The organism is Streptomyces sedi (assembly GCF_006335015.1).
GTDB classification, from domain to species: Bacteria; Actinomycetota; Actinomycetes; order Streptomycetales; family Streptomycetaceae; genus Streptomyces; species Streptomyces sedi.
This window is the reverse complement of record NZ_VDGT01000003.1, coordinates 398248-454818: the sequence shown is the minus strand read 5'-3', so window position 1 is coordinate 454818 and position 56571 is coordinate 398248. Positions and strand designations below refer to the sequence as shown.

Below are 56571 nucleotides of genomic sequence, written 5' to 3'. Positions count from 1 at the left end.
CGTCCGCGAGCACGGCGAGGGCTTCTCCGCGCTGCTGCGCGGCGGCAGCGTGGTGGAGACGGCGCACACCACGGCGATCGTGGACGGCGTGCGGCGTTCGGCGGCGCAGGCGGTGCTGGGGCACATGCACGTGCGCCGACCGGGGCCCTGGCTGCGGGTGGCCGTGCGGGCCTGGATCAGCTCGGTCGAGGCGATGTCGCTGATCTCCCTGGACGAGGGCGAACTCGGCCTGGCCGAGCTGCGCGACTACCTGGTCGACCTGCTGGTCGGGCAGCTGATGGTCACCTCGGCACACGACCGGCAGACCGCGCGGGTGTTGCGCGCCGCCGCCGAGCTGGAGCCGCCGGACGGTCGGGTGGCGACCCTGCTGGAACGCGCGGCGCACGCGGTGGCCACCGAACCCGGTGGCTCCTGAACCCGGCGGCTCCCGAGCCCGCGAACCTGGGCGAGCCGGGAACCTGGGTGGGCCGGGGCCTGGGCGGGCCTGAGCATAGGCTGCACGGGTGCGAGCTGTGGAGACTTCCTTTGTCGGCGGGCCGCTGGACGGCGAGACGCTTCCCGTGCTGGTGGGCGCGACGGGCCGCCCGCCCAAGGTCTACGAGGTGCCCGTTCCCGCCGACGACGGCGAGGACGACGGCGCGCTGAGCGCGGTGCACGTCTACCACCTCGAAGCGGCGGGCCACACCCGCCGACTGCGGCTCCCCAAGGGCTGGCGCTATGTCCACGACCCGGAAGGCGTCCCCTCACGCGCCTACCGCAGACGGCTGCGCACCGGCGGAACGAGCCAGGCCGGCGGAACGAGCGAGGCCGGCGGCACCGTTTCCGGGAACGGCACCAACCCCGGGAACCGGACCGACCCCGGGAACGGGAACGGGAACGGGAACGGGGCCGGTAGCGGGGGCCGGGACCGCGCGCCGGAGTAGCGCGGCCACCCGTTCGCCCCTCCCGGCGTGCGCCGGGCGCACGGCCGTGCACACCATCGCTGCGCCGGTCCCGCCCGAGGGTGGCGCGACGGCGAGAGGAGTGGCCTGATGCCCCGACAGACCGTCGTGACGGCAGCGCTGTTGGTCGCCGCCACCGCCCTGGCGGCCGGCCCCGCCCGGGCGGCCGAGCAGCCGCCGGGCCAACCGGCCGAGGCCACCGCCCTGTTGACCGAGCTGCGCGAGCTCTACCGGGAGGCGGGCGCCGCCACCGAGGCGTACAACGAGTCCGGCGAGCGCCTCGCCGAGCAGCGCGCCGAGGTCGAACGCCTCACCGCCCGGCTGGCCGACACGCGAGGCGAGCTGGCCGGCGCGCGCCGCACGGCCGGCCGGCTGGCCGCCGCCGAGTACCGTACCGGCGGCTCGCCCGAACTGCCGCCCGTGCTCCGCCTGTTGCTCACCGACGAGGAGCCGGCGCGCGCGCTGCACGACACCACGGTGGCCCGCCGGGCGGCGGCCGGGCAGCTGGCGGAGGTCCGCCGGCTCGCCGAGGCCGAGCACGAGGCCGACGCGCTGGCCGCCGAGGCCGACGAGGCGTGGGAGGAGGAACGCAGGCTCGCCGGGGACCAGCGCGACCGCAGGGACGCGGCGCACGACCGGATGAACGAGGTGGCCGGGCTGCTCGCCGGGCTGAGCGGCGAACAGCGGGACGAGCTGACCGCGCTTGAGGAACGCGAGACGGCGGCCGAGCAGCGCGAGTTCCTCGCCGCCCACCAGCCGGCGGAGCCGGACGACCGGGCCGGCGCCGCGGACGCGCCGGGCGCGCGCGCCCTGGCGTGGGCGCTCGACCAGCGCGGCAAGCCCTACGAGGCGGGCGCCGCCGGGCCCGAGTCCTTCGACCCGGCGGGGCTGGCGCTGCGCGCCTGGGAACACGTCGGAGTCACCGTCCCCCGCACCGGCGCCCGCAGCTGGCAGCTGCTGCCCCACGTCCCGCTGGAGGAGCTGCGCCCCGGGGACCTGGTGATCTACCACGAGGACGCCAGCCACACCGCGCTCTACGCGGGCGACGGCACCGTGGTCCACCCGCCGGGTCCCGGCCGCGACGTGGAGGTCACCCCGCTCGCCCACGCCCCGATCAAGGGCGCGGTGCGCCCCGCGACGAACTGAACCCCGCGCCGCGACGAACTGAACCGAACCCGCGCCGCAACGAACCAAACGCGCAACGAACCAAACGCGCACCGAACCGAACCCGCACCGAGCCGAACCCGCACCGATTCAGTCGTCGAGCGAGGCCCAGAAGCGCCGCAGCACGTCCGCACCGCGGGCCGGGTCCTGGAGCATCCAGTAGTGGGTGAGGCCGTCCAGCTCCGCGGTCTCGGCCCCGACCCGTTCCGCCACCTCCCGGTCCAGGTCGGGCCGGGCCATGGGGTCCTCGGTCGGCACCAGCACCAGCCCCCGCGCGGCGGCGGGGCGGTCGAACGCGCGGCCCCAGTCGGCGTACAGGTGGGGCCACGCCGAGCGGTAGAGCCCCAGGATCGCGTCGCTCATCCCCGGGTCGTGGACCCCGTCGACCTCCTTCGCGATCTCCGGGCTCATCCCCCGGAGCATGAGGTGGTCGCCGAGGGTGGGCCCGGGCGAGTCGACGCGCAGCGAGGCCAGGGACTCCTCGCCCTCCGGGCTGCGCTGCCACAGCGTGGCGGCCTCGTGCCACCGGTAGTCGGGGTGCCAGCCGTGCGCCACGTCGGAGACCCAGCTGCGCACCGGGACGTCGTGGGCGGAGACCACCCGCATCGCGAGATGGCCGCCCCAGTCGTGGCCGACGAGGTCCAACGGGCCTTCGAGTGCGCGGAGTTCCTTGGCCAGCCAGTCGGCGTAGGCGTCCTTGCCCACGAGCCCCTTCGGGAACCCGCAGCCGAACCCCGGCAGCCGCAGGGCTGTCGAGGGGAGGCATATGCGCTCCCGGATCTCGTCCCAGAGGGAAGGGGTCTCCGGTACTCCGTGCACCAACACGACGGTCATGACCGCTCCAGGATCGGCGAAGTGGATTAGCTATCCGTTTCACCGTAGCAGCAATCCGATAAGCTATCCACTTGCGCCGTCCGTCCACGAGGAGGCCCCATGCGTGCCGATGCCGCCCGCAACCGGCAGCGGATCTTCGACGAGGCCTGTCGCGCCCTCGACGAGTCGGATTCCGTTCCCACCCTGAACGAACTCGCCCGCCGCTGCGGTGTCGGCGTCGGCACGGTCTACCGGGTCTTCCCGAGCCAGCGGGCCATGCGGGAGGCGGTGTTCGAGAAGTCCGTCCGCGCGCTGGTGGAAACGGCGACCGAGGCGGAGACCCGCCCCGACCCGGCCGACGCGCTCATCGACTTCCTCGGCGCGGCGCTGACGTCCACCCTCGACCGCCCCGGACTGCTGGACGTGCTGATCACCGGCGACGACGAGACCGAGTCGCTGCACCAGGCCAAGACCGACCTGGCCGCGGCAGTCTCCCGCCTTCTGGCCCGTCTCGACCCGGCCCCCGCCCTCACCGGCGAGAACCTGCTGAAGCTGCTCTGCGGCCTCATCCACGCGGTCGCCGAACACCCGACGGAACGCAGACCCGCCGCCACCGCGAACTACCTCGCGCTGCTGCGCACCGGCCTCACCCCGCCGCCGAACACCGCCTGAACCTGCTCAGGTACCGGGCCACGAACGCCACGATCGCCGCCCGGCCGAAGCGGTTCGCGCGACGAGGGCGACGCGGCGGCGCCGGCACGCCCTACCGGTGGGGGCTGGTGGCCTGGCGCAGCTCGGCGCGGACCTCGGGGGTGAGGAGGTGGCCGGCGCGGCCGACCAGGCGGGCCATCTGGTAGGTGACGACGCTGATGTCGACGGTCGGATCGGTGTAGACGCCCAGCAGCGAACCGTCCGAGATGGCCATCACCAGCAGGTTCCCCGTCTCCATGGCGACGAGCGTCTGCTTGACCTGCCCGCCGTCCATCAGCTCGGCGGCGCCCCCCGTGAGGGAGCCGAGCCCGGAGACCACGGTCGCCAGGTCGGCGGCGGCGCCGCTCGGCGTGCCGCCGGGCCAGCGCGGGGTCGGCGGGCCGGTGAAGCCGAACGTGGCGGGAGCGCCGTCGGCCTCCGACTCCGAGGAGAGCAGCGGCAGTCCGTCGGTGGAGACCACGGCGACCGAACGCACGCCCGGCACCTCGTCCACCAACTTGCCGAGCAGCCACCGCAGGTCGCGCCCGCCACGGCTGACGGCCTCCTGCTGCCGTGTTCCGGTCCCCGAGCTCATGACGGCTGTTCCTCTCCGTAGCGCCCGGGCCCTTCGCCGGGTCCTTCCGCCGGCCCCGGCCCCTGATCGGGGTGGCCGACCGGGGCGGGACCCTCCCCGCCCAACTCGTTCGGCACCTCCAGGGCCGCGTCCCGGTGGCCCTCGCGCGCGCCGCGCTGGAAGCCGCCGAGGCGGCGGCGCAGCTCGTCGGGGTCGACCGTGCGGTTCCTGCCGGTGTCCTGGGCGCCGTTGCCTGCCGAGGCGACGCGGGTGCGGACCGGGAGGCCGCTGCCCGTCACCACGGGCGCGGAGTCGGGCGCGCGGGTGTGCTCGGGGGCGTGCGGGGTCGCGTCGCGCACCGGCAGGCCGCCGGTGGCGGTCGCGTCCCGGTGGCCCGCGCCATGGCCGTCGTCGCCGTAGCGGTCGGTGCCGTAACGGTCGGGCGCGTAGCGGTCGGTCCCGTAGCCCTCAGGCGTCCCGCCGACGGACCACTCGCCGGTCGCCGTCGGGTCGCCCGCGGCCCGCTCGCCGAACCCGACGTCCCCGTAGGGCTGTTGGCCGTAGCCGGCCCGCTCCCCGTACCCCGTGCGGTCGCCGTAGGGCGCCTGCTCGCCGTAGCCGGCCTCGGGATGGCCGACAACGGGGTGCTGCCCGGTGGTGGAAGCGGTCGCCCCCGGCTGGAGCGTCGGGTGGGCGCCGGTGTCGGTCTCGGGGACGACGACGGGCGTCGCGCCGGTCCTCGCCGCCGGGATGGTCGGGTGGGCGCCGCTGGCCGGGCCGGCCAGGGAGTCGGTCGGGAAGCCCGTGGACTCGGCGGCCGGCAGCACCAGCGCGCCCGGCACCAGCACCTCGGCGGTGGTCCCGCCCGCGGGGCGGGCCACCAGCCGGCACCGCAGCCCGTGGCGGGCGGCGAGCCTGGCCACCGTGTAGAGGCCCATCCCGATGTGCTGCCCGTTTCCGCCGTCCGCGCCGGGCGGCGGGGTCACCGGATCGGCGAGCCGCGCGTTCAACTCCGCCAGCCGGACGTCGGTCAGGCCCCGGCCCTCGTCCTCGACGGTCAGCAGCAGCTCGTCGGCCTGCCAGTGGCCCGCCAGCCGCACCCGGGTGCCGGGCGGGGCGGAGACGGCCGCGTTGTCCAGCAGCTCGGCCAGCAGATGACTGATGTCCCTGGCCGCGTGCGCGACGATGCGCGTCGGCGGCGGGGGAACGGTCTCCACCAGGTCGTAGCGCTCTATCTCGCTGACCGCCGCCCTGGCCACGTCGATCAGCGGCATCGGCGCGGTCAGCAGCCGGACCGGCTCGGCACCGGCCAGCAGCAGCACGTTCTCGCTGTGCCGGCGCATCCGGGCCGCGAGATGGTCGACGGAGAAGAGGACCGCCAGCTGGTCGGGGTCGGTCTCGTGCTCCTCCAGCCCCTCGATCACCGACAGCTGCTCCTCGACGAGGTCCAGCAGCCGCTGCGCGTGATGGGCGAACATGCCGTGCACCGCGCCGTGCAACGCGGCCATCCTGGCGGTGAGTTCACGCTGCTCGGCCAGCAGCCGGTCGCGCTCGGCGCGCAGCCCGCCGCTGGACCGCTCGGCCTGCGCGGCCTGCCGCTGCAACTCGCCGGCCCTCTCGCGCAGCGCGTTCACGGAGGCGACCACCTCGGCGAACTCGTCGTCGCGGCCGGTGTAGCGGACCGGCTCCTGGTGCACCGGGTCGGCGGCGACCCGCCGGGTGCCGAGCCGCACGGCGGCCAGCGGCCTGGTCAGCGAGCGCGCCGACTGCACGCTCACGGCCAGCGCGAGCAGCAGCGCGACGGCCACCACGCCCGAGGTGACCAGCAGCGACGTCAACTCGTCGTCGCGCAGCGCCTCGACGGCCTCGGTGTGCTCGGTCACCAGCGAGGCGAGCACGCCGCGCTGGAGCCCGACGCGCGCCATCAGCGCCTCGTCGACCTCGGCGGGGTCGAGGGCGCGGTCCTCGGAGTCGAGGACGGCGGCGTCGGTGAGGACGGCCAGGTACTCCTCGGCGGCCTCGGCGTCGCCGCCGGTGACCGTGGAACGGTAGGCGTCGCCGCCCTCGGGGTCGGCGATGGCCAGGAAGTCGGCGAGCGCGGCGGTCTCCGAGACGTTCTCCCGCTGGGCGAGGCCCGTCAGTTCGCCCTGCTCGCCGTCGCCGACCAGGGCCGCGAGCAGCAGCCCCCTGGCCGCCGAGGCGGCGTGCACCGCGCGGGCCAGGTCGGGCAGCGCGTCGCTGGTCGGGCTGACCGCGTCGGACGGCGCCGAGCGGCTGACCGCGCGCAGCATCCCGTCCAGGCCCTCGACGGCAGGGGTGTAGGCGCGGTGGATCTCGACCGGCGTGGACTCGCCGGCGAGCGCCCGCTCGCGCTCCCCGGGGAGCGCGTCCAGGTGCTCGCCCAACTCCGGGTCGACGGCGTCCCGCAGCTCGGCCACCCGTCGGTCGGCGCGGGCCTCCGCGTCGTCGGTCAGCGCGACGTCGCGGTCGGCCCGCTCGTCGGCGGCGGCGACCACCAGGGCGTCGCGCTCGTCGGCCAGGATGTGCGAGAGGGAGAGGGCGCGCTCGCCCAACGCCGAGTCGTCCAGGAGCCGTTGGCTCTCGTCGAGTCCCTGGACGCGGTCGGTGACCGCGGGGGCGCCGGCGAGAAGCACGGCGGCGGCGGTCAGCAGCAGGGCGATCAACAACCGGGTGCGCACCCGGGCGCTGCGGCGACGGGCGGCGTGGGACCGCTGGCCGGCCGCGGCCGAGAGTGTGGAAGGGGCAGAACCACCCTCGTCCCGCGATGTCGTCTTCCGCACCTGTGCTCGCATTCCTGTCACTTCGGCTCCGACCCTGCCAGCGCCGACGGGGGCGGAGGCGGCCCCACCGGCCCCGCCACCCGAAGGAGTGAACAACACCCCGGAGTTGGCGGACAAGCTCACGTCACCTGGTCGGGGCACCCGCTCGATGACTTCGGCTGGTTTTCGCTGGTGTTCCTCACGCGCTCCTGGCAAGATCAGCTTCGCCCGGGCGTCTATCGGCTCATCTCCCGCCAAACACCAGCAAATGCCACTCTACGGCAGACTGTTGGACATGCGCATCCAGTCGGCCACCGCTCCTGGCACCCCCGGACAGCCCAACGAGGACTTCGCCGCCGTGGCCATGCCCACAGAGGCGGGCGAGGGGGCACTGGTGGTGTTGGACGGCGTGACGGCACCCAGGGGGGATTTCGGTTGCGCACACGGGGTCGCGTGGTTCTCCGCGCGCCTGGGGGGCACGCTGCTGCGGGCGCTCGCCCGCACGCCCGCGCCGACGTTGCGCGAGGCGCTGGCGGAGTCCATCTCCCACACCGCGGACGCCCACCGGACCACCTGTGACCTTTCTCACCGACGCACGCCACAGGCCACCGTGGTGTGCGCGCGCTGGGACGCGGCGCGGGTCGAGCATCTGGTGCTCTCCGACTCGGCGTTGCTGATCGAGGCGCCAACGGGCCTCGTGCGCCCGGTACTCGACGCCCGACTGGACGAGGTGCGGCCCCGGGCGCGCGCCCTGCCCGCCGGCGAGCGCGCCGCGTTCGTCGAGTCCCTGCGCAACGCGCCGGGCGGCTTCTTCACGGCCGCGGCCGACCCGTCCGTCGCCGCCCACGCGGTGGTGGGCGCCACCCCCAGGGAAGAGGTGCGGACGCTGGCCGCGCTGACCGACGGGGTGGGCCGCTGGACCGAGACCTTCGGGCTCGGGGACTGGACGGCGCTGCTCGCCGCGCTGAGGGCGCGCGGCCCCGAGGGTGTGATCGACGAGGTGCGCGCGGCCGAGTCGGCCGACCCGGAGGGCGCCGCCTTCCCCCGGGGCAAGGCGCACGACGACGCCACCGCCGTGCTGCTGACGCTCTGACGGCGCTCCGGCGGGACCCCGGCGACGCGTCGACACGGCCGCGTACGGCGTCCGCGCGGCGGCAACCGGGGCGCTGCCGTGGCGAGTTGACCCGGCGACAGGGGTCACGCCCCGGCTTTCACGTCGTTCAGCGCCCCCGGGGCACGGCTGCGCCGGTTTTCCCTTCCTGCCCCGATCTACCCACGTTACCGTCGAATTGGGACGTTGACATGGCCGCAGCGTAAAGGCCGTCGACGGTTCCTCTGTCCCCCCTTCGAACGGTTCTCGGAAGGCACATTCATGCCCCTGACCGACCCGGGGGCGCACGGCGGGCCCGCCCGCCGCCGCTCCTTCTCCCCCACCCCCCACTCCACCCGCACGCCCCTGATGTCCCTCGCCGTCGTGCTCGGCCTCGCGCTGGCGCTGCTGCTGGCCGCGCCGGGGCCGGCGGCGGCCGACGACGAAGACCCGCGGACGCATCCGGACTTCGGCTCCGCCTCGATGGGCTCGACCCTGCTCGCGCACGAGGGCGACCGGCAGACCTTCGCGCCCCCCGCGGCGAGCCCGACGGCCACCGTCGAGGGCGTGGACGTCTCCAGCCACCAGGGCGACGTGGCCTGGTCCACGCTCTGGGACAGCGGCGTCCGCTTCGCCTACGCCAAGGCGACCGAGGGCACCGGCTACCGCAACCCGTACTTCGCGCAGCAGTACAACGGCTCCCACGACGTCGGGATGATCCGGGGCGCGTACCACTTCGCGCTGCCCAACGCCTCCGGCGGGGCCGAGCAGGCGACGTACTTCGCGTCCCACGGCGGCGGCTGGTCGGCCGACGGGAAGACGCTCCCCGGCGTGCTCGACATCGAGTACAACCCGTACGGCTCGGCCTGCTACGGCCTGAGCCACTCGGCGATGGTCGACTGGATCGGCGAGTTCAGCGACACCTACCGCTCGCACACCGGCCGGGACGTGGTGATCTACACCACCACCGACTGGTGGAAGCAGTGCACCGGCGACCACGCGGGCTTCGGCACGACCAACCCGCTGTGGATAGCCAGGTACGCCTCGACCCCGGGGACGCTGCCGGCCGGCTGGGACTTCCACACCTTCTGGCAGTACACCTCGACGGGCCCGACGGTGGGCGACCACAACCAGTTCAACGGCTCGATGGACCGGCTCCAGGCGCTGGCCGACGGCTGACCGGCCACGCACCCCGTGGGTGCCGTGCGGGATCATGGCCCGCATGGCACCCACACCCGTTCCCCAGGGCGCCCCGCACGGCGCCGACGACCGGCCCGTCGTGCTGGACAGGCGCGAAGGACCGCACGGCGAGGTGGTGCTCCGCCGGCACGGGGACCTGCTCCAGATCATCGCCAACGGCTGCTTCCTGATGGACACCTCGGACGGCGCCTCCGAGCGGCTGCTGGTGCGCGCCGCCCTCGACGAGCTGGCCGGACGCCAACCGCCGCCGGCCGCGCCCCGGTTGCTGATCGGCGGCCTGGGCGTGGGCTTCTCGCTCGCCGAGGCGGCGGCCGACGCGCGCTGGGCCGGGATCGAGGTCGTGGAACGCGAGCGCGCGGTGGTCGACTGGCACCGTGCGGGCCCGCTGGCCGCCCACTCGGCCGGCGCCCTCGACGACCCGCGGGTCACCCTCGTCGAGGCCGACCTGTTGGCGCGGCTGCACGAGTCGCCGGCGCGCTACGACGCCCTCTGTCTGGACATCGACAACGGCCCGGACTGGACCGTCACCGAGGACAACGACGGCCTCTACTCCCCCGCCGGGCTGGCCGCCTGCCGCGCGGCGCTGCGCGAGGACGGGGTGCTCGTTGTGTGGTCCGCACAAGACTCGCCGACTTTTCCCGACAGGTTGCGAATGGCCGGATTCGATCGGGTCAGAACCGAAGAGGTGCCCGTTGCCCGGGGTGTTCCCGACGTGCTGTTTCTCGCCAGCCATCAATCCGCCAGCCGGTCCGCGTAGCCGGGGCGCGAGTTTCCGCTTTACGCTGCTGTGCAGCCCCTTCGAGGGCGAACCGCCAGTAACCAGCCGTCTGGCACCACGCGATTCCCGGGGCGGGAAAGATGACTCCAACAGAAACCAGGACAGCGCCGATGGACCGAGAGCACCAGGAGAAGCCGTCGCCCACGGGCGGCCCGACCGAGCCGGAGACGGCGGAGCGGAGCGGTCCCCACCAAGCGGCCGTGGCGACCCCGGGGGCACAGCGGCGCGTGCTGGTCGTCGAGGACGACCCCACCATCGTCGAGGCCATCGCGGCCCGGCTGCGCGCCGAGGGCTTCCTGGTGCAGACCGCGGCCGACGGCCCGGCGGCCGTGGAGACCGCCAGCGCCTGGCACCCCGACCTGCTGATCCTCGACGTGATGCTGCCCGGCTTCGACGGCCTTGAGGTCTGCCGCCGGGTGCAGTCGCAACGACCGGTGCCGGTCCTGATGTTGACCGCGCGGGACGACGAGACCGACATGCTGGTCGGGCTCGGTGTCGGCGCCGACGACTACATGACCAAGCCGTTCTCCATGCGCGAGCTGGTCGCCAGGTCCCATGTGCTGCTGCGCAGGATCGAGCGGGCGGCGGTGGCCGCCACCACGCCGAGGCCGGGCAGCGTGCGCCTCGGCGACCTGGAGATCGACCGCACCCAGCGCCGGGTGCGTGCGGCCGGCAAGGACATCCATCTGACGCCGACCGAGTTCGACCTGCTGATGTGCCTGGCGCGCTCCCCCCGCGCGGTGCTCACCAGGGAGCAGCTGCTCGCCGAGGTCTGGGACTGGGCGGACGCCTCGGGGACGCGCACGGTGGACAGCCATGTGAAGGCGCTGCGCCGGAAGATCGGGGCCGAGCGGATCAGGACCGTGCACGGCGTCGGCTACGCGCTGGAGACCCCGCCCGGGTTCGCCGGCGAGGGCAGCCCGCGCGGCCAGGCCGCCGCGGAGGGCTGACCTGAGCGTGCAGCGCGAGTCGACCGCGCGGCGCTACGGCCACACGCTGTGGCGGGTGCTGCGCCCGCTCGACCCCTTCCGATCGGTGAAGGCCGCCCTGGGCGGCCTGGTGATCATCTCGGTCGGCATCACGACCGTTCTGTTGCTGCTGGCGTATCGGTCGGACATCGGGCTCCAGGTGATCGCCATCATCGCGATCATCGCGTCGCTGCTGGTCACCCAGTTCGTCGCGCAGGGCCTGGCGTCCCCGGTGCTGGAGATGACCTCCGCCGCCAGGGCGATGGCGCGCGGCCAGTACGAGCGCCGGGTGCGGGTGGCGCGCAGGGACGAGCTGGGCGACCTGGCGCACGCCTTCAACCGGATGGCGGCCGACCTCCAGGCCGCCGACCGGCAGCGCAAGGAGCTGGTCGCCAACGTCTCGCACGAGCTGCGCACCCCGATCGCCGGGCTGCGCGCGGTCCTGGAGAACGTCGTCGACGGGGTCTCCGACGCCGACCCCGAGACCATGAGGACGGCGCTGCGCCAGACCGAGCGGCTGGGCCGGCTCGTGGAGCAGCTGCTGGACCTGTCCCGGCTGGAGAACGGCGTGGTGCCGCTCCAGGCCAGGGACTTCCGGGTGGAGCCCTATCTGACCACCGTGCTGGCCGACGCGCGGATGGCGCTCGGCCGCGGGCACGCGCGCACCGACGTCCGGCTGCGGCTGGACGTGTCGCCCGGCTCGCTGCGCGCGACGGCCGACCCCGAGCGGCTGGACCAGGTGGTGACCAACCTGGTGGACAACGCGGTCAAGCACAGCCCCCAGGGCGGCCAGGTCACCGTGGTCGCGCGGCCGGGCGGCAACGGCGGGCTGGTGCTCGAAGTGCGCGACGAGGGCCCCGGCATCCCGCAGGACCAGCGGGACCTGGTCTTCGAGCGCTTCGGCCGGGGCACCATCGACGGCGTCCAGGCCCACGACGGCGGCACGGGCCTCGGCCTGGCGATCGCCCGCTGGGCGGTCGATCTGCACGGCGGGACGATCGGCGTCGCCGAGTCCCGGCGCGGCTGTCACATTCGACTCACCCTGCCGGGTAACGCGCAGGCAAATAATTGACGTAGGGTCGCGGTGAACGCCCCACGGGGCGCCCGTTCACCTCGGGCGCCGCGGGGCCTGCTCGGCGTGCGCCACCCGGCGCGCGACGGCGTGCGGCGGCGTTGCCGCAGTTGAGCGCGGGGTCACCGTGCTCCTGTTCGACCCTGGCACGGTCGTTGCCAATTTGTTGCCTGTTCCCACCAAACCTGATGCAATTCCCGTGCTTTCTTGACGCGAAACACGGGTTTCCGTGTGGTGTAGGCCACGTCTGGCGGCTGCGGACTGCGCCACGGGCACGGGGGGGCGTAGCCTTGATTTCCGCTGTCCATGACCTTGCGAAGCGGAAGAGGGCGGTTGCCGCCGTGTCGCCACAGTCCCCGAACACCTCAAGCGTTGACGCCGACCCGGAGGAGCGGAAGAACTCCGCCTCCGGCTTCGGAGCCAACGAATGGCTGGTTGACGAGATCTACCAGCAGTACCTCCAGGACCCGAACTCCGTTGACCGAGCCTGGTGGGACTTCTTCGCCGACTACAAGCCGGGAGGCGACACCTCAGCGGCGCCGTCGACCGGTGACGGTGCGGCCACCGCCGAGCGGCCGAAGGCCGAGGCGAAGGCCGCGCCGGCCGCGAAGCCGGCCGAGCCCGCGCCGGCGAAGCCCGCACCGGCCGCGAAGCAGTCCCCGGCGAAGCCCGCCGCGAGCAAGCCGGCCGCCAAGCCGGCGCAGCCCGCGGCCGAGGGCTCCGAGGGCCCGGAGCTGGTGACGCTGCGCGGCCCCGCCGCCGCCGTCGCGAAGAACATGAACGCGTCCCGCGACCTGCCGACGGCCACCTCCGTCCGCGCGGTCCCGGTGAAGCTGCTCTTCGACAACCGCATCGTGATCAACAACCACCTGAAGCGCGCCAGGGGCGGGAAGGTCTCCTTCACCCACCTCATCGGCTACGCGATGGTGCAGGCGATCAAGGCCATGCCGGCCATGAACCACTCGTTCACCGAGAAGGACGGCAAGCCGACGCTGGTCAAGCCCGACCACGTCAAGCTGGGCCTGGCCATCGACCTGGTCAAGGAGAACGGCGACCGCCAGCTGGTCGTCGCCGGCATCGAGAAGGCCGAGACGCTCACCTTCTTCGAGTTCTGGCAGGCGTACGAGGACATCGTGCGCCGCGCGCGCGCCGGCAAGCTGACGATGGCCGACTTCTCCGGCGTCACCGCCTCGCTGACCAACCCCGGCGGCATCGGCACCGTCCACTCGGTGCCGCGGCTGATGCCGGGGCAGAGCGTGATCCTCGGCGTGGGCGCCATGGAGTACCCGGCCGAGTTCCAGGGCACCTCCCAGGAGACGCTCAACCGTCTGGGCATCTCCAAGGTCATGACGCTCACCAGCACCTATGACCACCGGGTCATCCAGGGCGCGGCCTCCGGCGAGTTCCTCCGCCAGCTCAGCCAACTCCTGCTGGGCGAGCACGACTTCTACGACAACATCTTCGAGGCCCTGCGGATCCCGTACGAGCCGATCCGGTGGAACCGCGACATCGACGTCGCCCACGACGACGAGGTCACCAAGGCGGCCCGGGTCTTCGACCTGATCCACTCCTACCGGGTCCGCGGCCACCTGATGGCCGACACCGACCCGCTGGAGTACAAGCAGCGCCGCCACCCCGACCTGGACATCAACGAGCACGGGCTCACCCTGTGGGACCTGGAGCGCGAGTTCGCGGTCGGCGGCTTCGCCGGCAAGTCGGTGCTGGCCCTGCGCGACATCCTCGGCGTGCTGCGCGACTCGTACTGCCGGACCACCGGCATCGAGTACATGCACATCCAGGACCCGCGCGAACGCACCTGGATCCAGGACCGGGTGGAGCGCCCGCACACCCCGCCGGAGCGCGAGGAGCAGCTGCGCATCCTGCGCCGGCTGAACGCCTCGGAGGCGTTCGAGACGTTCCTCCAGACCAAGTACGTCGGCCAGAAGCGCTTCTCGCTCGAAGGCGGCGAAACGGTCATCCCGCTGCTGGACACGGTGCTGGACGAGGCCGCCGGCGACAAGCTGGACGAGGCCGTCATCGGCATGGCCCACCGCGGCCGGCTGAACGTGCTGGCCAACGTGGTGGGCAAGTCGTACGCGCAGATCTTCCGCGAGTTCGAGGGGAACCTCGACCCCAAGTCGATGCACGGCTCGGGCGACGTGAAGTACCACCTGGGCACCGAGGGCACGTTCACCGGTCTCTCCGGCGAGCAGATCAAGGTCTCGCTGACCGCGAACCCCTCGCACCTGGAGGCCGTCGACCCGGTGGTCGAGGGCGTGGCCAGGGCCCAGCAGGACATCATCGGGCGCGGCGGCAAGGACTTCACCGTGCTGCCGATCCTGATCCACGGTGACGCGGCCTTCGCCGGCCAGGGTGTGGTCGCCGAGACGCTCAACATGTCGCAGCTGCGCGGCTACCGCACCGGCGGCACCGTCCACGTGGTGATCAACAACCAGGTGGGGTACACCGCGACGGCCGCCGCCGCGCGTTCCTCCACGTACTGCACCGACGTGGCGCGGATGATCGAGGCGCCGATCTTCCACGTCAACGGCGACGACCCGGAGGCCGTCTGCCGGGTTGCCAGGCTGGCGTTCGAGTACCGGCAGGCGTTCAACAAGGACGTCGTGATCGACCTGGTCTGCTACCGGCGTCGCGGGCACAACGAGACGGACAACCCGTCCTTCACCCAGCCGCTGATGTACGACCTGATCGACAAGAAGCGCTCGGTGCGCAAGCTCTACACCGAGTCGCTGATCGGCCGGGGCGACATCACGCTGGAGGAGGCGGAGCAGGCGCTCCAGGACTTCCAGGGCCAGTTGGAGAAGGTCTTCAAGGAGGTGCGGGACGCCACCGACGCGCCCGCCCCGGCCGAGGTCCCGGTGCCGATGCCGGAGTTCCCGGTGGCCGTCGAGACCGGTGTCTCCGCCGAGGTGGTCAAGCGGATCGCCGAGTCCCAGGTCAACGTCCCGGAGCGGATCACGGTCCACCCCCGGCTGCTGCCGCAGCTGCAACGGCGCGCGGCGATGGTCGAGGAGGGCGCCATCGACTGGGCCATGGGCGAGCTGCTCGCCGTCGGCTCGCTGCTGATGGAGGGCACCCCGGTCCGGCTCGCCGGCCAGGACAGCCGCCGCGGCACCTTCGGCCAGCGGCACGCGGTGCTGATCGACAGGAAGACCGGCGAGGACTACACCCCGCTGCTCTACCTGGCGCCCGACCAGGCGCGGTTCAACGTCTACGACTCGCTGCTGAGCGAGTACGCGGCGATGGGCTTCGAGTACGGCTACTCGCTGGCCAGGCCCGAGGCGCTGGTGATGTGGGAGGCCCAGTTCGGCGACTTCGCCAACGGTGCCTCCACGGTGATCGACGAGTTCATCTCGTCGGCCGAGCAGAAGTGGGGCCAGACCTCCGGCGTCACCCTGCTGCTGCCGCACGGCTACGAGGGTCAGGGCCCGGACCACTCCTCGGCCCGGATCGAGCGCTTCCTCCAGCTGTGCGCGCAGAACAACATGACGGTGGCGGCCCCGACCCTTCCGTCGAACTACTTCCACCTCCTCCGTTGGCAGGTGCACAACCCGCACCACAAGCCGCTGGTGGTCTTCACCCCGAAGTCCATGCTGCGGCTGAAGGCGGCGGCCTCCCGCGCCGAGGAGTTCACCAGCGGCGGGTTCCGTCCGCTGATCGGCGACGACACGGTGGACCCGGCGCGGGTCACCAAGGTCGTGCTGTCGGCGGGCAAGGTCTACTACGACCTGACCGCCGAGCGGGAGAAGCGGAACGCGGACGAGGTGGCGCTGGTCCGGCTGGAGCGGCTCTACCCGCTGCCCAGCGACGAGTTGCGCGCCGAGCTGGCCCGCTTCCCGCGCCTGGAGCGCGTGGTGTGGGCCCAGGAGGAGCCGGCCAACCAGGGTGCCTGGCCGTTCGTCGCCCTCAACCTGCCGGAGCAGGTCGAGATCCCCGGCGACCGGCTGCACCCGGTGACCCGCTCGGCCTCCTCCTCGCCGGCGGTCGGCTCGGCCAAGCGGCACCAGGCGGAGCAGCAGGCCCTGGTCGCGGAGGTCTTCGACCTCTGACCCCGGGCGTCGCCGCGTAGTCGAGCGAGAGGGGGCCGTCGCCGGTTTCGGCGGCGGCCCCCTTTCGCGTGCGCGGGGCGGCGGTCGGGCCGCGTGGGAAACCTGGGGCTTCGCGCGGCACTTACCTCCTACGATGGCGGGATGGCAACGCTCAGACAGGTACAGGTCACCTTCGACTGCGCGCGTCCCGAGCGCGTCGCGCGTTTCTGGTGCGAGGTGCTGGGATACGTGGTGCCGCCCCCGCCTGAGGGCTTCGACTCGTGGGACGCGTACGACCGTTCGCTGCCGGCCGAGCAACGGGGGGCCGCGTTCGTCTGCGTCGACCCGACGGGGGCGGGGCCCCGGCTGTTCTTCCAGCGGGTGCCCGAGGAGAAGGTCGCCAAGAACCGGCTCCATCTCGACGTGCGGGTCGGCACCGGGCTGGTCGGCGCGGAGCGGCTGGCGGCGCTGGAGGCCGAGTGCGCCCGGCTGCTCCCGCTCGGCGCCGAGCGCGTGCGGCTGCTGGAGGCCGACGAGGAGAACGAGTCGTGTCTGGTGATGCGGGACGTCGAGGGCAATGAGTTCTGTCTGGACTGACGCCGGGCGGGGCGCGACTCAGGTCAGCTGCGGCTCGAAGTCCCAGAAGGGGCGGACCCGGGCGCGGGCGCTGACCGTGTGGACGTGCTGCGAGCCGAGGCTGGTGATCAGCCCGGAGAGCGCCTCCTGCTCCGTCCGGTCGGCGTCGGCGCGCTGCCTGAGGTTGCGCAGGTCGGTCGCGTGGGCGACCTTGCAGGAGAGCGTCAGCGGGTGGTCCCGCCCCAGCGAGCGGTGGGCCGCTGCCCGGCGGGAGGTGTCGCGGCTGAGGTCGGCGGCGCTCTCGACGTCTCCCGCGAGGTTGCGGTCGGCGCTGAGGTTGAGCGCGACGCCCAGCCGCCAGGGGTGGTCCGGGCCCAGCGCCTCCGTGATGCGGATCAGACACTGTTCGTTCAGGGCCAGCGCCTCTTCCCGTTCGCCGGCGGCGCGCAGCAGCAGCGCCTGGTTGGACAACGTGCCGATGGTGTACGGGTGGTCGGGGCCCAGCGCCTCGCGGTAGCGGTTCACGACGCGCTCGCCGATGGCGCGCGCCAGGTCGAGCCGGCCGTGGGCCTGGAGCACGAACGCGTAGCAGACGGCGATGCGTTGGGTCGCCGGCGACGCCTCGCCGAGCACCCGCTCGGCCCGCTCCAGCAGGTCGGCCAGCCGCTCGTTGGCGATCTCGCGTGCGCCGGAGCGCAACAGGCACAGCGCCAGGTTGAGTTCGGCGCTGAGCGTCTGCGGGTGGTCGTGGCCCATCACGACCCGCTGCATCTCGACGTTGGGCTCCTGGACCGACTGGGCCTCCGCGTAGCGGCCGAGGAGGCGCAGGTCGATGGCGTGGTTGGTCTCGGAGGAGAGGGTGGAGCTGTTTCTCGCGCGCAGCACCTCGCGGCGGATCTGGAGGGTGCGGCGGTCCTCGCGGAGCGCGTCCTTGTAGCGGCCGAGGAGGCGGAGGGTGACGGCCAGGTTGTTGCGCGCGTTGAGCGTGCGGAAGTCCTCCTCGCCGATCATCTCCACGCGGCCGGCGAGCACCCGCTCGCTGGCCTCCAGCGCCTCCTCGTAGCGGCCGAGGCCGCGCAGGTCGGCGCCCAGGCCCTCCAGCAGGCGCAGCACTTCGAGCGCGTCGCCCGCCTGCTCACGCTCCAGCCGTTGCAGCAGGCCGCGGTTGATCCGCTCGGTGCGGGCGTACTCGCCGGTGGCGCGCAGCAGCGTGGCGTGTTGGGAGGACAGCTCGCGCAGCAGCTCGTGACCGTCGCCGTAGACCTCGCGCCAGGCGCGCTCGGTGCGCTCGGCGAGCTGGATGCCGGTCGTGTACTCGCCGGCCAGGTAGAGGTAGCGCAGGCAGTTGCCGATCAGCTGGTGCATCTCGCCGTGCCTGCTGTGCAGCGCGCCGGAGGCGTCCAGGTGCGGCACGATCCTGGCGTACCTGGCCCAGTGCCGGGTGTCGGAGGGGACGGCGGGGTCCGCGTTGGCCAGGCCGCGGCGCACGGCGCGGGAGAACACCTCGCGGTCCGCCTCGGACATCCCGGAGCGGACGGTCTTGTGGACCATGCGGTGCAGATGGATGGTGCCGGCGGCCTCCGGGTTCTCGTCCGTGTTGGGCGGGTCCCACTGGATGACCGAGTACTGCACGAGCTTGTTGGTCGCCGTGTTCCACCGGAGGGGGTCGGACATCATCCCGGACAGCTGCTCCGGCAGATGCTCGGCGGGGATGTCGCGCAGCAGCTGGACGGGGACGGCGCCGGGGGCGAAGAACGCGCAGAGCCGCAGCAGCTCGACGGCCTCGGGGACGGCCTCCCGCAGCCGGTTGAGCATTATCGAGAAGGTCGTCGGGTACGTGACGTCGAAGTCGACGGCGACCCGCAGCCCCGCCTCCATGTCCTCGTCGTCGCGCAGCAGGCCGACGTACTCCTGGACGGTCATGGTCGAGTCGCTGAGCCAGCCCGCGGTCTGGTCCAGGGCCAGCGGCAGGTCGCCTAGGGCCTCGGCGAGGAGGTCGGCGTCCCGGCCGCCGATGCGGGGCGCGCGGCGGCGGACGAACGCCACGGACTCCTCGCGGTCGTAGACGGGGACGGACAGCAGGTGGGTGTTGTTGTACGCGCCCCACTCGCGGTTCTGCGAGGTGATCAGCACGTGTCCCGGGCCGGCGGGCACCAGGTCGTCGATGGTGTCGGGGCGGTCGGCGCCGTCGAGGACCACCAGCCAGCGGGAGTGCGGGTCGCCCCTGCGCAGCGCGTCGCCGACGGCGCGCAGCCGCTCGCCGTACTCGTGGCCCGTGCTGAGTTCGAGCGCGGGCGCCAGCTCGGCGAGCCGCTGGCGGAGCGTGCCGCGCTGGTCGGCGGGGACCCACCACACCAGGTCGTAGGCGGAGGAGAAGCGCCACACGTACTCGGCGGCGACCTGCGTCTTGCCGACGCCGGAGAGCCCGAGGAGGGTGACCACGCCGGCGCCGGGCTCGGCGCTCTGCATCTGGTCGTGGATGTCCTGGAGCAGCCGCTCCCGGCCGGTGAACCGGGTGTTCCTCCGGGGAACGCCGCCCCAGACGCGGGGCAGCTCCATCGGGAAGCGCGGGGAGCGGGCGCCGCTCAGGGTGTCGAGCGCGGGGTCGCGCGTCTCGATCACGCCGACCAGCTGGGCGAGGCGGCGCTCGGCCTCCCTGGCGCCGAGGCCCCACAGCTCGGTGGTGCCGCCGAACGCGGCGGAGGCGGTGGGCATCGGGGCGGTGGAGACGGAGACTGCGCTGAAACGGGCCGAGTTGGGGGCGACGACGGCGCGCAGCGCCTCGTTCCACTCCTGGTCGGTGCGCGGGCCGAGCTTGAAGTACCAGTCGCTGAGCACCACCAGGATGCGTCCCTGGACCAGCAGCAGGTCGTTGAGCGCCTCGTGGACCGGTGTCCCCGACGGCAGGTCGAAGCGTTGGAACGCGACCTGCCAGCCGTAGCGCTCCAGCCGGTCGGCGATCCACACCGCCCAGGCGCGGTTGTAACCGGCGTGGCTGATGGTGATGCGGCGGCCCTCCACCAACGGGACCGTGTCACGAGCCGAACCTTGCACGGAGCCTCCCTCAGCGGTCGCCCGACCGACCCGCACGCTGCTGACGACTGGTGGTGTCCGGGGTCGTCCGACGCCTCGTCAGCTCCCCCGTGGAAACATACACCGCCGGACTGTCAGCCAACCGTGCCACGACCGTGCTGCCGGGACCAGACGGCCCACGCGGTCTCCAGGTAGGCGCTGGCGCGCGCCCGATGGCCCCGGGGAGGCTCGGGCGAGGCCAGACGCCGGTGCCGTTCGGCCATGGCGGCCAGGAACGTCCTTCCGTCGTCGGTGAGTCGGCGGGCGGCGCGCAGCGTGGGCAGCACGGCGCCCACCTGGGTGTGGCAGCGGCAGTGGGCGGCCCACGCCAGGTCGCGCGCCCCCGGGTCGTCGAGTCCGAGGGCGAGCGACTGCCAGAAGCCGGCGAGCGCGAGGTGCGCGTAGGCGCCGTGCAGCAGCCCGTCGAACGGGCGGGGGTCGGGGCGCCAGGGCGCCCAGTGGCGTGGGGTGTCGTCCTGGTGGTGCAGCGGGTTGAGCGCGCCGACGGCCGAGAGCTTCGCGTGCTGCAACTCGTGGGTGAGCCCGGCGGCGAGCAGCGCGGGGCTGGGCGGGGTGCTGGCCAGGACGGCGCCGAAGGCGCCCGCGCTGGTGGAGCTGGTGTGCCCGCCGTGTCCCCCGGGGCGCAGCAGCGGGACGATGCAGGTGAGCAGGGCGAGTTCGGCGGCGCGCGCCGCGCCGCCGAGGCGCAGCAGCGGCAGCGCCTCGTGCCACAGCCGGGACCAGTGGTCGCGTTCGGCGGGGCGCAGCGCGTGACGCGGCGGGCCGTCCTCGGGGAGCGCGGCGCGGGCGGGCGCGGGGCGTCCGGGGTCGAGGTCGTCGAGGAGCACGGGGTGCGGCCCGCCGTCCAGGGTGTGCAGGGCGCGCCAGCGCGGGTCGGTGGAGCGCCAGTGCCCCGCGGGGTCGGGGCGCAGGACGACGGGGGGCTCGCCGGGGAGTCGGACGGTCAACCGTTCGTGGTGGGCGGTGAGTTCGGCGTGGCCGAAGGCGGGGGTGTCGAGCGCGCCGAGGGTGGGCAGCGCGAGCCGGCCGCCGTCGACGGCGACGCGGATGCGGAAGTCGAGCCCGGCGCGGAGCGCGGAGGCGGCGGCGAGGCCGCCGAGGTGGCCGAGGTCGCGGGCGGCGTCCCCGCCGGCGCCGGTGGCCAGGCGGTGGGCGCAGCGTTCGGCCCAGCTGCCGGTCAGCGGGTAGAAGAGCACGCGTCGGGCGGCCTCGGGCGCGGCGCGTTCGGCGCCTTCGACGAGCGCGGCGTGGTCCCCGGCGAGCGCGGCGGCGTGCGCCGGCGCGGCGGGGAGCGCGTCGAACAGGACGCGCAACAGCAGCATCCGGCGGGTGTGTTGGCCGGCGGCGAGGGCGGCCAGGGTGTCGGGGGCGCCCTCGGTGCGGCCGAGCTGCGCCAGCTGGTCGACGTCCAGGGCCGCGGGTCCGGTCACGGGGTCACCGCGCGGCGCAGCGCTTCGGCGACGTGCCGGATGAGGACGGCCAGGTCGGCGCAGTAGACCGAGGGGTTGGCGAAGCCGTGGCCCTCGCGGTAGCGGTGGACGTGGTTGCCGCCGCCGCAGACGTCGAGGAGCGGACAGGCGCGGCAGCCCGCGGCGAGGGCGACCGTTCCCGACTGGCGGGCGGCGATGCCCGGATGGGACAGGGCGGCGTCGAACGGGTCGGTGGCGACGTGGAGTCCGGTGGCGGCGGCGCCCCGGTAGGCGGTCTTGAGCGCGTCGATCTGCTCGATGGAGCCGTCGGTCTCGACGACCACGGCGCTGAACGGGTGCAGCCCGAACAGGCCGCCGGAGGTGGGCTGTCCGAGGAGCGCGGCCAGGCACTCGTCGAAGAGGGCGATCGGCACCCGGCGTTCGGCGGCCCACCAGCGGTCGAAGACGGCGATCAGCCAGTCGGCGTAGGGGGTGGGGCGCGCGACGCCGGGGCGGGCGCCTTCGAGTCCCGGGGGCGGGGCGGTCCAGTTGCCGTGCGGCAGTCGGAGATCGAGCGCGGGTGGATCGAGGGCCAACAGCGACTGATAGACCTCGATCGGGTCGCTTTCGGGATCGATCACGCTGAGCACGGCGGCGTAGCCGGGCCGGTGTTCGGGCGAGGCGAGCAGCCGGGCGGCGCGGTGGAGCGCGGGCCAGGCGGGGCGGCCGGCGTGGTCGACGCGGAGCCGGTTGTGGTGGGCGCGCCCGCCGTCGAGGCTGAGCCCGACCGCTATCCGGTGGGCGGCCAGCGCCCGCAGCCGCTCGGCGGTCAGCGGGGTGCCGTTGGTCTGCACGGTGGCGAGCACCCGGCAGTCGGCGGGGACCAGGGTGCGCACGCGGTCGACGAACCCGCCCAGTTCGGCGGGGTCGGTCAGCAGCGGCTCGCCACCGTGCAGCACCACGGAGACGGCGGGCAGCCGGTGGGTGGCGGCGTGTTCCGCGACGCGTCTGGCGGTCCACTCCAACGTGTCGGGGGAGGCGCCGACGGGCTGCCGGCGCCAGCCGTCGTCGGCGGCGAAGTACATGTAGCAGTAGCGGCAGGCCAGGTTGCAGCGGCTGTTGACCTTGACGACGAACTGCCGGAAGGGCTCGGGCTCCCACCGCGCCGGGCGGGGGGCCCGGGTCGTTGCCTCCACGGGCGTCCCTCCCCTCCGGGCCTCGTCCGTACCGGCCTCCCGTCCTGAAGGGAGAGGCTTCCGACGGCGGGCAGAACGAAAACCCCACCGGTCGTTTCCGGTCGGGAAAAGGTCGCAAGTGGACCGAAAGAGAGCGAAGTTACCAGTCCGGCCGCTGCGGCTTGGACTTCGGCGCCTCTTCGAAGTCCCAGAGCGTCTCGCGGGGGCGGGCCAGCCGCTCGCGCAGCTCGGCGAGGAGCGACTCCAGCACCGGATGGTCCATCCGCCGGACCTCGGCCAGACTCAACGCCAACAGATCGGGCAACTCGGGCAATTCCCCCGAGGCTACCGCCTCTCGTGCACCCGTCGTCATGCCGCCTCCCCACGCCTCTGCCACGCCCCGATTCCCCCCACGGGGATTCCCCGGCGCCCGGCGGGGGAAACGGGCCGGGCGCGGAGCGCGCGGCACGGCGCGCGGCACGGCGGGTGGTCGCGGCGCGCGCCGGGCGCGCGAGCGGGGCGCGGAGCGCGCGAGCGGCGGGCGGCTGGCGGCGGGGCGGCGGGGCCGGGGGATGTGCGGCGGGGCGGGTGAGCGGTCGGGGGGGTGTGCGGCGGGGCGGGCTCTCAGCGTTCGCGCAGCAGGGCCTCCAGACGGGCGACGGTCTCCGCGCCCGACTTCTCCTCGTCCGGCAGCCGGCGCCACTGCGTCAGCGCCGCGCGGTAGGCGTCGCCGGCGGCCAGCGGTCTGCGGGCCACCTCGAAGACGGCGCCGCGCTGGTGGAGCGCGGTGGCCGCCAGCCGCACCGGCTCCGCCGGGTCGACCGCCTCCGCCTCCGCCGCACGGGCCGCCGACGCGGCGGCGCCATACGCCTCGGCCGCGTAGTCGAGCCGCTCGAAACCCCGGGTGTGGCGGAACACCCGACGGTGGGTGTCCCCCAGCTCCAGCAGGGCGCGCGCCCTGGTCAACGGCTCGCCCGAGTGCCTGGCCGCCCGCTGGAAGAGGTGCTCGGCCTCCCTCAGGTCGACCATGTCCACCGCGTCCCGGTACCGCGCGGTCAACGCCCTGCCCAGCAGCAGCAGCCGCGCCGGCAGCCGGGGGTCGTCGGCGGCCGTCTCCATCCGGCAGTCCCGCAGCACCCGCACCGCCCGCGAGACGAACGGCGCCCCGTCCTCCCGGTCGGCGCGCCGCAGCAGCGCGGCACCCCACTCCTCGATCAGCGCGCTGTACTCGGGGCGGTCACGCGAGACCAGCCGGCCGGCCTCCTCGAACCTGGCCGCCGCCGCCTCCAACTCCGAGACCTGCCCGTCCCGTTCGAAGGCGCGGACCGCCAGCCGGCCCGCCCGGGCCAGGCAGGCGGAACGCGACGAGGGGTCGTCGGCCAGCCGGGTCGCCGTCTCGATCACCTCGCCCGCCTGCCGCCACTCCTGCTCGGTGCGCAACAGCGCGTCCACCAGGTCCAGCAGCGCGCGCACCCGCGTGCGCGCCGGCGCGCGCTCGCCCTCCAGCGCCCGACAGCCCTGCCGCAGCGAGTCCGCGGCCTGACCGGCGTGCACCCCGACGCGTTCCCCGCCGCGCGCCGCGTCGGCGAGCAGCAGCAGCGCGCGACCGTGCGCCAGCCAGAGGCCGCTGGGCTGCGGCTCGTCCGCCGGCCAGGCGTCGGCAACCGCCTCCACGATGCCGACGCTCTCCTGAAGCAGCGTGCTGTCCCCGCCGAGCCGCCACTGCGCGGTCAGCACCTCGACCCGGTCCAACGTGACGCCGAGCGCCGCGTCCCGGTCGAGCCCCGGGGTGGCCTGCACCGCCGCGAACTCCCTGTCGGCCAGCCGCCACAGCTCCAGCGCGCCCCTGGTGTCCCCCGCGGACCTCCGCTCCGCCGCCCGGGTGTGCAGCACCCGGGCCAGCACCGTGCGCCCCCGGTGCGAGCCGGCGTGCGCCGCGGCCGTGCGCGCCGCGCGTTCCGCCTCCGTCAACAGCTCCCCGTCGCGCTGCGCCCGCCAGAGCCGCAGCAGCCCCTCGGCCAGGTCGGCCCAGAGCTCCGGCTCCGGCCGCTCCGCCACCGCGTGCCGCAACAGGTCGACGGCCGCCAGCAGATGACGGACCTGGCCGTCCTCCTCGTAGGCGGCGGTCAGCTCCCTGGCGCGCCGGACCACCCGGGAGGGCGCGGCCCGGCCCCGCCCCGCCTCGCGCGGCGGGAGCGGGGCGACCGGCAGAAAGCGGCGCAGCACCTTCGCCGCCACCTCGGCGAAGGGGCGCGGCAACGCCGCCCCCTCCTCGTCCACCCCGGACACCCCGGACACCCCGGCCGCCTCGGCGAGCGCGCGCGCCGCGCCGCCCCCGGCGCCGGAGAGCTGCGCCAGCGCCAGGGCCGGGAAGTTCGGGCCCGCGTCGCCGAAGCGCCTGGCCACGTAACCGGAGCAGTGCTTGAGCACCAACAGCGCCTCGTCGTGGCCCAGTTCCGTCAGCAGCGTCTCGTGCACCCCGTCGGCGAAGGTGAACCACAGCCCGTCCGAGGGCGAGCCCGGCGGGGGCTCGTCCAGCCGGCGCAGCAGCCCGCCGAGCAGCACCTCGGACAGCTCGGAGGGGCCGGAGTCCGGGAGCATGGTCCGCTGGATCAGCTGCATCACCGGCAGAAAGAGCGGCGCCGCCGCCAGATAGACGGCCAGCCGGACCGCGCCGGGCGACGCCGAGGCCCGGAAGCGCGCCAGCGCCTCGGCCGGTGGCCGGCCGCCGCCCGCCGCGCGGCGCGGGCCGGCCGCCGGCTGGTCGGCGCGGACCCAGCCGACGGCGGCCGGCACCCGGCCGGGGCCCGTGCCGGCCAACAGCCCGGCCCAGGCGCCCAGCGCCGCGGCCGTCGGCGGCAACAGCGGCACCGGCACGGCCCGCGCGGGGACCGGCCGGGCGGCGGACAGCCCCTCGGCCAGGAAGCGCAGCCGCACCGAGCCCGCCGGCCCCGGCTCGCGCAGCAACGCGCCACTGCTGGCCGGCAGTCGGGTGCGCGGCCACAGCCGCTGGGGCAGCGGCTGCACCACGGCGACGGGCGCGTGCCGCGCCAGGCCGTGCAGCAGCCGGTGCGCCGCGCCCTCCCGCCACAGCGGCCCGGCGCAGTCGCTGACCACCACGGTCAGCCGCCGTCCGGTGGGGTCGCCCAGCTGTCTGGCCGGGCGCAGCGCGGCGCCCTCCGGGTCGAACCTGCGGCTGACCGCGGGGCTGCCGTCGGGCGAGCGGTGCAGATAGTGCACCTGGATGTCCCGAAAGGCGCCCAACCTGCCGAAGACCTCGGCCAGTTCGCCCAGCATCCGCTGCCAGACCCGCATCGCGGGCGCGGCGTCCATCAGCAGCTGGAGCTCGGTGTGGCCGCGTGGCTCGGCGCGGAAGACCGGCGTGAGCAGCCCGCCGGCGCGCGCGGTGCGCTGCGCCGTCTCCGGCTCGTCGAGCACCAGCCCCCGGTGCGGGCGGCGCGGCGGCCCGGTCGGCGGCGTGTAGCGGCGCAGCGGGCGCAGCGCGCGCTCCATTTCGAGCAGCCCGGGCAGCGCCCTGGCCTCGGGCACGCCGACGGGCAGCGCCTCCGCGCCCGGCCGCGTCGCGTCCCCGCGGGCCGACCCCCCGGGGTCCGCGTAGAGCGAGACGGTGTCGTCGTCGGCGCGGGGGGCCCGGCCGGGCGCCGCGGGCCGTTCCTCCGCCGCGGCCTCCGGGGGGCGCTCGTCCTCCGATGCGCGCTCCGGACTCTCCGTTCGCGCCCGCTCGTGCGCCGGCTCGGACCGTTGGCGCGCACTCCGCCCGTCCCCCTGACCGCTCGGTGCCTCCTCGGCGCCGCCCCGGGTGTACTGGGCCAGCCAGAGCGCGTCGGACAGGTCCTTCCACGTCGGGTCGAACCCGGCGCCGCGCAGGGCGGCGACCAGGGACGCCAGTCGGTCGGGGCGGGCCGCGTGGGACATGGGTGCCTACCTGGGTTGGTCGAGGCGCTGGATCAGCATGTCGGCCAGTCGGTCGCGGGTGGGCAGCTCGGCGTGGTGGGTGAGGTAGATGGCGTTCAACAACTGGTCGGTGGCGAGCTGTTCGGTACGGGAACGCTCCAGGAAGCGGCTGATCAGATCCTCCCCCACCCTGGTCAGGTCATCCCCCAGATGCGCCCTGACCACCGTCGCCAGCCGCTCGTGGTCCGGCCGGCCCAGCCGCAACGGGATGCAGCGGCGCAGCAGCGGCGCGGGGAAGTCCCGCTCCCCGTTGCTGGTCAGCACGACGAACGGGAAGGCGTGACAGCGGACCCTGCCCTCCCTGACCGTGACCTTGGCGCCGTCGTCGTTCAGCACCTCGACCTCCGGCTCGCGCTCCGCGATGCGCTGGAGCTCGGGAAGGGTGAACTCGCCCTCCTCCAACACGTTCAACAGGTCGTTGGGCAGGTCGATGTCACTCTTGTCCAACTCGTCGATCAGCAGCACCCGCGGCTTCGCCGTGGGCAGCAGCGCCGTGCCGAGCGGCCCCAGCCGCAGATAGCTGCCGATGCCGCCGGGCACGGCGGCGGAGGGCAGCCCGGCGGCCCTTCCGCTCGCCGCGATCTGCGCGTCCTGGAGTCGGGCGATGGCGTCGTAGTGGTAGAGCCCGTCCTCCAGCCGGCTGCGGCTGACGACCGGCCAGTGCAGCACCCGGCCGAGCCCCAGCTCGAACGCGACCGAGTGGGCCAGGGTGCTCTTGCCCGTGCCCGGGCTTCCGGTGACAAGCAGGGGACGGCGCAGATAGAGCGCCGCATTTATGATCTCCAGCTCCTCGGCGCTGGGGCGGTGCATCTCCGCCAGATGGCGGAACGCGCCCAGCCGGCGCGCCGAGACGCTGTCCGTGTCGGGGCCCGGCGCGACCAACGGATGGCCGCCGCCGTCGAAGTCGCGCCACGGCGGCGGCTTCGGAAGCGCGCGGATGCCCTCGTGCCGCTCGCCCGTGCCCCGGTAGATCAGCCACTCGCCGCCCGCCGACTCGCGTCCGGCGGGACCTTCCTGACCGTTGGTTTCAGAGACTGCCACCGCGTCCTCCTCGTCGGTACTGGGCCGTGTGGGTGTGCGCCCGGCCTCCGACGCTCCCGACCGTAGCCGGGGCGGGGGGCCGCGCCCAGGGGATGCGACCGGTTCGCGTCACCTTCGCCCGCCGCGCCGTCACGGCGCCTCCAGGAAGTCCTCTTCGGGAACCTCGCCCTCCGGTTCGCCATAGAGCAGGGCGAGATCGCTCATCCAGGAGGGTGACGACATCCCGTCCGGAGCGGTACCGGCCGCCTCACGCATCCGCCAGAGGCTCTCCACCAGCCGGTCGCACGCACCGCCGCCGACCAGGTGCGCCAGGGAGTCGTGCAGGTGGTCGCACGAGGCGTCGCGCGCCGCCAGCTCGCGCTGCCACAGGATCACGTTGTACCCGCTGGCCATGACCCGGTGCAGCGCGGCCGGCTCGCCGCCGACGGCGGGCGCCCGGCACAGCACGGGAACCGTCGTCAACTCCCTGCCCAGCAGCGCCGACCGCTCCGGCAGGGCGCGCGGCAGCCCGTCGTGGCAGTCGAGCACGTCCGCCACCAGCCGCCCCTCGTGCGCGGCGACCCAGCGCGCCCGCCGCAGCGTCGCGAGCTCCTCCCCGTCCTCGGCACCGGGCATCGGGTCCGTGCAGCGCACCACCACCGGCCTGACCTCACCGAGGGTCGGCCCGTCGGGCGTCAACCGCCACTGGTCGAACGGGACCTGGAGCAACGAGTACGGCACCGCCACCTGGAGCGGCACCGGCGAGCCCGGCTCGTCGCCCCGCCGGAACGCCTCGACCAGCGCCGCCAGCAGCCGCTCCGGTGGCCGCCTGAGATCGCCGACCTCGGTCGCCCCGTCGATCGGGTCGTTCCTGCCGCTCGGCCTGGCGCAGACCCGCCAGTCGTAGCCGTTCGCCTCCCAGAAGCGGGAGTCCAGCTCCAGCACGGCGAGCGAGTCCAGCCTGACCACGGAAGCGGCCAACAGCCGGTCCACGCCCATCGGCTGGCGCGTGGCCCACCAGGGGTCCGCGTGTGCCAGCCTGGCCTGCTTCTCCAGCTGCAACCGCTTGCGGACCCGGCGCGGCAGCGTCGGAGCGTCCTCCGCCATGGTGTCCATCCGCTCCAGCAGCCGCTTCTCCCTGCCGGGCTTCGCCGGATAGGGGCGCTCGTCGGTGGCCACGTGGAGCGCGTAGCGCAGCACCGCCTCCAGCCCGGTGAACTCGCCCCGCAGCTCGTGGAGGAGGCCGAACCCGTCCCGCCAGCCGCGCGGCGCGGGCAGCGACCCCTCGTAGGGTCTGCCGCGCAGCTCGCCGACCAGCGCGTCCAGCCGGGGCGTCGAGAGCGGCGGCGGCAGCGCCGCCATCAGCCCCAGCAGCTTGACGCGCTGTCCCGGGGTGAGCACGCCGGTGGCGGCGGGCAGCTGGTTCTGCGCGTCGGTCCAGGTGGGCTGGCCCGAGTCGGCGCCCAGGTGACGCTCGGCGTGGTACGCGTCGTGGCCGTGGACGACGGCCTGGTAGAGGTCGTCCCCGAGCCCGAGCACCGGCCCCGCCGGCGCCGGCAGCCGCCGCAGCTGGATGACGGAGGTGGCCAACCCCCCGTCCCGAGCGGCCCTGCGGCCCTTGACCACGCCGATCACCTCGCCGCGTGCCAGGTCGACCAGCGGGCCTCCGGAGATCCCGTGCAGCAGCTCGTCCTCGTTGCCCAGGCGCAGCAGGCCCTCGGAGCCCATCTCGCCCTTGACGGTGCACCGGCCGCTGACGTCCACCACCTCCCCCGCGATCTCCGTGGAGCCGAAGAAGGCGACCTCGTCGCGGGTGAAGAGGCGGGCGGTGCGCTCGCTCAGCCAGACACACCCCGGGCCCTCGGGCGGCGGGGGCGGCGGCGCGTGGAGCCGGACCAGGGCCAGATCGGGGGCCGGCCACGTCCCGCCGTCCCACGGCGCCGCCTCCGGCCGGGCCCACTCGACGCGGCCGGGGACCGGGCGGTCCACACCTCTGAAGGTCAGCCCCACCTCGCGCCTCCCTCCCTGGGCGCCTCCTCCCGAGAGGGCCACATGGGCGCAGGTGAGCACCCACTCGGGAGCGACGAAGAACCCGCTGCCCCACGGCGGGGGCACCGGCTCGCCCTCGGCATACCCGGTCGGCGGCGGATGGATGCGTACGGTGGCGGCGGCGACGAGCGGCGCGAGGAGTTCGAAGGCGTTCTCGTCGTCGAGTCGTGCGCCCCCCTCGTCCCCCCATGTCATGTGGTGTCCCGGCCGGGCGGCTGCGGGGGCGCGCCGCGCCAGGTGAGGGTGACCGTGAGGGCCCCCTTGGCCTCCCCCTCGGCCAGCAGTCCTACGATCCGACCGGCCTTGGCCGTCAGTTCGATGCCGAAGCTGACGCTGACCTCGTCGGGCGCCGCGTCCCGCAGCCCGTCGGAGACGGAGGCGGCGACCCCGCCGATCAAGTCGCGCAGACTGTCCATCTGCGCCGCCGCCTGCGCCGCCGCGCGCTGGGCGAAGCCGGTGTCGACATAGCCCGTGTCGACATAGCCGCCGCGCGGCTGCTGCTCGGGAACGACCGCCGACTCGCCACCGGCGCCCGCCCCCGGGCCCGGGGAGATCCTGGCCCAGACCGAAGTCCCGTCCGGGAGTGTGACCCTGGTGACCTCGCCGCTCATGCTGACCCCCCGTCACTTCGTGTGCCGGCAGGTTACCGGCCGCCACCGACAGTTGCCTATCCTGAGCGACCGCCCACCGCCGCCGGCCCCCGCGGGGCGCGAGCCGCGGACCGGCCGGGAGGCGGGCCGGTCGGCAAGCGGGCAGCCGGGGAACCGCTCCGGCGCCAGGGCCGCCGGCCCGGGAGAGGAAGACCCCGCTCGCCCCGACCCGGCCACGTGTCGCAGACTTTCCCCCGGCGGGCCCCGCCCGCTCACCCGACGGAACCCATCAGCGGGAGCACGACGTGTACTTCACCGACCGAGGCATCGAGGAACTCGCCCAGCGGCGCGGCGGCGAGGAGGTCACCTTCGACTGGCTCGCCGAGCAGCTGCGGACCTTCGTCGACCTCAACCCGGACTTCGAGGTACCGGTGGAGCGGCTGGCCACCTGGCTCGCGCGACTGGACGACGAGGACGACGAGTAGTCGCCCCGAACGGGAGCACGGGAAGGGGGCGGGCGGAGGGACGACACGGCTGCCCGTGGTGTGCGCCCGGCGCACACGCCAGGCGCGCGCAACCATCCGCCCCCGCCGAAGGCCCGGAAAGCGGACCCACCCCTTGACGCCCTCCACACGCGATATATCGTCTTTAGGGGAATGCGATATATCGGCCCGTCGCGGACGGGCCGGACCGAGGCGGGGAGGCGCGATGGCGCGGAACGACGAGTGGTCCATCGCCGAGTCGAGGACGCTCTCCTTCACCGAGGACCCGGTCACGGAGGTGGAGCTGCGGGTCATGGGCGGCGCGTTCAACGTGGTCGGCACGGACGAGCCGGTCGCCCGGATCGAGGTCGACGCCGTCTCCGGCCCGCCGTTGCTGGTCAGGCTCGACGGTGAGCGGTTGGTGGTGGGGTACCACGACCTTCCGTGGCAGGGCTTCCTGCCCTGGCTGGCGCACCGGCGGGGGCGCCGGGCAGCGGTGGTCTCCCTCTCCCTGCCCAGGGGTTGCCGGCTGACCGTGGGCTCCGTGAGCGCGGACGTGACCGTCGGCGGTCTGACCGGCCCCGTCTCGGTGAGCACCCTCAGCGGGGAGACGACCCTGGTCGGGCTCTCCGGCCGGGTCAGCGTCGACACGGTCTCGGGCGCCGTCGAGTCGCTGGGGCTGCGCGGCCCGCTGCGCGCCCAGTCGGTCTCCGGCTCGCTGGCCGTCGTCGACGGCACCGGCCCCTCGGTCCACGCGGACACGGTCAGCGGCGAGTTGCTGGTGGAGCACGCCAGCCCCACCGCCCCACCCGACATCAGGCTCAGCACCATGTCGGGGCGGATAGCGCTGCGGCTCCCCGAGCAGCCGGGCGCCACGGTCACCGGCAGCACCCTGAGCGGCGCGGTCACCTGTTCCCTGCCCGGGCCGCGGGTGGTCGGGCCCTGGGGTGCCAGATCGCTCTCCGGCCGGATCGGTTCGGGGGCCGGCTCGGTCAGTCTGACCTCCCTCTCGGGAGGGATCACGCTGCTGCGCCACCCCGGCGTCGCGACCGAGCCTTCCGCCCCCTCCTCCCTGCGTAAGGATGTCTGAGATGCCCCCCGTCTTCGGCCATGGTCGGCTCCGGCTCTATCTCCTCAAGCTGCTCGCGGAGTCGCCCCGCCACGGCTACGAGGTCATCCGGCTGCTGGAGGAGCGCTTCCAGGGCCTCTACGCGCCCTCGGCCGGCACGGTCTACCCCCGGCTGGCCAAGCTGGCCTCCGAGGGGCTGGTCAGCCACACCGAGGAGGGCGGGCGGAAGGTCTACTCGCTGACCCCCGAGGGCGAGCGCGAGCTGGCCGGCCGCACCGAGGAGTTGACGGCGCTGGAGCGCGAGCTGCGGGACTCCCTGACCGCCCTGGCCGCCGGCCTCAGGGCGGACGTCAGCGACTCGGTGCGCGAGTTGCGGTTCGACGTCGGTCGGGCCGGCGCCGAGGAGTCCGCCACCGCGGGGCGGCGGAGCCGCGCGGGCCGCTCGCGGGCCGGCGCCGGCGCGACGACGGGTGCCGGGGAGGCCCCCGGGGAGACACGCGGGGACAGGGACTCCGAGGGCAGGGAGTCCGGGACTTCGAGCGGAGCTTCGCGCGGAGCGGAGTGGCCGGGGCATGTCGGCCAGGAGCACTTCGAGCGGGCGGCCCACCGCATCCAGGAACGGGTGCGTTCCCGCGCCACCGCGGGCGACTGGCAGGGCGCGGTGCGGGCCGGGCTCGACGGGCTGAGCGCCGAGTTCTCCGGCTGGAAGAGCCCCGGCGAGCCACGCGCCACCTGGGCCCCCGAAGGGGGCTGGTCCGCCGAGCCGCCGGAGGCCGAGGAGCGCTCGGCCGACGGGGGAGCCGAGGGAGGAGAGGAGCACGTCAGCGATCCCGCGCGGGAGTTGGAGCGGCTGCTGGACCGTTTCCGGGACGATGTGCGGGACGCGGCCAGGGACCACGGGGTCAGTCAGGACCAGCTCCGCGAGGCGCGGCGCCATCTGTCGATAGCCTCCGCCCATCTGGCCGCCATGCTGCGCTCCCCGCACGGCTAGCGACGAACGGGACCGCTTTCCCCCCCGACCAGGCCCTTCCAGCCTATACGGACACGGCGTGCGGCGTCGCCCCGCGTCCGGGCGCCGGGCGCGGGGTAACGGCGGGGCGGCGGACGGGCCGGACGGGGAGGAGGGGTCAGACGGTGAGGACCAGCTTCCCGAAGAGCTCGCCCCGTTCCATCCGGGCCAGCGCCTCGTCCGCGCGGTCCAGCGGAAGCGTGGAGTCGATCAGCGGCCTGACGCCCTTGGCCCGGCAGAAGTTCAGCAGGCCGGCCAGCTCGTCCCGGTCGCCCATCGTGGAGCCGACGACCCGCAGTTCGAGAAAGAAGACGCGGTTCAGCTCGGCCTCGGGCAGCGACTGCCCCGAGGTCGCGCCGCAGATCACCAGCGTTCCGCCCGGTCGCAGCGCGCGCACCGAGTGGCGCCAGGTGGCGGCGCCCACCGTCTCCAGCACCGCGTCCACCCGGTGCGGCGGGCGTTCGTCCGGTGCCAGGGCGGCCTCGGCGCCCAGCGCCAACGCCCGCTCCCGCTTCGCCGGATCGCGGCTGGTGACCAGCATCCGCAGCCCGGCCGCCGCGCCCAGGATCACGGCGGCCGTGGCCACTCCCCCGCCGGCGCCCTGCACCAGCACGCTGTCGCCGGGGCGCACGGCGGCGCGGGTGAAGAGCATCCGGTACGCGGTCAGCCAGGCGGTCGGCAGACAGGCCGCCTCGGCGAAGGTCAGCTCGGGCGGCTTGGGCAGCAGGTTCCACCGGGGCACGGCGACATACTCGGCCAGCGTCCCCTGGTAGTGCTCGGAGAGCAGCGAGCGGCGTTCGCCGGGCCCGACGCCGTGACCGTTGGCGCCGATCACCGAGTGCACCACGACCTCGTTGCCGTCCTCGTCGACTCCCGCGGCGTCGCAGCCGAGGATCATCGGCAGCGCCTCCCGCCGGAGGCCGACGCCCCGCAGCGTCCACAGGTCGTGGTGGTTGACGGAGGCGGCTGCCACCCGCACCACCGCCCAGTGCTCCCGCGCCTCCGGGCGGGGCAGCTCCCCCAGCCGCAGCGCGTTCAGCGGTCGGTCGGCGTCGAAGTCGGCGGCATAGGCGGCGAACATGCCCGCACGCTAGCCGCCGCACGCGCGGGGGACCAGCCCCCACACGCCCCGTCGCGCACGGGGTCGACGGGCGCGGTCGCCGTTCCCGTCGCCGCCGTACGGTGGGAAGATGGTGCCTTCCGGTGGCTTTCCGGTCCCCCTCCGTGCGCCCGCGCACGCGGGGGCCGTTCACGCGTCAACCCTGCGTTGACTCCATGGGCCCCGGGGACTTCTGTGGCCCGGGGAGAATCAGGGGGACCGAGATGGGCACGTTGTTTCTGCGCCGGTTGAGTCGGTGGCAGGCCGAGACGGAACGCGACCACATCGCGGATCTGTACGCCGCCGCCCACCGCGATCCGTCGCCCGACGCCGCACCGCCCGACCGCGCCGGTTTTCTGCGGCGCTTCGTCGACCACGACGTCCAGCGGCCGGAGTTCGACCTGATGCTGGCCGGCGACCCGGAGCCCGTCGGCTGCGCCTACGGCTTTCTCGCGGAGCGGGAGGACGGCTGGTGGGACCGGTTCCGGCAGCGCCCGGAGGCGCTGCCGACCCTGGCCGAGCACCGCCGGATCTTCGTGGTCACCGAGCTGCTGGTGCACCCGAGGCGGCGCGGCGAGGGGCTCGCGGGACGGCTCCAGCGCGAGCTGCTCTCCCGTGTCTCGGCCTCGGCGGCGCTGCTCCTGGTGGAGGCGGGCGACGGGCCCGCGCAGAGCGCGCTGCCCTCGCTGGGCTGGGGCAAGGCCGGGGAGTTGACCCCGCGGGACGGCGCCGCGCTGGCGGCGTGGACGACCCCGCTGGGCTGACCCGCCGCCGGGCCGCGCCCCGCGGGGGCGCGACCCGCGCAACGTGCGCCACGCGCCACGTTTCAGGAACGACGCGGCACGTTTCAGGAACGACGAGACACGTCCGTTTCAGGAACGGCGCGCGGTCGACGAGGAGCCGCGCGTTCAGAGCACCTTGGAGAGGAACGCCCTGGTGCGTTCCTGCCGCGGGTTGGCCAGCACCTCGCGCGGGTCGCCGGCCTCGACCACCATGCCGTCGTCCATGAAGACGAGGGTGTCGCCGACCTCCCTGGCGAAGCCCATCTCGTGGGTGACCACGATCATGGTCATGCCGTCCTCGGCCAGCGCCCGCATCACGTCGAGCACCTCGCCGACCAGCTCGGGGTCGAGCGCGGAGGTCGGCTCGTCGAAAAGCATCAGCTTGGGGTCCATCGCCAACGCCCGCGCGATCGCGACCCGTTGCTGCTGGCCGCCGGAGAGCTGCGAGGGGTAGCTGGCCATCCGGTCGGCGAGCCCGACGCGTTCCAGCAACTGCTCGGCGCGCTTTCTGGCATCCGCCCGCCGCACGCCCTTGACCTGGACGGGCGCCTCCATGACGTTCTCCGTCGCCGTCATGTGGGGAAAGAGGTTGAAGCGCTGGAAGACCATCCCGATGTCGCGCCGCTGGGCCGCGACCTCGCGTTCGCGCATCTCGTAGAGCTTGTCGCCCCGCTGGCGGTAGCCGACCAGTTCGCCGTCGACCCAGAGCCGGCCGGCGTTGATCTTCTCCAGGTGGTTGACGCAGCGCAGCAGCGTGGACTTACCGGAGCCCGAGGGCCCCACCACGCAGCAGACCTCGCCGGGACTGACCTCCAGGTCGATGCCCCTGAGCACCTGCACGGGCCCGAAGTTCTTGTGGACCTGCTCGGCCTTGACCATCGGGGACGAGGAGTTCGTCGTCGTGCCCATCGGCTCACACCCCTCCGGCCGGGCCGCGGCCCGCACGCTGTCGACGCGGGCCGGTCAGCCTCGCGCGGGCCCGCTGGAGCGGGGTGGGGGGCCGCACCCGTTCGTTGCCCCTGGCGAAGTACCGCTCCAGGTAGTACTGACCGATGCTGAACACCGTGGTCAGGATCAGATACCAGACCGTGACGACGATCAGCATCTCCATGACCGCGAGGTTTCGCGTGCTGATCGTGTTGCCGGCCCGGAACAGCTCGGTGTATTGGATCGCGTAGACCAGCGACGAGGTCTTCAGCATGTTGATGAACTCGTTGCCGGTGGGCGGGATGATCACCCGCATCGCCTGCGGCAGCACGATCCGCCGCATCGTCTTGCCGTTGTTCATGCCCAGCGCGTGGGCGGCCTCGGTCTGGCCGCGGTCCACGGACTGGATGCCGGCCCTGGCGATCTCCGCCATGTACGCGGCCTCGTTGAGCCCGAGTCCCAGCAGGGCGGCGAGGAACGGCGTCATGAAGTCGTTCATCTCGTCCTTGTAGAAACCGAAGTTCACGGTCTCGAAGACGAACGACAGGTTGTACCAGAGGAAGAGCTGCACCAGCACGGGGGTGCCGCGGAAGAACCAGATGTAGCCCCAGGCCACGCCGGAGAGCACCGGGTTGCCGGAGAGGCGCATGATCGCCAGGATCACGCCGAGGACGACGCCGAGCAGCATCGACAGCAGCGTGATCCACAGCGTCTTGCCGGCGCCCTCGATGATGGTGTCGTAGGTGAGGAACTCCCCCACCACGTCCCAGTTGATGTCGGCGCCGCGGAACGCCTGGAAGAGCGCGGCGAGCAGCGCGAACACCACCGCCACACCGATCCAGCGGCCCCAGTGGCGCACCGGAACGGCGCGGATGGCCTCGGGTGGCACCCGCTCCCTCACGTCACCACCGCCCGAACCGGGCTCGTCCGCCGGCTTCTTGGACAGGCTGTCGTGCGAATCTGACACGGGGATCGCCCTCGCTGGCTGTCGGTCGCGGTCACTCGCCGGCGTTGACGGTGGCCTCTTCGATGGCGCCGGCCTCGGCGCTCCACTCCGCCAGGACCTCGGCGTAGGTGCCGTTGTCGATGATCTCCTGGACGGCGGCCTGGAGCGCGTCGCGCAGCTCGGCGTTCTCCTTGGAGACGGCGATGCCGTAGGGCGCGGCGTCGATCTGCTCGCCGACGACGGTGAAGAGCTCGCCGCCGCCCGCCGTCAGCTCGTTGTAGAGCGCGACCGGGTAGTCGGTGATGACGACGTCGGCGCGGCCGTTCTGGAGCGCGGTGATCGACTCGCTGTCGACCTCGTTGATCACCGGCTGGATCGGCTCGTCGCAGTTCTCCTGCGCGGCCTCGATCACGGCCTCGTTGGCGGTGCCCTGCTGGGCGGCGACGCTCAGCCCGCAGAGGTCGTCGACGGACTCGACGCCCTCCGGGTTGTCCGCGGCGACCAGGAGGGCCGAGCCGGCCTGGAAGTAGTTGACGAAGTCGGCGCCGCCCTCGGCGTCCTCGCTGACGCCCTGCTGGCGCTCGGCGGTGTCCGTCATCGCGGACATGATCACGTCGTGGCGGCCGTTGTTGAGGCCGAGGATCAGGCCGTCGAAGGTGCCGTTCTCGAAGACGAAGTCGACGCCGAGCACCTCGCCGAGCGCGGCGCCGATGTCGGGGTCGATGCCGGCGATCTCGTCGTTCTCGTCGATGAACTCGATGGGCGCGTAGGCGATGTCGGAGCCGACCTTGATCTCACCGGCGTCCTGGATGCCCTGCGGCAGCAGGTCGAACAGCTCGCCCGCCGCCTCTCCCTCTCCGGACCCGCCGCCGCTCTCCGAGCCGCCGGAGCCGCCCTCGGCGTCGTCGGTCTGGTCGCCGCAGGCGCCGAGGAGGAGTACGCCGGCCGCCGCGACGGCACCGGCCGCCGCCAGACGTGAGCGACGGGAGAGGCGAGCGGTCATGGCGTGTTCCTCCTGGGGCGGGGGTACCGAGGGGGCCGGGCACGCGTCGTCGGGTGTCACGACAGCCTGAGCGCCGGTCGCGCGTTCAGTGACAGGACATCTTGCCATCCGAATCCGAAACGGAACCGGTCGGTAGATCAAGATCGGATAACGGACAATGAACACCGGTGATCGGAATTGAACAACTCGACTGCATCGATGGTCGCTTGCGTGTCATCTCCCGCCACCCCCGCGACCACTGAGACATGCGTCACGCGAGGGCGCGGTGATCGATCCCCGCCGAGGAAGGCCCGTCATTCGGTCACCCGACGGACGCGGCGCCGCAACCACCCGCGCTCACCAGAAGTTTTCCAGCGGAAAGCGAAAGTGTTCGTCGGTGCGCCGCCTGATCGGGTAGAACCGAGCGGTACACCCCTCACCCGGGGACCTGGGCGCCTGTGCGAAGCGCCCGGCGTCCGCACCACGACCGCGCCGACAGCCAACTGCGGGGCGCGCGGCGGACGCGGTGCCCGCTCGCGCTCCGACCGGAGAGCGACCGCCCTCACGATGACGTTGGACAAAGGGGTTACCCGAAGTGACATCGGAGATCATCAACCCGCGCGGGGAGTTGCCCCGCGTCTCCCCTCGACCGCCCGCCGACGAGCTGCCCGAGCCCGGGCTCGACCCGGTCTTCGCCCTGCACCGCGGCGGCAAGATGGAGGTCGCCGGCACGGTGCCGCTGCGCGACGCCGACGACCTCTCCCTCGCCTACACCCCGGGCGTCGCCCGCGTCTGCGAGGCGATCGCGGAGCGACCCGAGCTGGTCCACGACTACACCTGGAAGTCCGGCACGGTCGCCGTGGTCACCGACGGCAGCGCGGTGCTCGGCCTCGGCGACATCGGCCCCGAGGCGTCACTGCCCGTGATGGAGGGGAAGGCCATCCTCTTCAAGCAGTTCGGCGGCGTGGACGCCGTCCCGGTGGCGCTCGACTGCCGCGAGGTGGACGAACTGGTCGAGACCGTCGCGCGGTTGGCCCCCTCCTTCGGCGGGATCAACCTGGAGGACATCTCGGCGCCCCGCTGCTTCGAGATCGAACGGCGGCTCCAGGAGCGGCTGAACATCCCCGTCTTCCACGACGACCAGCACGGCACGGCCGTGGTGACGCTCGCCGCGCTGCGCAACGCCGTCCGGCTCACCGGGCGCGACCTCGCCGCGCTGCGCGTCGTGATCTCCGGCGCCGGGGCCGCGGGGGTCGCCATCGCCCGCATCCTGCTGGGCGCCGGCGTCGACGACGTGGTCGTCTGCGACCGGCGCGGCGTGGTCTCCCGCGACCGGGACGACCTGACCGAGGTCAAGCGCGAGCTGGCCGAGGCCACCAACCCGAACGGCCGCACCGGCTCCCTCGCCGACGCGCTGGCCGGCGCCGACGTCTTCGTCGGGGTCAGCGGCGGCACCGTTCCCGAGTCGGCGGTGGCGACGATGGCGCCTGGCGCGTTCGTCTTCGCCATGGCCAACCCGAACCCCGAGGTGCACCCCGAGGTCGCCGCCCGGCACGCGGCCGTGGTGGCCACCGGGCGCAGCGACTTCCCGAACCAGATCAACAACGTGCTGGCGTTCCCCGGCATCTTCGCCGGGGCGCTCCAGGTGCGGGCGACCCGGATCACCGAGGGGATGAAGCTGGCGGCGGCCGAGGCGCTGGCCGCGGTGGTCGCGGACGAGCTGAGTCCGGAGCGGGTGATCCCCTCGCCGTTCGACCCCCGGGTGGCCCCCGCGGTGGCCGCGGCCGTGGCCGAAGCGGCGAGGGCCGAGGGCGTGGCGCGGCTCTGACGGACGGCGGCGGCTTCCCGCGCCCCCGCACGCCGGTGGACGGCCGGGGGCGTGGGAGGCCGCGCGACGCGCGGGCGGCGTCAGCGCAGGGCCATCACCGTCATGTCGCTGAGGGACGCCCACGCGGCCCGCGCCTCCGCGAAGCCCGCCTCGCGCAGCACCCGCACATGCCACTCCAGCGGGAACATCCGCCCGTCGGCGTGGTCGCCCCTGGCCGGGTCGCCGTAGATCCGGAACCGCGCGGCCGTCGCCTCCGCCAGCTCCGGGGCCGCCGCCGCCCGCGCCCACCAGTCGGCCCAGTCCTCGCTGCCGTCGGACCTCTCCCGCGTCCGCCTGGCCGACTCGTACGCCGCGACGGCCGCCTCGATCCGGGGCGCCTCGCGGTGCGGCATGTGGTCGGCGTTGAGGAAGACGCCGCCGGGGCGCACCAGCGTGGCGAGCCGCCCGTACAGCGCGCGCAGCGGCTCCTCCGTCAGCCAGTGCAGCGCCGTCGCCGTGAGCACCGCGTCGTAGGAGTCGTGGGGCAGCGTCTCGGCCCAGTCGGGGTCGGTGAGGTCTGCGGTGACGAACGTCGCGCGCGGCTCGTCGGCGAAGGTGCCCTCGGCGATGGCCAGCAACGCGGGGTCCAGGTCCACGCCGACGCTCACCGCCCCGGGGAAGCGGCGCAGTGCCCGCGCCGTGATGCTGCCCGTGCCGCACGCCAGGTCGAGGATCCGGGGCCGGTCGCCCACCAGCGCCTCGACGGCGTCCAGCATCACCCGGAAGCGCTCCTCGCGGTCCGGCAGGTACCACTCCTGCTGCCGGTCCCAACTCTTCTGCCAGATCGACCAGTCGGTCATCGCCCCTCCCTGAGGCCGCGGACGGCGGAGGCCACCGGTAAGGGCCGTTATCCGAATCGACCCATTACCATGGCCGGTCACGACTATAGGTTCGCCGGGTAAGGAACACAATTGGAACTGACCCATTACTCCGACTTCGCCGTCCGCCTGGTCAACACGGAGCAGCCGCACCGCGGCACCGACACGTTGACCTCGGTCGAGGCCGTCCGCGACCTCTTCGGCGAGGCCCAGCAGGCCGCGCGGCGGGCCACCGACGCGGACGTGACCCGGCTGCGCGGGGTGCGCACCCGGCTGCGCGCGGTCTTCACCACCGCCGCCGGGGGCGACGAACGGGGCGCGGTCGACCTGCTCAACGCGCTGCTGCTGGAGTACCCGGTCAGCCCCCAGATCTCGGGCCACGACTTCCTCGACGACACCGGACGACCCCGCTGGCACCTGCATCTGGCCGAGCACCCGTCGAACGCGACCGCGGGCTACGCGGCGACCGCCTGCATGGGCCTGGCCGTGCAGCTCACCGAGTGGGGCGCCGACCGCCTCGGCATCTGCGAGGGAGACCCCTGCCGCAACGCCTATGTCGACACATCGACCAACCGTTCCCGGCGTTACTGCTCCGACCGCTGCGCCACCCGCGCCAACGTCGCCGCCTACCGGGCGCGCAAGCGCCGCGAACGCGCCGTCAGCGGGCGCACCGCCGAGGGCAACCGCCCCAACGCGCCGGCCAACGCGCCCACGCGCCCCACCGCCGGCGCGGAGACCCCCGACCCGGCGGGCGAGCGCTGAGCCAGCGGCGAACGCAGCCGCAGCACCGCCCTCGCCACCAGCAGCCCGTCCGGAACGGCCCCGAACTCCCGGCTGTCGTTGGTCACCGACACGTTGTCGCCGAGCACCCACCACCCGGCGTCCCGCCGCTCGGCGGCGCGCTTGACGATCAGCAGATCGTGCTGGAACGGGTGCCGCAGCACCACCACGTGACCGGGACGCACCCGTGCACCGTAGGCGAGCAGCAACTGGTCGCCCGGATACAGGGTGGGCAGCATCGAGGGGTTGTAGACCTCCGCCAGCCCAAGCCTCATCGCGTCCTCACTCGTCGTTCCTGAGCCATGGTCCCCGCTGCCTCCGGTGATCGCATGTCCGCCGCGTTCCCGTTCCGCCCGCGCCATCCTCCCCTCCCGCCGCGGACCCCCGCCCTCCGCCCCCGGCCGGGCACACCCCGGACTTTCGGCCTAAGCCCGACGGAACGGAACGGGTCGGCCGAGAAAACCACCCCTGCACGGAGTAACCTCGCCCGGGAGAAGACGATCACGAGGAAGGACAGCTCTATGCTCTCCCGCCTGTTCGCCCCGAAGGTCAGCGTCAGCGCGCACTGCGACCTGCCGTGCGGCGTCTACGACCCGGCCCAGGCCCGCATCGAGGCCGAGTCGGTCAAGGCCGTCCAGGAGAAGTACCAGGCCAACGACGACCCCCACTTCCGCGCCCGCGCCACCGTCATCAAGGAGGAGCGCGCCGAGCTGGCGAAGCATCATGTCTCGGTGCTGTGGAGCGACTACTTCAAGCCCCCGCACTTCGAGAAGTACCCGGAGCTGCACCAGCTGGTCAACGAGACCCTGAAGGCCCTCAGCGCGGCCAAGGGCTCCACCGACCCGGCGACCGGCCAGAAGGCGCTCGACTACATCGCCCAGATCGACAAGATCTTCTGGGAGACCAAGAAGGGCTGAGCGTGACGCACCTCCCGGAGTGCCGGGAGCGTGCAGGTCACTGGGCCTTTTGGGGCGTCCGACTGCTCAGCACGTCGGGCGCCCCGACCGCGTTTCCAGCCTCGCTGGGAGATCATTGGGAGGCGATCTCGGGAGCGGCGTTCTGGCGCTCCCGCAGGGACTTCTCCCACCGGCGTGGAAGAGCCTTCGCTACCCTCCGCCTCCCGCCTCGGGACGGCGCCGCGCCTTCAGATCGTCAGCCGCGTTACCGCTCCTGGAAGAGGAGGGTCGGCTCGGCGAGGATGTCCCGGTTGGCCTCGCTCTGGTAGATCAGGTCGACGCTGCCGAAGCGGGCATCGGCGTAGTCGAGTCCGAGGTCGGCGACGGCCTTCCGGACGGCTTCTTCGGAAGGACCCTCGATCTCCAGGAAGGTGGGCAGGTCGGACCAGGTGTCGAAGTCGTAAATGATGCCGTGGAGTTCCCATTCCTCGCGGTAGTTCTGCTGGTAGCGGACCTGCCTCAGACCGGTGGCCCTGAGGAGTTCGGCCGTCTTCGTCAGGTCGCTGACCTCGATCTCGATCTCGGTGGTGCCACCGATGTGAGTGGCGTCGCTGACCTGCTTGAGGGTGAGGGTGGTCTTCCCGCCCTCGTCGCGGAGCCGGAGCCACTGCTCACCCTGGACGGCGTCGTTCTCGAAGATCAGCCGGGTGAACATGGTCCGTGGGAAGACCTGCCGGGCACCCTGAGCACTCAGGTAGGACTGGACGGCGGTCACGTCGATCGTGAGGAACTTGGCCTCGTACTCGTTCGTCGCCATTGCTTGGTTCTTCCTTTCATCAAGGCGAAAGTCCCCTGATGGGGCATCAGGGGACGAGTTCCTGAAACTCCCGGTCGCGGAGCTTCCTGATCTCCTCGGGCAGGCCGCTGTTGAGGAACTCGTCGACCGGGAGGCACAGGTCCATGCGCTGGATGCAGACGCCGACCTGGAGCGTGCCGGTGGTATCCCGGTAGAGCCGCACTCCGTAGTAGCCCTCCTGGCAGTCGGTGTCGTTGTTGAACCGACAGCCGGCGCAGGTCTCCGGCAGACGCAGGGGACGTAGGTGTTTGACCATGAGGATGCGGCCGTTGGGCAGACGGTAGGAGACACGGAAGCCGGAGGTGCCCGCGATGAGGTGGACCTCGTGGGGGACCGCGTCGAGTTCGACGAGTAGCTCGTCGATGGCGTCGAGCGAGGCGTCCCCGTCGGCCAACGAGGACAGCACGCGGACCGACAGGCGCGTCGAGTAGCGGTTGAGCAGCCGGTGCACACGTCCGACGTGCGTCCGGTCGGGGATAACGATGTTGGCTCTCGCGTTCAGCCCCAGGCCGAGAGCGACCCGAACCGACTCGTCCAAGGCGTCGATCTTACTCGCGGCCAGGGCCAGCCGTCGGAACTTCGCGTTCTGCACTTGAGCCAGCTCCTGTGCAGTGGTTCCGAAGATCGAGAAGTTCACCCTCTGGAGTCCGGCCTGGATACAACGGAACGCATCTCGGTGCTGGCCGGGTAGGCCAACGGCAGCGAGTCCGCCGGAGCCTTTCCGCCCACCTGGGCAGTCCGCACACGGTCCGCACCCGCGCGCCGGGTGCGGTCGTTTCGAGGCCTCACCCCCCACTGGAGCGGGGCGCCGAATCCACTCACCCCCCGTCCCCGTCCCTCGCCTCCGTCAGCCCCGTCAGGCCGGCCGGTGGGGTCGGGGGTGCGCCGGGCGGGGTCGGGTGGAGGAGGCCGAGGCGGTGGGTCGGGCGGGTGAGGGCGACGTAGAGGTCGTTGAGGCCGCGCGGGGACTCGGCGACCACGCGTTCGGGGTCGACGACCAGGACCACGTCGAACTCCAGCCCCTTCGCCGTCGCCGGGTCGAGCACCACGACGTCCCCGCCGTCGGCCAGCGCCCCCACCGCGCGGCGCGCGGCCGGCAGCAGCGAGCGCGGCACCAGCAGCGCGACGCGCCCCTCCGGAAGCGCCGCGCGCTCCGCCGCCGCCAGCGCGGCGCCGCGTGCCGCGAGGCCGGCGGGCGTGGCGTCCTCGGCCCGCCGCCACCAGGGGCGTTCGCCGCTGGACCGCACCGCGCGCGGCGCGCGGCGGGCCGGGTCGATCCGGGTCAGCACCCCGGCCGCGACCTCGGCGATCTCGGCGGGCAGCCGGTAGTTGACGCTCAGTTCGGCCAGCCGCCACCGCTCCCCCACGTGCGGCGCCAGCACCGCCTCCCAGGAGGGCGCCCCCAACGGGTCGCCCGTCTGGGCGATGTCGCCGACCAGCGTCATCGACCGCGCGGGGCAGCGCCGCATCAGCAGCCGCCATGCCATGGGCGACAGTTCCTGGGCCTCGTCCACCACCACGTGACCGAACGCCCAGGTCCGGTCGGCCGCCGCCCGCAGCGCCGCGCTCCTGGTGTCCGCCTCGGCCTGCCGTTCGGCGAGCGTCTCGGCGTCCACCACGTCCCAGGCGGCCAACTCCTCGGCCTCGTCGGCGTTCTCCGACTGGGCCTCGCGCGAGCCGTAGGCGACCTCCAGCGCCTCCCGCGCCAGCCGCACCTCCTCGGCGCGTTCGGCCTCCGCCGGGTCGGGGGCGCCGGGCGGCACGGGGCCGAGCAGTTCGGCGGCCTCGTCCAGCAGTGGAACGTCCGAGGCAGTCCAGGCGGCGGGCGCCTCCGGCCGGTGCAGCGTCGCGCGTTCGGCCGCGGACAGCGCGGGCGCGGCGGCGGCCAGCCGTTCCTCGGAGGCGTAGAGCCCGGCCAGCAGCGCGGTCGGGGTGAGCGTGGGCCACAGCGCGTCCGCGAGCGCCGTCACGTCGGCGTCCTCGGCGAGTTCGGCGCGGATCCCGTCCAGGTCGGCCTCCGTGAGCAGCGGCTCGCCGTCGAACACGTCCCGGCCATAGCGGGCCGCGACCCGCTCGGCCAACGCCTCGACCAGCAGCTTCCGGAAGAGCGGCGCCGCCTCGTTGTGGCGCAGCCCCGTGTCCCGCACGCGCTCGGCGATCCGCGTGCAGAGCGCGGCCGGAACGGTCATCGGCCGCCGGTCGACGAGGATCACGTGGTCCTCCGCCGGCGGTCGCCCCCGGTCGGCGACGGCCGCCGCCAGCACCTCGGCCATCGCCAGCCGGCCCTTGGTCAGCGCGCCCGCCGGGGACTCGGCCCGCCGGGCGGTCACGCCGGGGAAGAGCTGGTCGACGGTGGCCAGCAGCACGCCCGTCTCGCCCAGGGACGGCAGCACGTCGCCGATGTAGGAGAGAAACGTGGGGTTGGGCCCGACGACCAGCACCGCGCTCCTGGCCAACCGTTCACGCCTCGTGTACAGCAGATAGGCCGCCCGGTGCAGCGCGACGGCGGTCTTGCCCGTGCCGGGGCCGCCCTGGACGACCAGCACCCCGGCGTGGTGGGCGCGGATCACCTCGTCCTGCTCGGCCTGGATGGTGGGCACGATGTCGCTCATCCGGCCGGTTCTGGCCGCGGTGAGCGCCTCCAGCAGAGCGGCGTCCCCGTTGACCTCGGAGGCGCCGCTGGAGAAGTCCTCGTCCCAGACGCCGGTCACCCGCCGCCCGCGCGAGCGGATGTGCCGGCGTCCGCGCACCCGGTCGGGGTGGAGCGCGGTCGCCACGTAGAACGGCCGGGCGGCGGGCGCGCGCCAGTCGATCAGCAGCGGGGTGAACTCCCCGTCGTCGGCGCGGAGCCCGAGGCGGCCGATATAACGGCGTTCCCCGGCCCGCGTGGATTCCGTGGCGGTTTCCCCGGTGGTGGGGCGCCCGCTCCCGTGTTCGGTGGTGCCCGCTGGTTTTTCCGTGGCCGCTGGTCTTTCCGTGACCGCTGGTCTTTCGGTGGCCCTCGGTCCGCCGGTGGCGGACGGGCCGGTGTCGGTGTCGTCGGCCAGGTCGAGCCGGCCGAAGCACAGCCCGCTCTCCACGGAGTCCAGCCGCGCCAGTCCGGCGGCCAACTCGCTTGCGGCCAGGTCGCGTTCGGCCAGGCCCTGGTGGGTGAGGCCGGTGCTGGCCAGGGTGGCGTCGAGGCGTGCGGTCGTCTCGTTCCGCAGGGTGTCGAGGCGGAGATAGAGGCCGTCGAGATAAGCCTGTTCCGCGGCGATCTCCGGGCTTTCCGCGCCACTTGACAAAGCGATCCCCTATTCGCTAACATTTCCTTGGGAGTTGACGTGTCCCGTCGATTCGGACACGCCAAACCACGCAATATAGCGAGGAATTCGCCGCCCCCGCAAGGGGCGGTTTTTTGTTGGCCCACCGCCCGCCCGCCCCGCCGCCAGGCCGAGGGATAACCGTTCCCCCTCGACCGTCAGCGCGCCCTACCGTGGGCGCATGTCGCACCCTCTGCCGCCCGCCGTCCAGTCCATGACGATGCTCGCCGCCGCCGTCCTCGTGCACGACCGCGCCGAGGGGCGGGTGCTGCTGCTGCGCCGGGGGCCGCGCGCCAAGTTCGCGCCGGGCGAGTGGGACCTCCCGGTCGGCAAGTGCGACCCGGGGGAGCCCGTCGCGGCTGCCGCCGTGCGGGAGTTGCGCGAGGAGACAGGGCTGGTCGTCGAGGAGTCGTCGCTGCGGATCGCGCACGTGCTGCACGCCGCCCGCGGGGCCGAGGCGCCCAACGGCTTCCTCACCGTGATCTTCCTGACCGAGACCTGGAGCGGCGAGGCGCGCAACGTCGAGCCCGCCAAGCACTCCGAGGTGCGCTGGGCCGACACCGACGCCCTCCCGGACGACATGGTCTTCCGCTCCGACCGCGTCATCGAGCGCTGCCTGGGCGGCGAGGTGGGGCTCACCCAGCTCGGGTGGGCGTGACACGACGCCCCGGCGGGGCAGTACGATCAACGACCACCGTGATGATCACGCACAACATCTGTCGCCGACAGGGGATTTGACGCCGCCTCACCGGGCACACTACGCACCGAGCGCACTACGATGAGTAATGCCGCTGAGGTGCTCAGGTCGGTCGGTCGCGTTCCCTGGCAGGCGACAGCGCGCGGTGGATCGCGGTAGCGTCGCAGGGCGGCCAGGGCACCGGACGGTGCCCGGGAACGCCCACGAACTGTGAGTCTCTGTGGAGGTGAGGGTGTCCCCATTCCCAGGCGAGCCCGGATCGCAGGACTTCGTCGAAGTCCGGCTGCCGGCCGCTGGTGCCTATCTGTCGGTGTTGCGCACGGCCACGGCCGGGCTCGCCGCCCGGCTGGACTTCACCCTCGACGAGATCGAGGACCTGCGCATCGCGGTGGACGAGGCGTGCGCCATCCTGCTCCAGCAGGCCATCCCCGGCAGCGTTCTCGACTGCGTCTTCACGCTGGTCGGTGACGCCCTGCGGGTGACGGTCTCGGCCCCGACCACCGAGGGCCACGCCCCGGAGCGCGACACGTTCGCCTGGACGGTGCTCACCGCGCTCGCCGGCGAGGTCGAGTCGGCCGTCGCCGAGGACAGGACGGTCAGCATCAGCCTGCACAAGAAGCGCGGCGCCGCCCCCGGAGCGCCGTGACCGGCGCCCAGGGGCCGCCACGGGACGAGGAGGCCGAGGTGAACGAGCTGGAGCAGACAGCGCGCGCGGCACGGCAGGAGCCGGCCGGCGCGACCATTCCGGGCCAGAGCGATGTCGAGCACGCGCGCACGCACGTCGAGGCGTCGCAGCCGGCGCGCCGCAGGGCGGCGCCCGACCCCCACGACCGGAGCGCGGCACGCGGCCTCTTCGTCGAGCTGCGCACCCTGCCCGAAGGTTCGGCGGAGCGCGCCGAGTTGCGCGACACCCTGGTGCGGATGCACCTGCCGCTGGTCGAGCACCTGGCCCGCCGCTTCCGCAACCGGGGCGAGCCGTTGGACGACCTCACCCAGGTCGCCACCATCGGTCTCATCAAGTCGGTCGACCGCTTCGACCCGGACCGCGGCGTGGAATTTTCCACCTACGCCACCCCCACCGTGGTCGGCGAGATCAAGCGCCACTTCCGGGACAAGGGCTGGGCGGTGCGGGTTCCGCGCCGGCTCCAGGAGCTGCGCCTGTCGCTGAGCCAGGCCACCGCGGAGCTGTCCCAGCAGCACGGGCGTGCGCCCACGGTGCACGAGTTGGCCCAGCGACTGAACATCTCGGAGGAGGACGTCCTGGAGGGGCTGGAGTCGGCCAACGCCTACAGCACCCTCTCGCTCGACGTGCCCGACACCGACGACGAGTCGCCGGCCGTCGCCGACACGCTGGGCGCCGAGGACGACGCCCTGGAGGGCGTGGAGTACCGCGAGTCGCTCAAGCCGCTGCTTGAGCAGCTGCCGCCCCGTGAGAAGAAGATCCTGCTGCTGCGCTTCTTCGGGAACATGACCCAGTCGCAGATCGCCCAGGAGGTCGGCATCTCGCAGATGCACGTCTCCCGGCTGCTGGCCCGCACCCTGGCCCAGCTCCGGGAGAAGCTCCTGGTGGAGGAGTAGGAGCCGCCCGCCTCAGGCGGAACGCGGCCCCACGCCGAGCGCCTCGGTCGCCGTCGGGCTCAGCAGACAGCCGAGCACCAGCAGTGCCGAGGCCGCCAGCGGCAGCGCCGCCAGCACCCAACCGCCGCCGCTGCCCAGCAGCGTGAACGCGATCGGCAGCGCCAGCAGCTGCGCCATCACCCCGGGACCCCGGCTCCACCGGCGCAGCCGCCACAGCCCGTGGCCGGCGACCAGCGGCACCACGGCCAACGCCAGCAGCGTCACGGAGCCCGCGATCGCCTGCGTGAGATCCCCGGGGTCCCCGACGATCGCCAGCACCAGGATCACCGTGCCCACGGCGGCCAGCACCGCCCCCTGCACCCCGCAGACCGCGGCGGCGACCGCCACCCTGCGTGGCCGTTCGGCGTCCGTCCGTTCCGCGTCCCGCGCGCTCGTCTCGCTCACCCGGCCAGGGTATAAGGCACCCGGGCCGCACCCGGGGCGCGACCTGGGTACCCTGCACCCATGCGCGCTCTTCTCGTGGTCAACCCGGTCGCCACCACCACCAGCGCGCGGACCAGAGACGTGCTCACCCACGCGCTCGCCAGCGATCTCAAGCTGGACGTGGCCGCGACCGAGTACCGCGGCCACGCGCGACGGCTGGCCCGCGAGGCGGCGGAGGCCGGCACCGACGTGGTGATCGCGCTCGGCGGCGACGGCACCGTCAACGAGGTGGTCAACGGCCTGCTGCACAACGGCCCCGACCCCGACGGCGACCTGCCCAGGCTCGCCGTCGTGCCAGGCGGCTCGACCAACGTCTTCGCCCGCGCCCTCGGCCTGCCCAACCACGCGGTGGAGGCCACGGGGGCGCTGCTGGACGCGCTGCACGCCGGCTCGGAGCGCACCATCGGCCTGGGCCTCACCAGCGGGACGCCGGGCACCGAGGACGCGGAGGTGCCGAGCCGCTGGTTCACCTTCTGTGCCGGGTACGGGTTCGACGCCGGGGTGATCGGTCGCGTGGAGGGACAGCGCGAGCGTGGCAAACGTTCCACACACGCCCTCTACGTTCGCCAGGTCATGCGGCAGTTCCTCGGGGACCGCCAACGCACCCAGGGCAGCATCGCGCTGCGCCGGGAGGGCCACGAGCCGGTGGAGGGGCTGGTGTTGTCGATAGTCTGCAACACCGCGCCCTGGACGTTCCTGGGCAACAAGCCGATGTACGCGGCCCCCCGGGCCTCGTTCGACACCGCGCTCGACGTCCTGGGCCTCTCCCGCCTCTCCTCCGCCGCCGTCACCCGCTACGGCACCCAACTCCTGCGCTCAAGCCCGGATCGAGGCCCACATGGCCGACATGTGGTGTCGTTGCATGACGAAACGGAGTTCACCTTGCAATCGCAGGTGCCACTGCCGTTTCAGCTTGATGGTGACCACCTCGGACTGCGAAACAGCGTCTCCTTCACAGGCGTGCGTCGTGCACTGCGTGTGATTGTGTGAGCGGAAGCGCCAAAAGTCCTTGTAGTCGAACGTTTAGCGCAGACTCCACCCAAGGGAATTAGGGTTGTGAGCTAGGCGACACCAAGGATTCAAAAAAAACTTCTCGGAAGGGGTTGTATCCGCCGCCGAGGTTTGCGAGTCTCTTCATGGCGATCGGGACGGCCAAACCCCAAGGCCCCCTTGAGAGCCCGAATCCTTCCTCCTCATCCTCCGGGATCGCAGTGAGGCCCTCACCCAGAGTGACGCTTGTCGACACTCTTCCCTCGTGAGGGGATTCGTGAAAGCGTTCACATTCACAAGCAATGTAACTGCCACATGCAGGAGATGGAGCAGACATGGACTGGCGTCACAACGCCGTTTGCCGCGAGGAAGACCCCGAGCTCTTCTTCCCCATCGGCAACACCGGTCCCGCGCTGCTGCAGATCGAGGAAGCCAAGGCCGTCTGCCGCCGCTGCCCCGTGATGGAGCAGTGCCTGCAGTGGGCTCTGGAGTCCGGTCAGGACTCCGGCGTCTGGGGCGGCATGAGCGAGGACGAGCGTCGTGCGATGAAGCGTCGCGCCGCTCGCAACCGGGCGCGTAAGGCTACCGCCTGACAGGCTCATCGCCACCAGCTTCGCTGCCACGAGCCGCAGCACCCGCACCCCCGTCGGTGCACATCGCGTAGGACGTGATGAGCCCCGGCGTCCGGCCGAACACCGGCCAGGACGCCGGGGCTTAGGTGCTTCCACGCGCGTTTCCCCGAAGGGAACGGACTCCGCCGGAGGCGGCGCCGATCCGACGCCGCGTCAACTCGGCGCCGGATCTTCACTCTTCAGCGCTTCTCCGGTCGCAGCGGCAGGTCCAGGATCACGCGGGTGCCGCCGCCCTCGGCCGGCAGCATGTCGAAGCGACCGCCCAACTCCCCCTCGGCCAGGGTTCGCACGATCTGAAGCCCGAGATTGCCCCCGCCGCGCGGGTCGAACCCCTCCGGCAGGCCCCGGCCGTCGTCCTCGACGGTGACCAGCAGTCGACTCGGCCCCCGCGGCACGTCGGTGCGGGAGGCCAGCACGTCGATGGCGCCCCGCTCCCCCGGGCCGAAGCCGTGCTCCAGCGCGTTCTGCAACACCTCGGTGAGCACCATGGACAGCGGCGTGGCCGTCTCCGCGTCCAGAATGCCGAAACGCCCGTTGCGACGGCCCACCACCCGTCCGTCCGGGGAGAGTTCGGCGACCATCGCGATCACCCGGTCGGCGATCTCGTCGAACTCCACGCGTTCGTCGAGGTTCTGTGAAAGCGTCTCGTGCACGATGGCGATCGAGCCGACCCGGCGCACCGCCTCCTCCAGCGCGGCCCGCGCGTTGGAGTCCCCGGCCGCGCCGATGCGCCGCGCCTGGAGGCGCAGCAGGGCGGCGACGGTCTGAAGGTTGTTCTTCACCCGGTGGTGAATCTCCCGGATGGTCGCGTCCTTGGTGATGAGTTCGCGTTCCCTGCGGCGCAATTCGGTCACGTCGCGCAGAAGTATCAACGAACCGATCCGTTCGCCTTTCGGCTTGAGCGGAATGGCGCGCAGTTGGATCACACAGTCGGCGCCTTCGATCTCGGTCTCCCGGGGCGCCCAGCCGCTGGCCAGCTTCACCAGGGACTCGTCGACCGGGCCCCTGGTCGGGGCCAGGTCGGCGGTGGTCGGGCCCAGCGGCAGCCCCACCAGGTCGGCCGCGAGGCCCAGCCGGTGGTACGCGGAGAGGGCGTTGGGGCTGGCGTACTGGACCGTGCCCTCGGCGTCCAGCCGGATGAACCCGTCGCCGACCCGGGGCGCCCGGTCCATCCCGACCTGCTGCCCGGGGAAGGGGAACGCGCCGCCGGCGATCATCTGCGCCAGGTCGGACGCGCTCTGGAGATAGGTGAGTTCGAGCCGGCTGGGGGTGCGCACGGTCAGCAGGTTGGTGTTCCTGGCGATCACCCCGAGCACCCGGCCCTCCCTGCGGACCGGGATCGACTCCACCCGCACCGGCACCTCCTCGCGCCACTCCGGGTCGCCCTCGCGCACGATGCGCCCCTCGTCCAGCGCCACGTCCAGCAGGGGGCGCCGGCCCCTGGGGACCAGGTGGCCGACCATGTCGTCCTGGTAGGAGGTGGGGCCGGTGTTGGGGCGCATCTGGGCGACGGAGACGTAGCGGGTGCCGTCCTCGGTCGGCAGCCACAGGACCAGGTCGGCGAAGGACAGGTCGGAGAGCAGCTGCCACTCGGAGACCAGGAGATGCAGCCACTCCAGGTCCCCGGTCCCCAGGTCGGTGTGCTGGCGTACGAGATCGTTCATGGAGGGCACACCTGGAGCTTACCGGCGTACGCCTTGAGACGGTTCGGATGCGCCTTGTGATCAACTTGTGACGGGGAACGACGAAAACGGGCGGGAAGTCCGTTCAGAGCATGGACACATGGACGCCGCGCGGTCCAGAATGAGGGAACCTCGAACTTCTGCCCTCCCCGCACAGGAGGGCAGAGCGGGGCCCGGCGCTCTCTGCCCTGACGGCGTCCCGGGCCCAAGTCGCTCCGGGCTGCGGTGCCAAGAGGGTTGAGGGTCCTTCTTCGGTGCCGCGGCCCGTGGGTGTCCCGGGGATCACCGCGCCGGCCGCTCCGGCTCCCCGTCCCGCCGCTCCGCCGGCCACGCGCGCATCGCCAGCTCGGCCACCGACCGCAGCTCCTCGGCGCCGGCGCCGTCCCGCGCCTGCTGGCTCATCCCCTGCATCACCGCCGCCGAGTAGCGGGCCAGCGCGTCGGCGTCCACGTCCTCGGGCAGCACGCCGGCGGCCACGTCCACCCTGATCCGGGAGCCGAAAGCGCGGGCGTTCCTCTCCCGCACGGCGCGCAGCTTCTCCGCGACCTCGCGAGCGGAGTCCTGGTAGTTGGTGGCGGCGGAGATGACCAGACAGCCGGCGGGGCGGCCGGGCACGGCGTACTCGTCCGCGGCCCGCCGCAGCACCCGCTCCACGGCGCGGCGGGCCGTGGGCTCCTCCGCCATGGCCTGGCCGACGAAGGAGCCGTAGACCTCGACGTAGTGCGCCACGACCTCCTCGAAGAGGGTCTGCTTGTCCCCGAACGCCGCGTAGAGGCTGGGGGCTCCGATGCCCATGGCGGCGGTGAGGTCGGAGATCGACGTGGCCCCGTAGCCGTGCCGCCAGAAGACATGGGTGGCCCGCTCCAGCGCGGTGTCGCGGTCAAAGGAGCGGGGGCGTCCACGCGATCGGGTGACCATGCCTCCCATTCTATAGCGCCCCCTCCAGAAATGCTGCTACGGTTCTTTCTGTAGCGCTCGCTAGATATTTCTGGCGAGCGGCAGCGACAGAGGGATTCCAGGGGAGAGGTGTGTCTGATGAGCACGCTGACAGGCAAGACGGCGCTGGTCACGGGCGGCAGCCGGGGCATCGGGCGGGGCATCGCCGAGCGGCTGGGGCGGGACGGGGCGCGTGTCGCGGTCCACTACGCGGAGCGGGAGGCGGCGGCCAAGGAGACGGTCGCGGCGATCGAGACGGCGGGCGGCAGCGCGTTTCCGCTGCGGGCCCGGCTCGGGGAGCCAGGAGACGCCGAGGCGCTCTGGGCGGCCTTCGACCAGGAGGCCGACGGCCTGGACATCCTGGTGAACAACGCGGGCATCGCCGGCACGGCCGGGATCGCCGGCACCGACGCCGAGGAGTTCGAGCGGCTCCAGGCGGTCAATGTCCGGGCGCCGTTCTTCGTCATCCAGCGGGGGCTCTCCCGGCTGCGGGACGGGGGTCGGATCGTCAATCTCTCCTCGGGGGCCGCCCAGCGCCCGGGGATGATGCCCGAGCTGGTCGCCTACTCGATGACCAAGGCCGCGATCGAGGCCCTGACGGGCGCCCTGGCCAAGGAGCTGGGCCCGCGCGGGATCACGGTCAACGCGGTCTCCCCCGGCCTCGTCGACACGGAGATGAACGCGCGGCTCGCCCTGGACGACCCGTCGAGCCGAGCGGAGTTCGCGAAGCTGTCGCCGCTCGGCGAGGTGGGGAGCCCGGCCCACATAGCGGATGTGGTGGCGTTTCTCGCCTCGGCGGACTCCCGCTGGGTGACCGGCCAGTCGATCGACGCCACCGGGGGGTCGCTGCTCTGACTCCCCCGGGGCCGACCGGGTCAGTGGGTCTCGGTGACCTTGGCCAGGGCGCGGGGGGCGTCGGGGTCCTGGCCCCTGGCCCGGGTGACCTCGTAGGCGAGGAGCTGGAGCGGGATGATCTCCAGGATCGGCTGAAGCTCCTCGGCGAGGTCGTCGGTCGGCAGCGCGAAGCCTGCCGAGGCCCCGGTGAGCGCCTTCTCCGGACCGACCACCATCAGGTCGGCACCCCGGTCGGTGAGCCGCTCCAACACCGGGCGCAGGGCCTCTCCGGCCCGGCCGTCGGGGACGACCGCGATCACCGGGAAGATGTTGTCCACCATCGCCAGCGGGCCGTGGAGCAGGTCGGCGCCCGAGTAGGCCAGGGCCGGCACATAGCTGGTCTCCATCAGCTTCAGCGCGGCCTCCCTCGCCGTGGGGTAGCCGTAGCCGCGGGAGGTGAGGACCATGCGCTCGGCGAAGCGGTAACGGGCGGCCAGCGCACGCACCTCGTCCTGGCGGGCCAGGACCCGCTCGGCCAGCTCGGGCAGCCGGGCGGCGGCCAGGGTGCCGTCACCGCCGCCGAGGGCGGTGACGAAGAGATGGAGCGCCAGCACCTCGGCGGTGTAGGTCTTGGTGGCGGGGAGCGCCTTCTCCGGCCCGGCGAGCACGTCGATGGCGTATTCGCTGGCCGCGGCCAGCGGGGAGTCCGGGTTGTTGGTCACGGCCAGGGTGATCGCCCCGGCCTCGCGGGCGGCGGTGGTGGAGGCGACCAGGTCGGGCGAGCCGCCGGACTGGCTGACGGCGATCACCAGCACGTCGCGCAGGTCCGGCTTGGCGCCGTAGGCGGTGGTGGTGGACATGGAGGTGAGACCGCAGGGCAGACCCCGTTCGATCTCAAGGAGGTACTTGGCGTAGAGCGCGGCGTTGTCGGAGGTGCCGCGTCCGGTGAGTTGGACGAAGCGCGGGCCGCGGGCCGCGATGGCGCGGGCCACCTCGGCGATGCGTGGTGCGCCGTCCGTCAGCAGACGGCGCAGCACGGCGGGTTGTTCGGTCATCTCGGCGAGCATCAGCCGGCCTGGCTCGGTCGCGGACATGGTGTTCTCCCAGCCGGAGTGGTGCGGACGAAGGTTGCGGAGCGGGCAGGGCCCGGCGCCCCGCGCGGCCCGGGAGGGAGGCGCGGGGACCGGGCGGCGGAGTCCCTAGCCGGGTTGGTGGCCGGTCAGGATCTCGGCGGCGGCCTGGGCGCAGACGCGGGCGGCGCCATAGGTGGCCAGATGAGTCGCGCCGACGGGCGCCGCGTGGGGGACGCCCATCTCCACGACGATGGTGTCGGGGCGTGCGGCGACGAGTTCGGTGACCGTGTCGGCGATCCAGGTGTGCCGGTGGCGGTCCCTGACGACCGCGACCAGATGGCGCTCCCCCGCCGCCGCCAGCACCTCCTCGGCCAGCCCGGCCGAGCCGGCGCGCTGGGCGTCGGTGCCGGCGTGGGCGCTGACGGTGGTGCCGGGGAGCAGCCGGGTCAGTTCGGCGCCCGGGCCCCACGGGGTCTCCTCCCCGACGGCGATGTTGGCCGCCGGGCTGAGGGTGGCCACATGGGCCGGTTCGGTCAGCGGCCGGAACGGGCCGTCCTCGGCCCGGCTGATCCGCACCGCGCGGCGGGCAGCGGTCAGGCCGACGCCGCTGGCCTCGGGGACGGCGGCGTGCTCGCGCGCGGTGCCGGTCCAGCGGCCGAGGGCGCGGACGCGTTCGGCTGCCTGGTGGAGGCGTTCCTCGGGCAGTTGGCCCGAGCGGACGGCGTTGACCAGGGCGTCGCGCAGGCGCAGCACCTCCGCCTCGTCGGAGGGGGTGCCGCCGATGCACAGCGCGTCGGCGCCGGCCGCGACGGCCAGGACGCAGCCCTGTTCCAGGCCGTAGGTCCCCGCGACTGCCTGCATCTCGATGGCGTCGGTGTAGATCAGCCCGTCGAAGCCGAGGCCGCCGTCGGCGACCGGGGCGCGCAGCAGGTCGCCCAGCACGGCGGGGCTGAGGGTGCCGGGACGGTCGGGGTCGAGCGCCGGCACCAGGATGTGGGCGCTCATCACGCAGCGGGTGCCGGCGGCTATCGCCGCGCGGAAGGGCTCCAGTTCCCGCTCGTGCAGGGTGGTCAGGTCGATGTCGATGCGCGGCAGGGCGTGGTGCGAGTCGACGTTGGTGTTGCCGTGCCCGGGGAAGTGCTTGACGCAGGCGGCGACGCCGGCGGACTGGAGCCCCTCCACGTAGGCGACGGTGTGCCGGGCGACCAGTCCCGGCTCCTCGCCGAAGGAGCGGACACCGATGACGGGGTTCTCCGGGTCGGAGTTGATGTCGGCCGACGGCGCCCAGTTGACGTTCACCCCGCAGGCGGCGAGCCGGCGGCCGATCTCGGCCGCGACCTCGCGGGTCAGCTCCGGGTCGTCCACGCTGCCCAGCGCGTGGTTGCCGGGCACGGAGGAGCCGCCGTGCACGTCGAGGCGGGTGACGTCCCCGCCCTCCTCGTCGACGGCCACCAGCACGTCGGGACGCGCCTGGCGCAGGTGCGCGGTCAGTTCGGCGAGCTGCTCGGCGGAGACCACGTTCCTGCCGAAGAGCCCGACGCCGGTCATCCCGTTCTCCAGCTGGGCCAGCAGCCAGTCGGGGGCGCGGTGGGTCCCGGCGAAGGTGGGTTGCAGAACGGCCAGCGCGTCCCTGGTGAGGGTGTCGGACTCGGGTACCACGGTGGTCATGGAGCGTTATCCCTTCACGGCCCCGGCGGAGAGCCCGCCGGTGACCCGTCGCTGGAGAACAAGGAAGACGATCAGCACAGGGACGGTGAACATCGTGGAGGCGGCCATGGTGGCACCCCAGTCGTTGCCGAAGTTGGTCTGGAACTGGGTGAGCCAGAGCGGGAGGGTGGCGGCCTC

49 protein-coding genes and 1 pseudogene (2 of these 50 cut by a window edge) are annotated in these 56571 nt (G+C 73.4%); 24 read left to right on the top strand and 26 right to left on the bottom strand.

The features are described 5' to 3' along the window. From FH715_RS06705 to FH715_RS06695, 3 genes are all read left to right on the top strand, one after another. Nucleotides 1-415 carry the 3' portion of a TetR/AcrR family transcriptional regulator gene (locus FH715_RS06705; RefSeq protein ID WP_139641693.1) on the top strand. The gene continues 314 nt to the left of window position 1, outside the view, so 415 of the gene's 729 nt are visible here — the last part of the coding sequence; the start codon falls outside the window, past its left edge; it ends in the stop codon at nucleotides 413-415. 88 nt (nucleotides 416-503) lie between these two features. Continuing rightward, nucleotides 504-923, top strand: coding sequence for a hypothetical protein (locus FH715_RS29430; RefSeq protein ID WP_342782162.1), 420 nt, complete (start codon nucleotides 504-506; stop codon nucleotides 921-923). Between the two features lie 108 nt (nucleotides 924-1031). After that, nucleotides 1032-2087, top strand: coding sequence for a C40 family peptidase (locus FH715_RS06695; RefSeq protein ID WP_139641691.1), 1056 nt, complete (start codon nucleotides 1032-1034; stop codon nucleotides 2085-2087). 108 nt (nucleotides 2088-2195) lie between these two features. Here the strand turns inward: FH715_RS06695 and FH715_RS06690 are convergent, their stop codons facing one another. Further along, the gene (locus FH715_RS06690) at nucleotides 2196-2939 is read right to left on the bottom strand and encodes an alpha/beta fold hydrolase (RefSeq protein ID WP_139641689.1); all 744 of its coding nucleotides are present in this window, start codon (nucleotides 2937-2939) and stop codon (nucleotides 2196-2198) included. A gap of 99 nt (nucleotides 2940-3038) precedes the next feature. On the opposite strand from FH715_RS06690, the gene FH715_RS06685 reads away from it, so the two are divergent. Beyond that, entirely contained in the window at nucleotides 3039-3590 is a 552-nt protein-coding gene (locus FH715_RS06685) for a TetR/AcrR family transcriptional regulator (protein WP_139641687.1), read from the top strand. A 91-nt stretch (nucleotides 3591-3681) separates the two neighbouring features. Here FH715_RS06685 and FH715_RS06680 read toward each other — a convergent pair whose 3' ends face one another. After that, complete coding sequence (locus tag FH715_RS06680) at nucleotides 3682-4203, bottom strand: roadblock/LC7 domain-containing protein (RefSeq protein ID WP_139641685.1); 522 nt, start codon at nucleotides 4201-4203, stop codon at nucleotides 3682-3684. Next, a complete protein-coding gene (locus FH715_RS06675) occupies nucleotides 4200-6983 on the bottom strand; it encodes a sensor histidine kinase (protein ID WP_170184648.1) in 2784 nt (927 codons plus the stop codon). Before FH715_RS06675 ends, FH715_RS06680 begins: the two co-directional genes overlap by 4 nt. Nucleotides 6984-7257: 274 nt before the next feature. Between FH715_RS06675 and FH715_RS06670 the strand changes: the two genes are divergently transcribed. The 7 genes from FH715_RS06670 to FH715_RS06640 all read left to right on the top strand — a co-directional run bounded on the left by FH715_RS06670 (nucleotide 7258) and on the right by FH715_RS06640 (nucleotide 16716). Beyond that, nucleotides 7258-8055, top strand: coding sequence for a protein phosphatase 2C domain-containing protein (locus FH715_RS06670; protein ID WP_139641681.1), 798 nt, complete (start codon nucleotides 7258-7260; stop codon nucleotides 8053-8055). 279 nt (nucleotides 8056-8334) lie between these two features. Then, nucleotides 8335-9231, top strand: a complete 897-nt coding sequence (locus FH715_RS06665; protein ID WP_139641679.1) for a lysozyme — start codon at nucleotides 8335-8337, stop codon at nucleotides 9229-9231. Between the two features lie 43 nt (nucleotides 9232-9274). Continuing rightward, complete coding sequence (locus FH715_RS06660; RefSeq protein ID WP_139641677.1) at nucleotides 9275-10009, top strand: spermidine synthase family protein; 735 nt, start codon at nucleotides 9275-9277, stop codon at nucleotides 10007-10009. Between the two features lie 131 nt (nucleotides 10010-10140). After that, on the top strand, nucleotides 10141-10980 hold the full coding sequence (locus tag FH715_RS06655; RefSeq protein WP_139641675.1) for a response regulator transcription factor: 840 nt from the start codon (nucleotides 10141-10143) through the stop codon (nucleotides 10978-10980). A gap of 7 nt (nucleotides 10981-10987) precedes the next feature. Next, nucleotides 10988-12070 carry a sensor histidine kinase gene (locus FH715_RS06650; RefSeq protein ID WP_211367465.1) on the top strand — a complete coding sequence of 361 codons (1083 nt, stop codon included), beginning with the start codon at nucleotides 10988-10990 and terminating at the stop codon, nucleotides 12068-12070. Nucleotides 12071-12411: 341 nt separating this feature from the next. Next, the gene (locus FH715_RS06645; protein WP_139641669.1) at nucleotides 12412-16140 is read left to right on the top strand and encodes a multifunctional oxoglutarate decarboxylase/oxoglutarate dehydrogenase thiamine pyrophosphate-binding subunit/dihydrolipoyllysine-residue succinyltransferase subunit; all 3729 of its coding nucleotides are present in this window, start codon (nucleotides 12412-12414) and stop codon (nucleotides 16138-16140) included. Between the two features lie 141 nt (nucleotides 16141-16281). Then, entirely contained in the window at nucleotides 16282-16716 is a 435-nt protein-coding gene (locus FH715_RS06640) for a VOC family protein (RefSeq protein ID WP_139641668.1), read from the top strand. Nucleotides 16717-16734: 18 nt separating this feature from the next. On the opposite strand, the gene fxsT is transcribed toward FH715_RS06640, so the two are convergent. The 8 genes from fxsT to FH715_RS06600 form a co-directional block, all read right to left on the bottom strand. Further along, nucleotides 16735-19749 (bottom strand): FxSxx-COOH system tetratricopeptide repeat protein, encoded by a 3015-nt coding sequence (gene fxsT, locus FH715_RS06635; RefSeq protein WP_170184647.1) that lies wholly within the window; start codon nucleotides 19747-19749, stop codon nucleotides 16735-16737. Nucleotides 19750-19862: 113 nt separating this feature from the next. Further along, entirely contained in the window at nucleotides 19863-21218 is a 1356-nt protein-coding gene (locus FH715_RS06630; RefSeq protein ID WP_281290709.1) for an aKG-HExxH-type peptide beta-hydroxylase, read from the bottom strand. After that, complete coding sequence (locus FH715_RS06625; RefSeq protein ID WP_139641666.1) at nucleotides 21215-22393, bottom strand: FxsB family cyclophane-forming radical SAM/SPASM peptide maturase; 1179 nt, start codon at nucleotides 22391-22393, stop codon at nucleotides 21215-21217. Before FH715_RS06625 ends, FH715_RS06630 begins: the two co-directional genes overlap by 4 nt. A gap of 139 nt (nucleotides 22394-22532) precedes the next feature. Continuing rightward, nucleotides 22533-22745 carry an FXSXX-COOH protein gene (locus tag FH715_RS06620; protein WP_139641665.1) on the bottom strand — a complete coding sequence of 71 codons (213 nt, stop codon included), beginning with the start codon at nucleotides 22743-22745 and terminating at the stop codon, nucleotides 22533-22535. Between the two features lie 251 nt (nucleotides 22746-22996). Continuing rightward, nucleotides 22997-26308 carry an SAV_2336 N-terminal domain-related protein gene (locus tag FH715_RS06615; RefSeq protein ID WP_139641664.1) on the bottom strand — a complete coding sequence of 1104 codons (3312 nt, stop codon included), beginning with the start codon at nucleotides 26306-26308 and terminating at the stop codon, nucleotides 22997-22999. Between the two features lie 6 nt (nucleotides 26309-26314). Further along, entirely contained in the window at nucleotides 26315-27388 is a 1074-nt protein-coding gene (locus FH715_RS06610; RefSeq protein WP_139641662.1) for an AAA family ATPase, read from the bottom strand. Between the two features lie 129 nt (nucleotides 27389-27517). Beyond that, nucleotides 27518-29611, bottom strand: a complete 2094-nt coding sequence (locus FH715_RS06605) for a VMAP-C domain-containing protein (protein WP_139641660.1) — start codon at nucleotides 29609-29611, stop codon at nucleotides 27518-27520. Continuing rightward, nucleotides 29608-30027 carry a CU044_2847 family protein gene (locus FH715_RS06600; protein ID WP_139641658.1) on the bottom strand — a complete coding sequence of 140 codons (420 nt, stop codon included), beginning with the start codon at nucleotides 30025-30027 and terminating at the stop codon, nucleotides 29608-29610. The genes FH715_RS06605 and FH715_RS06600 overlap by 4 nt, the downstream gene beginning before the upstream one ends. Before the next feature lie 284 nt (nucleotides 30028-30311). On the opposite strand from FH715_RS06600, the gene FH715_RS06595 reads away from it, so the two are divergent. The 3 genes from FH715_RS06595 to FH715_RS06585 all read left to right on the top strand — a co-directional run bounded on the left by FH715_RS06595 (nucleotide 30312) and on the right by FH715_RS06585 (nucleotide 32548). Next, a complete protein-coding gene (locus tag FH715_RS06595; protein ID WP_139641656.1) occupies nucleotides 30312-30491 on the top strand; it encodes a DUF6104 family protein in 180 nt (59 codons plus the stop codon). Between the two features lie 223 nt (nucleotides 30492-30714). Continuing rightward, nucleotides 30715-31578, top strand: coding sequence for a DUF4097 family beta strand repeat-containing protein (locus FH715_RS06590; protein WP_139641655.1), 864 nt, complete (start codon nucleotides 30715-30717; stop codon nucleotides 31576-31578). Between the two features lies 1 nt (nucleotide 31579). Beyond that, a complete protein-coding gene (locus FH715_RS06585; protein WP_139641653.1) occupies nucleotides 31580-32548 on the top strand; it encodes a PadR family transcriptional regulator in 969 nt (322 codons plus the stop codon). A 136-nt stretch (nucleotides 32549-32684) separates the two neighbouring features. On the opposite strand, the gene FH715_RS06580 is transcribed toward FH715_RS06585, so the two are convergent. Beyond that, nucleotides 32685-33647: a zinc-binding dehydrogenase gene (locus FH715_RS06580; protein ID WP_139641651.1), complete on the bottom strand. Its 963-nt coding sequence runs from the start codon at nucleotides 33645-33647 to the stop codon at nucleotides 32685-32687. Between the two features lie 242 nt (nucleotides 33648-33889). Between FH715_RS06580 and FH715_RS06575 the strand changes: the two genes are divergently transcribed. Then, nucleotides 33890-34429, top strand: coding sequence for a hypothetical protein (locus tag FH715_RS06575; RefSeq protein WP_139641648.1), 540 nt, complete (start codon nucleotides 33890-33892; stop codon nucleotides 34427-34429). A 144-nt stretch (nucleotides 34430-34573) separates the two neighbouring features. Here FH715_RS06575 and FH715_RS06570 read toward each other — a convergent pair whose 3' ends face one another. The 3 genes from FH715_RS06570 to FH715_RS06560 are packed head-to-tail and all read right to left on the bottom strand — an operon-like array spanning nucleotide 34574 to nucleotide 37323. Continuing rightward, nucleotides 34574-35326, bottom strand: coding sequence for an amino acid ABC transporter ATP-binding protein (locus FH715_RS06570; protein ID WP_139641768.1), 753 nt, complete (start codon nucleotides 35324-35326; stop codon nucleotides 34574-34576). Between the two features lie 34 nt (nucleotides 35327-35360). Beyond that, nucleotides 35361-36341: an amino acid ABC transporter permease gene (locus FH715_RS06565; RefSeq protein WP_139641646.1), complete on the bottom strand. Its 981-nt coding sequence runs from the start codon at nucleotides 36339-36341 to the stop codon at nucleotides 35361-35363. Between the two features lie 31 nt (nucleotides 36342-36372). Continuing rightward, nucleotides 36373-37323: an ABC transporter substrate-binding protein gene (locus tag FH715_RS06560; RefSeq protein ID WP_139641644.1), complete on the bottom strand. Its 951-nt coding sequence runs from the start codon at nucleotides 37321-37323 to the stop codon at nucleotides 36373-36375. A gap of 574 nt (nucleotides 37324-37897) precedes the next feature. Between FH715_RS06560 and FH715_RS06555 the strand changes: the two genes are divergently transcribed. Then, nucleotides 37898-39130, top strand: a complete 1233-nt coding sequence (locus FH715_RS06555) for an NAD(P)-dependent malic enzyme (protein WP_425472687.1) — start codon at nucleotides 37898-37900, stop codon at nucleotides 39128-39130. Between the two features lie 80 nt (nucleotides 39131-39210). Here the strand turns inward: FH715_RS06555 and FH715_RS06550 are convergent, their stop codons facing one another. After that, nucleotides 39211-39969 (bottom strand): class I SAM-dependent methyltransferase, encoded by a 759-nt coding sequence (locus tag FH715_RS06550; protein ID WP_139641642.1) that lies wholly within the window; start codon nucleotides 39967-39969, stop codon nucleotides 39211-39213. Nucleotides 39970-40080: 111 nt separating this feature from the next. Between FH715_RS06550 and FH715_RS06545 the strand changes: the two genes are divergently transcribed. Further along, nucleotides 40081-40749, top strand: coding sequence for a CGNR zinc finger domain-containing protein (locus FH715_RS06545; protein ID WP_246108592.1), 669 nt, complete (start codon nucleotides 40081-40083; stop codon nucleotides 40747-40749). Between the two features lie 86 nt (nucleotides 40750-40835). Here FH715_RS06545 and FH715_RS28760 read toward each other — a convergent pair. Continuing rightward, nucleotides 40836-41006 (bottom strand): annotated as a pseudogene (locus FH715_RS28760) (S24/S26 family peptidase); the annotation flags it as partial. 282 nt (nucleotides 41007-41288) lie between these two features. Here FH715_RS28760 and sodN point away from each other — a divergent pair. Then, a complete protein-coding gene (gene sodN, locus FH715_RS06535) occupies nucleotides 41289-41684 on the top strand; it encodes a superoxide dismutase, Ni (RefSeq protein WP_139641638.1) in 396 nt (131 codons plus the stop codon). Nucleotides 41685-41928: 244 nt separating this feature from the next. Here the strand turns inward: sodN and FH715_RS06530 are convergent, their stop codons facing one another. The 3 genes from FH715_RS06530 to FH715_RS06520 form a co-directional block, all read right to left on the bottom strand. Then, entirely contained in the window at nucleotides 41929-42480 is a 552-nt protein-coding gene (locus tag FH715_RS06530) for a class IV adenylate cyclase (RefSeq protein ID WP_139641636.1), read from the bottom strand. A 46-nt stretch (nucleotides 42481-42526) separates the two neighbouring features. Then, nucleotides 42527-43111 carry a hypothetical protein gene (locus FH715_RS06525; RefSeq protein WP_211367463.1) on the bottom strand — a complete coding sequence of 195 codons (585 nt, stop codon included), beginning with the start codon at nucleotides 43109-43111 and terminating at the stop codon, nucleotides 42527-42529. A 226-nt stretch (nucleotides 43112-43337) separates the two neighbouring features. Then, nucleotides 43338-45803, bottom strand: a complete 2466-nt coding sequence (locus FH715_RS06520; RefSeq protein WP_246108591.1) for a HelD family protein — start codon at nucleotides 45801-45803, stop codon at nucleotides 43338-43340. A gap of 199 nt (nucleotides 45804-46002) precedes the next feature. Between FH715_RS06520 and FH715_RS06515 the strand changes: the two genes are divergently transcribed. The 3 genes from FH715_RS06515 to FH715_RS06505 all read left to right on the top strand — a co-directional run bounded on the left by FH715_RS06515 (nucleotide 46003) and on the right by FH715_RS06505 (nucleotide 48096). Further along, the gene (locus FH715_RS06515) at nucleotides 46003-46479 is read left to right on the top strand and encodes an NUDIX domain-containing protein (protein WP_139641634.1); all 477 of its coding nucleotides are present in this window, start codon (nucleotides 46003-46005) and stop codon (nucleotides 46477-46479) included. A gap of 271 nt (nucleotides 46480-46750) precedes the next feature. After that, nucleotides 46751-47164: an ATP-binding protein gene (locus FH715_RS06510; protein ID WP_139641632.1), complete on the top strand. Its 414-nt coding sequence runs from the start codon at nucleotides 46751-46753 to the stop codon at nucleotides 47162-47164. Continuing rightward, the gene (locus FH715_RS06505; protein ID WP_425472686.1) at nucleotides 47161-48096 is read left to right on the top strand and encodes an RNA polymerase sigma factor SigF; all 936 of its coding nucleotides are present in this window, start codon (nucleotides 47161-47163) and stop codon (nucleotides 48094-48096) included. Before FH715_RS06510 ends, FH715_RS06505 begins: the two co-directional genes overlap by 4 nt. 12 nt (nucleotides 48097-48108) lie before the next feature. On the opposite strand, the gene FH715_RS06500 is transcribed toward FH715_RS06505, so the two are convergent. Continuing rightward, nucleotides 48109-48540: a hypothetical protein gene (locus FH715_RS06500; protein ID WP_139641628.1), complete on the bottom strand. Its 432-nt coding sequence runs from the start codon at nucleotides 48538-48540 to the stop codon at nucleotides 48109-48111. Between the two features lie 60 nt (nucleotides 48541-48600). On the opposite strand from FH715_RS06500, the gene FH715_RS06495 reads away from it, so the two are divergent. Together FH715_RS06495 and FH715_RS06490 are read left to right on the top strand one after the other, a co-directional pair. Next, on the top strand, nucleotides 48601-49569 hold the full coding sequence (locus FH715_RS06495; RefSeq protein ID WP_139641626.1) for a diacylglycerol/lipid kinase family protein: 969 nt from the start codon (nucleotides 48601-48603) through the stop codon (nucleotides 49567-49569). Nucleotides 49570-49904: 335 nt separating this feature from the next. Beyond that, nucleotides 49905-50162: a WhiB family transcriptional regulator gene (locus FH715_RS06490; RefSeq protein WP_019433310.1), complete on the top strand. Its 258-nt coding sequence runs from the start codon at nucleotides 49905-49907 to the stop codon at nucleotides 50160-50162. Between the two features lie 218 nt (nucleotides 50163-50380). On the opposite strand, the gene FH715_RS06485 is transcribed toward FH715_RS06490, so the two are convergent. Together FH715_RS06485 and FH715_RS06480 are read right to left on the bottom strand one after the other, a co-directional pair. Next, complete coding sequence (locus tag FH715_RS06485) at nucleotides 50381-51865, bottom strand: sensor histidine kinase (protein WP_139641624.1); 1485 nt, start codon at nucleotides 51863-51865, stop codon at nucleotides 50381-50383. A gap of 300 nt (nucleotides 51866-52165) precedes the next feature. After that, a complete protein-coding gene (locus tag FH715_RS06480; protein ID WP_139641622.1) occupies nucleotides 52166-52801 on the bottom strand; it encodes a TetR/AcrR family transcriptional regulator in 636 nt (211 codons plus the stop codon). A gap of 117 nt (nucleotides 52802-52918) precedes the next feature. On the opposite strand from FH715_RS06480, the gene FH715_RS06475 reads away from it, so the two are divergent. Continuing rightward, nucleotides 52919-53674, top strand: coding sequence for an SDR family oxidoreductase (locus FH715_RS06475; RefSeq protein WP_139641620.1), 756 nt, complete (start codon nucleotides 52919-52921; stop codon nucleotides 53672-53674). Nucleotides 53675-53694: 20 nt separating this feature from the next. Here the strand turns inward: FH715_RS06475 and FH715_RS06470 are convergent, their stop codons facing one another. The 3 genes from FH715_RS06470 to FH715_RS06460 all read right to left on the bottom strand — a co-directional run. After that, entirely contained in the window at nucleotides 53695-54747 is a 1053-nt protein-coding gene (locus tag FH715_RS06470; RefSeq protein ID WP_139641619.1) for an SIS domain-containing protein, read from the bottom strand. Nucleotides 54748-54852: 105 nt separating this feature from the next. Continuing rightward, a complete protein-coding gene (locus tag FH715_RS06465) occupies nucleotides 54853-56394 on the bottom strand; it encodes a glycoside hydrolase family 3 protein (protein ID WP_139641617.1) in 1542 nt (513 codons plus the stop codon). Nucleotides 56395-56400: 6 nt separating this feature from the next. Next, nucleotides 56401-56571: the final stretch of a carbohydrate ABC transporter permease gene (locus FH715_RS06460; RefSeq protein WP_139641615.1), read on the bottom strand. It continues 642 nt past the right edge of the window; 171 of the gene's 813 nt are visible here — the last part of the coding sequence; its start codon lies beyond the right edge, outside the window; it ends in the stop codon at nucleotides 56401-56403.

What these genes read in the sequence shown, in the direction of transcription:
- FH715_RS06640 (WP_139641668.1), top strand. Translation starts at nt 16,282, where the DNA reads ATGGCAACGCTCAGACAGGTACAGGTCACCTTCGACTGCGCGCGTCCC.
- FH715_RS06660 (WP_139641677.1), top strand. Translation starts at nt 9,275, where the DNA reads ATGGCACCCACACCCGTTCCCCAGGGCGCCCCGCACGGCGCCGACGAC.
- FH715_RS06490 (WP_019433310.1), top strand. Translation starts at nt 49,905, where the DNA reads ATGGACTGGCGTCACAACGCCGTTTGCCGCGAGGAAGACCCCGAGCTC.
- FH715_RS06580 (WP_139641651.1), bottom strand. Translation starts at nt 33,647, where the DNA reads ATGTTCGCCGCCTATGCCGCCGACTTCGACGCCGACCGACCGCTGAAC.
- FH715_RS06530 (WP_139641636.1), bottom strand. Translation starts at nt 42,480, where the DNA reads ATGGCGACGAACGAGTACGAGGCCAAGTTCCTCACGATCGACGTGACC.
- FH715_RS06590 (WP_139641655.1), top strand. Translation starts at nt 30,715, where the DNA reads ATGGCGCGGAACGACGAGTGGTCCATCGCCGAGTCGAGGACGCTCTCC.
- FH715_RS06685 (WP_139641687.1), top strand. Translation starts at nt 3,039, where the DNA reads ATGCGTGCCGATGCCGCCCGCAACCGGCAGCGGATCTTCGACGAGGCC.
- FH715_RS06680 (WP_139641685.1), bottom strand. Translation starts at nt 4,203, where the DNA reads ATGAGCTCGGGGACCGGAACACGGCAGCAGGAGGCCGTCAGCCGTGGC.
- FH715_RS06550 (WP_139641642.1), bottom strand. Translation starts at nt 39,969, where the DNA reads ATGACCGACTGGTCGATCTGGCAGAAGAGTTGGGACCGGCAGCAGGAG.
- FH715_RS06620 (WP_139641665.1), bottom strand. Translation starts at nt 22,745, where the DNA reads ATGACGACGGGTGCACGAGAGGCGGTAGCCTCGGGGGAATTGCCCGAG.
- FH715_RS06670 (WP_139641681.1), top strand. Translation starts at nt 7,258, where the DNA reads ATGCGCATCCAGTCGGCCACCGCTCCTGGCACCCCCGGACAGCCCAAC.
- FH715_RS06575 (WP_139641648.1), top strand. Translation starts at nt 33,890, where the DNA reads ATGGGCACGTTGTTTCTGCGCCGGTTGAGTCGGTGGCAGGCCGAGACG.
- FH715_RS06485 (WP_139641624.1), bottom strand. Translation starts at nt 51,865, where the DNA reads ATGAACGATCTCGTACGCCAGCACACCGACCTGGGGACCGGGGACCTG.
- FH715_RS06495 (WP_139641626.1), top strand. Translation starts at nt 48,601, where the DNA reads ATGCGCGCTCTTCTCGTGGTCAACCCGGTCGCCACCACCACCAGCGCG.
- FH715_RS06615 (WP_139641664.1), bottom strand. Translation starts at nt 26,308, where the DNA reads ATGTCCCACGCGGCCCGCCCCGACCGACTGGCGTCCCTGGTCGCCGCC.
- FH715_RS06465 (WP_139641617.1), bottom strand. Translation starts at nt 56,394, where the DNA reads ATGACCACCGTGGTACCCGAGTCCGACACCCTCACCAGGGACGCGCTG.
- FH715_RS06605 (WP_139641660.1), bottom strand. Translation starts at nt 29,611, where the DNA reads ATGACATGGGGGGACGAGGGGGGCGCACGACTCGACGACGAGAACGCC.
- FH715_RS06655 (WP_139641675.1), top strand. Translation starts at nt 10,141, where the DNA reads ATGGACCGAGAGCACCAGGAGAAGCCGTCGCCCACGGGCGGCCCGACC.
- FH715_RS06585 (WP_139641653.1), top strand. Translation starts at nt 31,580, where the DNA reads ATGCCCCCCGTCTTCGGCCATGGTCGGCTCCGGCTCTATCTCCTCAAG.
- FH715_RS06470 (WP_139641619.1), bottom strand. Translation starts at nt 54,747, where the DNA reads ATGTCCGCGACCGAGCCAGGCCGGCTGATGCTCGCCGAGATGACCGAA.
- FH715_RS06690 (WP_139641689.1), bottom strand. Translation starts at nt 2,939, where the DNA reads ATGACCGTCGTGTTGGTGCACGGAGTACCGGAGACCCCTTCCCTCTGG.
- FH715_RS06665 (WP_139641679.1), top strand. Translation starts at nt 8,335, where the DNA reads ATGCCCCTGACCGACCCGGGGGCGCACGGCGGGCCCGCCCGCCGCCGC.
- FH715_RS06515 (WP_139641634.1), top strand. Translation starts at nt 46,003, where the DNA reads ATGTCGCACCCTCTGCCGCCCGCCGTCCAGTCCATGACGATGCTCGCC.
- FH715_RS06600 (WP_139641658.1), bottom strand. Translation starts at nt 30,027, where the DNA reads ATGAGCGGCGAGGTCACCAGGGTCACACTCCCGGACGGGACTTCGGTC.
- FH715_RS06560 (WP_139641644.1), bottom strand. Translation starts at nt 37,323, where the DNA reads ATGACCGCTCGCCTCTCCCGTCGCTCACGTCTGGCGGCGGCCGGTGCC.
- sodN (WP_139641638.1), top strand. Translation starts at nt 41,289, where the DNA reads ATGCTCTCCCGCCTGTTCGCCCCGAAGGTCAGCGTCAGCGCGCACTGC.
- FH715_RS06570 (WP_139641768.1), bottom strand. Translation starts at nt 35,326, where the DNA reads ATGGTCAAGGCCGAGCAGGTCCACAAGAACTTCGGGCCCGTGCAGGTG.
- FH715_RS06480 (WP_139641622.1), bottom strand. Translation starts at nt 52,801, where the DNA reads ATGGTCACCCGATCGCGTGGACGCCCCCGCTCCTTTGACCGCGACACC.
- FH715_RS06695 (WP_139641691.1), top strand. Translation starts at nt 1,032, where the DNA reads ATGCCCCGACAGACCGTCGTGACGGCAGCGCTGTTGGTCGCCGCCACC.
- FH715_RS06475 (WP_139641620.1), top strand. Translation starts at nt 52,919, where the DNA reads ATGAGCACGCTGACAGGCAAGACGGCGCTGGTCACGGGCGGCAGCCGG.